This window comes from Proteus sp. G2673 (assembly GCF_009915125.1).
GTDB lineage: Bacteria > Pseudomonadota > Gammaproteobacteria > Enterobacterales > Enterobacteriaceae > Proteus > Proteus penneri.
The window spans coordinates 460,681-518,351 of sequence record NZ_JAABLT010000024.1; the positions used below are offsets into that span (position 1 = coordinate 460,681).

Consider the following 57,671-nt stretch of genomic DNA (forward strand, 5'->3'; position numbering starts at 1 on the left):
CATTAACGGCAGCAGAAACAGGACATTTGGTGTTAGCAACATTGCATACCCAAGGGGCGGTACAAACGCTTGAGCGCGTGACTAATGTATTTACAGGTAATGAGCGACAATGGATTTCATCACAATTAGCGTGCAGTTTGAGGGCGATAATTTCACAAGAGTTGGTGCCTTCAACTGATGGTGGGCGAGTGGCATTATTTGAAATAATGCAGGTTACGCAAGGCATTTCACATCTTATTAGAGAAGGGAAATATCACCAGGTAACAACATTAATGCAAACGGGTAGTGAATATGGCATGCAAACCTTCATGTTAAGTCGCCAACAACGTCAACATGAAGGATTAATTCAACGAGATTAATTGATTAAGAGCGAGATTAATAAGAACAGTCGTTTTACATGACTGGCACTTGTTAGCATTGCTGTTCAAACCAGCTTTCAAGAATAATAACGGCAGACGCTGCATCTACACTGCCTTTATCTAAGGAACGGTATCCACCTCGTTCAAAAAGATGAGCGCGAGCTTCTACGGTGCTAAGGCGTTCATCATGCAATGCAATTTGTACCCCAAACCGACCATGAAGGCGATTAGCAAACTTTTTGGCTTGAGCTGTGACTAACTGTTCGGTGCCATCCATATTAAGAGGTAAGCCGACAACCACTAAGTCAGGTTGCCACTCTTTTATGATTTTTTCAATTTGAGCCCAATCAGGAATACCATCTTTTGCTTTAAATGAAGCTAAAGGTCTTGCTGTTCCTGTAATTTCTTGACCGATAGCGACGCCAATACTTTTAGTACCGAAATCGAATCCCATTACCGTTTTGTTTGACATTATGCGTGACCCGCTATCGGTGAAATGGTGTGGATATTAATTCCAATTAATTCAGCGGCTTTATGCCAACGTTCAGCAATAGGAGTATCAAAAATAATTTGAGGTGAGGCTTCAACGGTTAGCCAGCTATTTTCTAAAATTTCTTTCTCTAATTGGCCTTGTTCCCAACTAGAATAACCTAGAGAGACCAATGTTTTTTCTGGTTGTCTTGCTGTGCCCAAGGTTTCTAATACATCTTTGGATGTTGTGATCATGGTGCTATCACTGATTTTTATGCTAGAGCTAAAACCGGACACTGGAGTATGTAAGATAAAACCATGCTCTTCTGCAACTGGGCCTCCTGACATCACAGGTTTTTGTAAGCTAATCGCTTCGTCTCTGTCCGTTGAAAAAATTTCCAGTTGATCTAATACGCCTTCCACTGAGATATCTTCGATAGGTTTATTAATAATTAAGCCCATCGCACCGTTTTCATTATGTTCGCAAACATAGACGACCGAACGCTCAAATAACGGATCGCTCAATGAAGGCATAGCAATAAGAAAATGGTTAAGTAAATTCATAATAGTAATACTGTTCCCTGATTATTTTTAGTAAAAAACCTAGCCCTTTTATACATTGTATTTCTTAATGTACACCACTTATTTATATGTAGGGGCTAGGTTCAGACTTTTAAACCCTTTAATGAGAGTGTCTAAAAGTTAGTTTTTTTTGTTTAAGCGTACTTCAATCGCATCCATTAGCATGCCTGTTATAGATACATCAGGATAAGCCGCTTCAATTTCACGCGCACAAGTTGGGCTTGTGACGTTAATTTCAGTCAAGCGATCGCCAATAACATCTAAGCCAACAAAAATAAGGCCCTTTTGCTTAAGAATAGGTGCAACTTGACGGGCTATTGCCCAATCACTTTCTGTTAATGGACGTGCTTCACCTCGGCCACCAGCCGCTAAGTTGCCTCGTGTTTCACCTTTTGCAGGAATTCGAGCTAAGCAATAAGGCACAGGTTCGCCATCAACAACAAGAATACGTTTGTCGCCGTTAACAATTTCAGGTAGGAAATTTTGTGCCATACAAAAACGATGACCATGTTCGGTCAATGTTTCAATAATAACACCTACATTTGGATCATCTTTTTTCAAGCGGAAGATTGATGCTCCACCCATACCATCTAGTGGTTTGAAAATAACATCACCGTGTTTTTCATGGAAAGCACGTAAATGTTTAGCTTCACGAGTGACTAATGTGTCGGGTGTTAATGTTGGGAACCATGCAGTAAAGAGTTTTTCATTACAGTCACGTAAACTTTGAGGCTTATTAACTATCAGTGTTCCCATATCTTCAGCGCGTTCTAAAATATAGGTTGCGTAGATAAATTCGGTATCAAAAGGCGGATCTTTACGCATTAAAATGGTATCTAGTTCACCCAAAGCAATATCTTGCTCTTGACCAAACTCAAACCATTTTTCTGGGTTTTCTTCTACGCTGAGTAAACGAGTGTGAGCGCGTGCTTCACCTTGGTGTAGGTAAAGATCGTTCATCTCCATATAATGAATTTCCCAGCCACGACGTTGTGCTTCTAACAGCATGGCAAAGCTGGTGTCTTTTTTGATTTTGATGGATGAAATTGGGTCCATCACAATACCTAATTTAATCATTACTTCTCCTTTATCCCAGATCGCCGAACCGAACCTGTAAAGCGGTGATTGCGGTGAGTGCTGTTGTTTCAGTTCTTAATACACGAGGACCTAATAAAATATCAGTAAAATTGTGCTCTGCTGTCATAGCGATTTCTTCAGGGGAAAGTCCCCCCTCAGGGCCAATCAACAAGCGCACTTTTTTAACAGGTAAGGGTAAGGTATTAATACTTTGGTTAGCCCGAGGATGTAAATTGAGTTTTAAACTACCATCATCTTGAGCACACCATTCTTCTAATGACATCACTGGCATTAATTGTGGGATGCTATTTCTACCACATTGCTCGCATGCCGAGATAATAATTTTTTGCCATTGCTGATGTTTTTTCTCTAAACGGCTAGGGTCAAGTTTAACACCACAGCGTTCTGAGATCAGTGGTGTGATCGTATTAACCCCTAACTCAACTGATTTTTGAATAGTAAACTCCATTTTCTCGCCTCGTGAAAGCACTTGCCCTAAATGGAGGTCGAGAGGGGATTCTTTATCATCAACAATGCCTACATTAACTTGCACTGTGACTGACTTTTTTGTGCTTTCTATGATTTCAGCATCAAATACCTGATTTGAACCATCGAATAGAGCCAGTTTTTGCCCACTAGACATTCTTAATACACGCCCAACATGATTAGATGCTTCTTCACCTAATACTGTTTGAGTACCTGCTGTGAGTGGTTCTGGATGATAAATGCGAGGAATACGCATAACGTGAAACCCTTACGTAAAAGATGGTTAACCGTGATAAATAAAATATGTGATATGCATCATACGCATGACATTATGGCATGCAAGTTATCACTTTGCTTTTGTTGTTATTATAGCGTGGATCTTATTGCGTGTTTTGTCGCAAAATTTCATGTTTTCATCGTTATTATAAAGAAAATTCTCGGTATCAAATAAATCCTCTTATACAGTCATTTAACAAGGATAACGAGGTATCTAAGGAGTAGATATTTATGCCATTAAGCCGTTGTTGTTTTATAAAAATACCTTTACTTTCTTTTTTGCATGATTTTTTTGTTTTTATTAAGTTTTGTCTGCCTTTTTCACTATTATTTCTGTTACCTAAAACCCGCCGTAAACAACTTGCTATAAGCTATATTATTGTTTGTTTATATTGGTTTGTTTCAATTAATTCGCTTTCATTATTGATATTATTTTCTATATTAAGCTTTTATTTGTTAATACTCTCTTTCTTTGATGCGGACTATTTTCTTCTGCCTAATACATTGACTTATTGGTTAATATTTTTAGGGTTGTTGTGTAATTATACTGCATATGGATTAGTGCCTTTCGATCATGCTTTTTATGGTTTTTTAGGTGGTGTAGGGCTTTTTTATGGCATCTATCTGTGGGGATATTTTATCTGCCAAAAATGTGTTTTAGGTTTTGGTGATGTGAAATTATTTGGGGCTATTGGTGCATGGTGTGGATTAGAAAAGTTGCCCTATATTCTTTTATTAGGTTCTTTTTTAGGATTAAGTATTTATTGTGCGGTATTTATCACAACAAAAGATCGTATAAAAAAAGTGGCATTTGGTTCTTGCCTTTCATTTTCAACATTAATGGTATTAAGTTTCTACTTTTCGTCTTATCACTCCTTTAATTAATTGGTTTCAATCTTCTTGGTTAGAAAATTATAACAAAGCCACCAAAGAGTAAGAATAGAAATAAAGAAGGCAGTGTGCGGAAATTAATCAGCACACTGAAAAGGAGATCATAGATTTTCTGTTATAAATTGTTGCCAACGTTTTGTATCGCCTAAATATTTTTCAACTGGTATTAGGTGATAACCTTGAGCATCTTCAATAAATAACGTAGGAAAACCGTGGCCATTAACTTGAGCCATTAATTGCTGTGTCTGGCTTAAATGTTGTTGAATTTGTGTTTCACTAATTTCAGATAGTAAGGATGCAAATTGTTCAACATCAAAGCCAAGTTTTTTCACAATAAATAACAGTGTGTCTTTATCACTGATATTTAAGCCATCAAGGTAATAGGCTTCTTGTAGTGCTTTTAATAAATAAACATCTCGCTTTCCCATTCTTTCAGCAACAAGAATGGCTGAAATAGGTAGCAGTGAGTTTAATACCATTTCAGTGTTGCCAAGAGTGTCTCGGTATGCGTGACTAAAAACTTGACCTGATAACTGGCTAATGCGTTCATCAATAGGTGTGACGTGCTCTTTCCACGATTGACCACCCGTTACGGCTCTTGTAGGTGTAAATAATCCACCACCATGTAACTTAATGGAATTTGGAAATGCATTGCTTACGACTTCAATCAGAGGCGCAATGCCGTAGCACCAACCACACAGAGGATCATAAACATAGTGCAATATTTTAGTACCTTGGGTATTACCTGTATTGCTTGCTACTGAGGCCACTGCATCTCTCCTTTTAGTACTTTTGCACTAAGTTCTAGGCTTGATTTATCAGCTAAATTCTGATGATTTTTTTCCATAGCTGCAATAAATTCATCTGAATTTTTCGTCTTTTCAAGATTTTTCTCAGCTTCAATTAGGTAATTCATTGTAAAGTCAACAGCTTGTAGATTGTACGTTGCTTTTGGTAAATAGTGACCAGGAATAACCGTTTTTGGGGATAGTGATTTTATTTGTTGTAACGCACTAATCCAATGTTGGCGTTCTTCCACAGTTTGAGTGTCTGCCAGCCAAACATGAATATTTTCAGAAACTAAAACACCGCCCATTACTGCATTAAGTTTTGGAACATAAAGGTATGTTCTATCTGGAGATTGTCCGTCTAACCCTTTGACTGAAATGGTTTCACCTTCTAGCGGAAAACTATCACCTTTTAGTACTTCGGGAAGGATGATTTTCTGAGGCGCATTTTCTTTAAGTACAGGCCCCCAGTAGGCAAGTTTTCCTGCTTGAGTTTCATTAATGGCTTTAATTGTGGGTTCTGTAGCAATCACTTTGGCATTTGGAAATGCATCAGTAATGACATCTAACCCAAAATAAAAATCGGGATCAGAATGGCTGATATAGATATAAGTCAGGTTTTTTCCAGAGGCTTTTATCTTATCAACTAACGCTTGTGCATCATTTTTTTGAAACTGTGCATCAATTAAAACAGCATCTTTATCACCATAAATTATTTCAGATGAAACAGGAAAAACACTCGCTTCTCCTGGGTTATAAATATCTAATGTTAAATCAGTTGCTAGTGTTGATGTTGCGAAGAACGCAGTAGTTGCAAGTGTTAAAGGCAGTAATTTTTTCATCTTTTGTTTTCTCCATAATGTTGTTGCTGACTATAATATGTTGCATAAAACAAGAGAAAAACCCTATTTTAGGCAATTAATTGTTGCGTAAATCGAGTAAATAGAATGGATAAAATAAAAGCATCAGAAGTGTTTGTAACCATTGTGAAACAGGGGAGTATGATAAAAGCGGCTGATTATCTAGGTATGTCTAGAGCCATGGTGACGCGTTATTTAAATGAAATGGAAGAGTGGGCTGGCGTGCGCTTATTGCATAGAACGACACGTAAACAAAGCTTAACATCAGTTGGTGAAATGGTTTATGAGCAGAGTTTACAGCTATTAGAAATGGCTGAACGTATTCCTGCCAATATTCCGAAAGAACGTCATCAAATCAGTGGGCTTGTTCGTATTACCAGTTCACAATCGTTAGCAAATAGTATTTTGTCAGTGGCGATATGTGAGTTTATGCAACGTTATCCTTTAATTGCGGTTGATTTACAAATTACTAATCAAACCGTGAATTTGGTGGAAGAGCGTATTGATATTGCCTTACGTATTACCAATCATCTTGAACCTAATTTAATCGCACGCTCACTAGCGACATGTCTTTCGGTGGTGTGTGCTCATAAAGATTACTTAGCAAAAAAAGGTATACCTCAAACGCCAGATGAACTGGCTCAGCATCAATGTTTAACTTACCGATTTTTTGGTCGTAGTTTGTGGGAGTTTAATTTGGGGGATGAACGTTATTCTGTGCCTGTTGGCGGTAATTTAAGTGCAAATGAATCGGTTGTTTTATTGCAAGCCACGTTAAAAGGAGCGGGCATATCGCTACAACCTTATTATTCTGCCAAACCTTATCTTGATAATGGAGACTTAGAACAAGTCTTGTCTGACTATCAAGCTCAACCCATGGGAATTTATGCGGTTTTAGCGAGCCGGCAAAATATGCCTGCCGCTGTTAGAGCATTGTTGGATTTCTTAGTTGAATGGTTTTCATCATCACCTTATTGGTTCGCTTTATCGGGCAAAAGCTTGAGTTAGTTGTTTGGGGTAATCTGATAATGCCTCTTTCATTACATCAATAAAATAGGAAACAAGTTGTGATGAAGGGCGATGTGATGGAGTAATTAAGCTGATGGTAAAGGGAATAGAAAAACTTAAAGGGCGAAGACAAATAGATTTATCTATGTAATCAAGTGCGGTGATAGGGTTAACTATTGAAATGCCGATATTCTCGCTTACCATGGCACAAATAGAGGCTGCACTTTGCGTTTCCATCACGAGTTGTCGCCCAATTCCATCTTTAATAAATACGGTGTCAATTAATTGTCGGTAGCTATCATTGGCAGACAAGCTAATAAAGCGCTGACTTTGAAAATCCGCAGGGTATAACAATCGCTTTTTACATAATGGGTGAGATTTAGGTAACACAGCGACTTCATTGAGTGTAAGTATGGTTTCTTGTTGAGTTCCTGCTGGTGTTTGTGTGTGTTCAGTCAATCCTAAATCATAATGTTGAGCGGATAACCACTCTTCTAATAAAGGGGATTCTTGAGGAACGATGGTCAAGTTGACATCAGGATATGTATCTAGAAATTGTCGACATATTGAAGGTAATAATGATTGAGCAAATGCGGGCAAGCAGGTGATATTCAATTCTGCTTGGTTAAAATAGCGAATGTTTTCAGCTGCGTTAATTATTCTATCTAAGCCATAATAAGAACGTTGTACTTCCTCAAAAAAGCGTAATCCTTCAGTCGTGGGTTGTAAACGGCCTTTTATTCTATCAAATAATTTAAATGCTAATAGATGCTCGAGACGAGATAATTCTCTACTGACAGTGGGTTGTGATGTTTTCAGTAACTCTGCGGCTTCAGTAAGATTTTGAGTAGTCATCACAGCATGAAAAATTTCAATATGCCGCCAATTAAAAGGAGTTTTCATGGCCTATTCCTATATCATAAATGAATAGAGTGTAGCTTATTTGATATTTTTATTCCCTTTTAAGTTAATAAATAATGATTTTATTCACCTGTGATTTTTATGAGTAGATAATATGACAACATCAATAACTATGGCTCAATACCAATTAGCACAAACTTATGGAACGCCATTATGGATTTATCAAGGCGATACAATTTCTCAGCGTATTGCTCAGCTTAACTCTTTTGATGTGGTTCGTTTTGCTCAAAAAGCATGTTCCAATATTCATATCTTACGCTTAATGAAAGCACAGGGTGTGAAAGTTGATTCTGTTTCATTAGGGGAGATTGAGCGTGCTTTAGTTGCGGGTTATCAAAGTGGTAGAGAAAAAAGTGAGATTGTTTTTACGGCTGATTTACTTGATGAAAGAACCATTGAACGTGTTGTTGAATTAGATATTCCTGTTAATGCAGGCTCTATTGATATGCTTCGTCAATTAGGTAAACACAATCAAGGGCATGCGGTTTGGATTAGAATTAATCCCGGCTTTGGGCATGGTCATAGCCAAAAAACCAATACTGGTGGTGAAAATAGTAAGCATGGTATTTGGTATGAAGATGTGCCTGAAGCGTTAGCTGTGATCCAACAATACAATCTAACTCTAGTTGGTTTTCATATGCATATTGGCTCTGGTGTTGATTATCACCATCTTTCTAGTGTCTGTGATGCGATGGTAGAGCAAGTGCTTACCTCTCAAGTTGATATTCAAGCTATTTCGGCAGGAGGCGGATTATCAACGCCTTATCAAGAAGGGGATGCGACGGTCGATTTGGATCACTATTTTTCTTTATGGGATAAGGCTCGCCAACGTATTGCACAACATTTAGGGCATTCAATTGAGTTAGAAATTGAGCCGGGGCGTTTCTTAGTGGCTGAATCAGGTGTATTGATTTCACAAGTGAGAGCCGTTAAATCAATGGGAAGTCGTCATTATGTGCTGGTGGATGCTGGATTTAGTGATTTAATGCGCCCAGCAATGTATGGCAGTTATCATCAAATTTCAGTTTTAGATAGCCATGGTCAAATTAAACCAATGACAGAATTACAAGAAACGATTGTGGCAGGTCCTTTGTGTGAGTCTGGAGATGTTTTTACTCAGCAAGAGGGAGGTATGGTTGTTCCTCGTTTATTGCCTCAAGCACAGGTAGGTGATTATTTAGTGATTCATGATACAGGGGCTTATGGTGCTTCAATGTCATCAAATTATAATAGTCGACCACTTATTCCTGAAGTATTGATAACAGAGGGTGTTCCTCAATTAATTCGTCGTCGCCAAACAATAGAAGAGTTATTAGCATTAGAGTTAGATCTTTAATTCATTTTTTGCTTCTCAATAATTTGGTTTGGATAAAAACACCTCATGACTAAAAGTGATGAGGTGTTTGTGTTTTATCAGTGGAGATATTTCCCTTTATATCTGTTGTTAAGCAGCTTTGTCTGTTTTGATTAGGTCAGTTTTCGGCTTTTTTGCAGGCACCGCCAATGCATCAAAGTCAAATTCATCAACATTGATACTCCGTAAGCGACTCTGCTCTGCTTTGCGTAAGATATCAGCTTCTTCTTGAGTTACTCTTTTATCAGCCAGTGCTTTGTCTGCTAATTTATCTAATTGAGTAAAACTGAATTTTTTCTCGTAGAGGCGACAAATGCGGTCGAAAATAGGTTCTGCTGCCAAAATATCAAGCAATGCTTCTTCCATTAAACCATGTGGATTATGTTCACTTGGTGTTAAGAATTGGCCTCTACCAATACGATCGCGAGTTTCAGATGGTTGTTGAATAATTTGAGCCACTTTACTGTCTAGTTTATCGGATGGCAGTTTTTGCGCTTTACCTAGAGGGAAAATAATAGCGCGCATAGTACCTGCAATCATTCGGCTCGGGAAATTACGTAACAGTTCATCAATTGCATTTTCAGCTTGGTATAGACACTCTTTCACACTCCAATGCACTAATGGCAAATCGGCAGTATGACGACCTTCATCTTCATAGCGTTTTAAGACCGCAGAAGCGAGGAAGATATGGCTTAAAATATCACCCAAACGAGCAGAAATACGCTCACGACGTTTTAAACTTCCACCTAAAACTCCCATTGAAACATCAGATAATAGCGCCATATTGGCACTCAAACGGTTAATTTGTTGATAATAACGACGGGTTTCATCATTAGTGGGTGAATTACTTAATCGACCATGAGTGATACCTAACCACAAACTACGCAGGGTATTACTTACCACATGACCGATATGACCAAATAAAGCACGGTCAAAATCATGTAGGTTATTATCTCGTGCGGCTGCAATTTCATCTAATACATAAGGATGGCAACGGATAGCACCTTGACCATAAATTATCATACTACGAGTTAAAATATTGGCACCTTCAACAGTGATTGCAATAGGGGAACCTTGGTAAGAGCGAGCAACAAAGTTTGAAGGGCCAAGGCAGATCCCTTTACCACCAACAATATCCATTGCGTCGATAATGCCTCGTTGCGCTCTATGAGTACAATGATATTTGACTATGGCGGATAATACGGCAGGTTTTTCACCTAACATGATACCTGTGGTAATTAAAGTGGATGCGGCATCTAATAGATAAGCATTTCCAGCAAGGCGAGCTAATGGCTCTTCAATACCTTCCATTTTACCAATAGGAATTTTAAATTGACGACGGACACGAGAATAAGCCCCTGTTGCCATTGCTGCACTTTTTAATCCACCAGTAGAGTTTGATGGTAATGTTATGCCACGTCCAACAGAGAGACATTCCACTAGCATTCTCCACCCTTGCCCTGCCATTTTTGGTCCACCAATAATGTAATCGATAGGAACAAAAACATCTTTACCGCGAGTCGGTCCATTCATAAATGGCACGTTTAATGGGAAATGACGATGACCGATTTCAACACCTTTGACATCAGTTGGAATTAACGCGCAGGTAATACCTGGATTTTCGTCATTGCTTAATAGATGGTCAGGATCACGCAATTTAAACGCTAGTCCTAATACGGTCGCGATAGGAGCAAGCGTGATATAGCGTTTATTCCAATTTAAGCGAATACCTAATATTTGCTCACCTTGCCATTCACCCATACAGACAACGCCACTGTCAGGGATAGCACCAGCATCAGAACCAGCTTCAGGGCTTGTTAAGGCAAAGCAAGGAATTTCATCCCCTTTGGCTAAACCAGGTAAATAGCGTTTTTTCTGTTCATCTGTGCCGTAGTGTTGTAATAGTTCACCAGGGCCTAAAGAGTTAGGTACACCAACTGTGATGGCTAAAATACCAGATACCCCAGCTAATTTTTGCAATACACGAGATTGTGCATAGGCAGAAAACTCTAATCCGCCGTACTCCTTTTTAATGATCATCGCAAAGAAGCGATTATCTTTGAGGTATTGCCAAATTTCAGGAGGTAAGTCAGCGAGTTCATGAGTGATCTCAAAGTCATTTGTCATGCGACAAACTTCTTCTACTGGGCCATCAAGAAAAGCTTGTTCTTCAGCCGTTAGCTGTGGTTTAGGGTAATTATGAAGTTGTTTCCAATCTGGAGCACCACGGAAAAGTTCACCTTCCCACCATGTTGTTCCTGCATCAATGGCTTCTTGTTCTGTTTTAGACATAGAAGGCATGACTTTTTGAAATGCTTTAAGTGCGGGTACTGAGATATAGGCTCTACGAATAGAAGGGATAGTAAAGGGTAATAAAACCAATGCAACGGGAAGGAGTAACCAGTAACTCCAAATATTGGTGAGACCCATAACTAATGTATAAGCAATAAGCGCGAAACTACTTACTGCGATACTGAATTTGCGATAACTAAGTACGCCAATAAGAACAATAAAAAGTACGATACTGAGTAGTGTCATAATAAACTCCTGCATTTACCAAGAGATCAGAGGTCAGACCTGTTGTTTGTTATTTAGATCTAATTCAGTCACCAACTTTTATCAATATATTTACATTCTAATTACAATATAGCTCACAATTTATTCGTAAATGAGAGAAGTTAGCATTTGTCGATCATAGGTATCTTCTTTCATGACATTTAATCCGTTACACTGAGAAACAGAAAATTTCGATTACCCTTTCTGGAGTAAAAATCCTATGTACCAAGATCTTATCCGTGGTGAGTTAACAGAAGCAGCAGATACCCTTTCTCGCTTTCTTCAAGATGATGCAAACATTGAAGCTATTCAAAAAGCGGCTGTATTATTAGCAGATTCTTTTAAAGCTGGTGGCAAAGTATTATCTTGTGGTAATGGTGGTTCTCATTGTGACGCCATGCACTTTGCAGAAGAATTAACTGGACGTTACCGCGAAAATCGCCCTGGCTATCCTGCTATTGCTATCTCAGATGTAAGCCATATTTCATGTGTAAGTAATGATTTTGGCTATGAATATATCTTCTCTCGTTATGTTGAAGCTGTGGGTAAAGAAGGTGACGTTCTGCTAGGTATTTCAACCTCAGGTAATTCAGGCAATATCATCAAAGCAATTAGTGCTGCACGAGAAAAAGGCATGAAAGTCATTACTCTGACAGGTAAAGACGGTGGCAAAATGGACGGTACAGCGGATATTGAAATTCGCGTTCCTCATTTTGGTTATGCTGATCGCATTCAAGAAATCCATATCAAAGTTATCCATATTCTGATCCAATTAATTGAAAAAGAAATGGAAAAATAATTTGTTGATATTGCTATAAATTAGTAATAAACATCGGCAAGAAGGAGTGAGCGATGTGTGAATTGTTAGGCATGAGTGCAAATGTACCGACAGATATTAATTTCAGTCTAAGTGGGTTAATTCCAAGAGGGGGCAAAACCGGGCCTCATAAAGATGGTTGGGGAATTACTTTCTACGAAGGATTAGGATGCCGTACATTTAAAGATCCTCAAGCTAGCGCAATTTCGCCAGTCGCTCGCTTCGTGCAAGAATATCCAATTAAATCAGAGGCAGTGGTCGCTCATATTCGTCAAGCGAATCGAGGGAATGTCTCTTTAGAAAATACCCATCCTTTTACCCGTGAATTATGGGGAAAAAATTGGACTTATGCGCATAATGGTCAACTAAAAGGTTATCAATCTCTTGAAACAGGGCGCTTTAGAGCCATCGGTCAAACAGACAGTGAAAAAGCTTTTTGCTGGATCTTAAATCAGCTCGAGAATCGTTATAAACGAACCCCTGTGAATTGGCCTGCTGTATTTCGTTTTATTGCTGTTTTAGCCTCTCAATTAAAGCAAAAAGGGGTTTTTAATATGCTGTTGTCAGATGGCCGATTTGTAATGGCATATTGTTCAACGAATTTACACTGGATCACACGTAAAGCGCCTTTCGGCAAAGCCAAATTACTTGATCAAGATGTAGAAATCGATTTCCAGCAACACACACAATCCGATGATGTTGTTTCTGTTATTTCAACATTACCATTAACTGGAAATGAGTCTTGGCAGCGTATTCCTGCAGGTGAGTTTGTCTTATTTGATCGTGGTGTTCGTATTCTGTAACCATCTGTTTTCACTATTTTGCGATAAGTTAATTACAGGGGTTACACTATTAGGTGAAGCCAAAGTGCTATTAACGAAATAACGCCCATCTTGAACAGTAATAGATGGGATTTTTTTGTATGCTTCAACATATTGGTAGGCAGGCATAAGTTGTTGCCAAAAATCCATATCTTTTGAATACTGGTGTTTTTTCATATTTTCAGCAGTCATTTTAAATGGAAAAATATGAATGTTAATCGTAGATTGACCTCTTTGTAGCGCCAATTCAGCATACTGATAAATTTCATCCATCACAGGATCTGTCATTGCATAGCAACCTACTGATTTACATGCACCGTGGATCATTAAAAAATCGCCAGTGTATCCTTTTGATTTATCATATTGATTAGGAAATCCTAGGTTAATAGCTCGGTAAAATCGACTGTTCGGATTTAATTGTGAGAAATTAACCTGATAAAAGCCCTCAGGGCTTTTTAAATCACCTTGAAACTTTTTAGGTCCAAGACCTCCAGAATAGCTACAAATAGGGTAGGTACGTACTTTTTCTAATTGTCCATCTAATTTTTCCGTATACAGTTCAAGTAAACTTTCTTCTTTGAAAATCTGAATATAGATGGGCTGACCTGTACTTTTTTTAACAGGTTTCATTAGAAAACTTAAACTGTTATCGGCGTTAACTAATAAGGAAATTAACATTAATGTTAAAAAACTGATTAGTTGTTTTGCGTGACTGGTCATGGTTTTATCAGAAAAATAGCTTAAAATTTGTTGATAAAGTAGATCGTAGATTGCTATGAAGCAATAAATTTGTAAATTAAAATCTGATATAGTTTCTTTTCTTTTACAAAATATTCTGTATGAAATTTAATCGCTAGTCGAAAAAGATGATATTTTAATTCGGTTTATACGAGTTGTTAACGTTTCAGTCAAAATAATATTCCCATTTGCTTGAGCTAAATCACTCGAATAGTCAGACAGGTTCAGGCTGAGATGATAAAATTCAGTTCGGCGGAATAAGAGAAAATAGTAACAATTATCGGAGATAAATAACTTAGGGTTCAAAAACACCTTAAGATGTTTTTATTACAGAGTCGCTACATTTTCGGGGTGAATTTGTAGCTTAGGGTTTAACTGATAAACTTGTGCAAATCTTATGATTAAAATTAAAAAAGGACTCGACCTCCCAATTGCAGGAGCGCCTGCCCAAGTGATAGAAGACGGACCCGCGATTCGACGCGTAGCATTGCTAGGTGAAGAATATGTCGGTATGCGTCCTTCTATGATGGTTTCGGAAGGTGAGCATGTAAAAAAAGGGCAAATTCTTTTTGAAGATAAAAAGAATGCCGGTGTTGTTTTCACCAGCCCAGCTTGTGGTAAAGTCGTTGAAATTAACCGCGGCGAACGCCGTGTGTTCCAATCTATCGTTATCGAAATTGATGGCGATGAAGAAATCACCTTTAACCGTTATGATAGCTCAACGCTTTCAGACCTGACCCGCGAACAAGTCGAAACTAACCTTGTTAATTCGGGAATGTGGACTGCGTTAAGGACACGTCCTTATAGTCGTACTCCGCATTTAGGCACAACACCTGTCGCCATTTTTGTCTCTGCGATGGATACTAATCCACTAGCAGCCGATCCTATGGTTATTATAGAGCAAAATGAGAAGGCATTTAATGATGGCCTTGTTGTTTTAACTCGTTTAACCGAAGGTAAAGTCTATGTTTGTCATGGTGAAAAATCGCCGACAAAATTAAATGACGGACAAATTAGCTATAACCAATTTGCAGGCCCACATCCTGCAGGATTAGTCGGTACGCATATCCATTTCTTAGAACCTGTGAGTACTAAGAAAATGGTTTGGCATTTAAATTATCAAGATGTCATTGCTATTGGTTATCTGTTTACAACAGGTTCTTTATATACAGAACGTGTTGTTGCATTAGCCGGCCCTCAAGTAAAAGCACCTCGTTTAGTGCGTACTTATTTAGGGGCTGATCTCTATGAGTTAACGAAAGATCAATTAGTTGATGGTGAGAATCGCATTATTTCTGGCTCTGTATTATGGGGATGGAAATCTGATAAGGCTCATCACTATTTAGGTCGTTTCCATAACCAAGTTTCTGTATTGCGTGAAGGTCGTGATAAAGAGTTATTTGGTTGGGGTATGCCAGGTAGCGATAAATTTTCTATCACGCGTACAACTATCGGTCACTTCTTAAAAAATAAACGCTTTGCATTTACAACCACAATGAATGGTGGTGAACGTTCGATGGTACCAATTGGTAACTATGAGCGAGTGATGCCTTTAGACATTATGGCAACGCATTTATTACGTGATTTAATTGTAGGTGATACTGACAGTTCTCAAGCTTTAGGTTGTTTGGAATTGGATGAAGAAGATTTGGGATTATGTACTTATGTTTGCCCAAGCAAATATGAGTATGGCCCAGCACTGCGCCAAGTATTGACCAAAATTGAGCAGGAAGGGTAACTCATGGGTTTGAAAAATTTATTTGAAAAAGTAGAGCACCATTTTGAGCCCGGTGGCAAATTAGCAAAATGGTATGTGCTTTATGAAGCAGTTACCACGGTATTTTATACGCCAGGTACTGTCACGCGTAATGGTGGTCATGTTCGTGACACTATTGACCTAAAACGCATGATGATCTTAGTTTGGTTGTCCGTTTTCCCTGCAATGTTTTGGGGAATGTATAATGTCGGTCATCAAGCGATCCCTGCACTTAATCAGTTATATAGCGGTGCTGAATTACAGCAAATAATTGCTTCAGATTGGCACTATCGTCTTGCTGAATTCCTCGGCGCATCATTAACAACAGATGCTGGATGGGCAAGTAAGATGCTACTTGGTGCAACTTACTTTTTACCTATTTATCTTGTTGTTTTTGTGGTTGGTGGATTTTGGGAAGTTCTTTTTGCCTTTATTCGTGGTCATGAAATTAACGAAGGTTTCTTTGTTACATCAATCTTATTTGCCTTGATCGTACCGCCAACATTACCACTTTGGCAGGCTGCATTAGGTATTACGTTTGGTGTGGTTATTGCGAAAGAAATCTTTGGTGGTACAGGACGTAACTTCTTAAACCCAGCATTAGCAGGTCGTGCATTCCTGTTTTTTGCATATCCTGCTCAAATTTCAGGTGATCTAGTTTGGACTGCGGCAGATGGCTTCTCAGGTGCGACACCATTATCACAATGGTCTGTATCGGGTGAAAGTGCATTATTAAATACCGTCACTCAACAACCTATCTCTTGGATGGATGCTTTCCTTGGAAATATTCCAGGATCGATCGGTGAAGTTTCAACATTGATGATTTTAATCGGCGGTGCTGTCATTCTTTTTGCCCGAATTGCTTCATGGCGTATTGTTGCTGGGGTAATGGTGGGCATGATTGTAATGTCATACCTATTTAATTTTATCGGTTCAGATACCAATCCTCTCTTCTCAATGCCTTGGCACTGGCACTTAGTATTAGGTGGTTTTGCTTTCGGTATGATGTTTATGGCAACAGATCCAGTATCTGCATCGTTTACCGATAAAGGTAAATGGGCATACGGTATTTTGATTGGCGTAATGGCTGTGCTTATTCGTGTCGTCAATCCGGCTTACCCAGAAGGTATGATGCTGGCAATCTTATTCGCAAACTTATTTGCACCACTGTTCGATTACGTGGTTGTTCAGGCGAATATTAAGCGGAGAAAAGCTCGTGGCTAAAGAGAAAAACAAAGATAGCGTCGCAAGAACGTTCCTCGTTGTATTTATTCTATGTCTTGTGTGTTCTGTGGTAGTAGCAGGAGCTGCTGTTGGGCTTAAGTCTAAACAAGAAGAACAGAAACTTCTTGATAAACAACGTAATATTCTTGATGTTGCGGGTCTGCTTGTACCGAAAATGAGTGCGACAGATGTACTGAAAGTGTATGACACTCGAATTAAAGCAAAAATTGTTAATTTTCAGACAGGTGAGCTGACTGATAGTAAAGGCAATTTTGATTTAAATGCTGAATTACGTAGCGATGAAACATCTATTGCGTTATCGCCAGCTGAAGATATTGCTAAAATTCGTCGTCGTGCCAATACCGCTGAAGTTTACTTCGTTCTCGATGCTCAAGGTAAAACAACGGAAGTTGTGCTACCTGTATATGGTTCAGGTTTATGGTCTGTCATGTACGCTTTCGTAGCTGTAGATATTGATGGAGTAACAGCGAAAGGGATTACTTATTATTCACATGGTGAAACACCAGGGTTAGGCGGTGAAGTCGATAACCCACAGTGGAAAGCACAATGGAAAGGTAAGCGTTTACTGACTGAAGAAGGTATTCCCGCGATTAAGATTGTGCGTGGTGGCGCATCTGACAGTCCTTATGGTATTGATGGGCTTTCTGGAGCAACATTGACCTCAAATGGTATCCAGCATATGTTCGATTTCTGGTTAGGTGAAAAAGGTTTCGGCCCATTCCTGAAAAAAGTTCGTGAAGGAGAGATCAATGGCTGATACAAAAGAAATTAAACGAGTTTTACTTGGGCCATTGTTAGATAACAACCCGATTGCCTTACAGGTGTTAGGTGTGTGTTCTGCATTGGCGGTAACAACAAAACTTGAAACTGCATTAGTGATGACAATTGCGGTGACTTTAGTTACTGCATTTTCAAACTTTTTTATCTCACTAATCCGTAATTACATACCAAGTAGTGTTCGTATTATTGTTCAAATGGCGATTATTGCTTCATTAGTTATCGTTGTTGACCAAGTTTTACAAGCTTATGCCTATGAGATTTCTAAGCAACTCTCTGTTTTCGTTGGCCTTATCATTACTAACTGTATTGTAATGGGGCGTGCTGAAGCTTACGCAATGAAATCGCCTCCTATTGAAAGTTTTATGGATGGTATTGGTAACGGCTTAGGCTATGGCGTTATCTTGATCCTTGTTGGTTTTTTACGTGAGCTCTTTGGTTCAGGTAAATTATTCGGCATTACCGTGATGGAATCTATTCAGAATGGTGGCTGGTATCAGCCTAATGGTTTATTCCTGTTAGCTCCAAGTGCATTCTTTATCATTGGCTTGCTAATTTGGGGATTACGTACATTAAAACCTGCACAGGTTGAAGAGGACTAATCGCCATGGAACATTATATAAGCCTATTTGTTCGTGCTGTTTTTATTGAGAATATGGCGCTCGCATTCTTCTTAGGGATGTGTACATTTCTCGCTGTTTCTAAAAATGTAAAAACAGCTTTTGGATTAGGTATCGCTGTTACCGTTGTTCTAGGTCTTTCTGTACCGTTGAATAACTTGGTTTACAACTATGTGTTACGTGATAATGCATTAATGGAAGGTGTTGATTTAAGTTTCTTAAACTTTATCACTTTCATTGGTGTGATTGCAGCACTGGTACAAATCCTAGAAATGATTTTAGATCGTTATTTCCCAGCGCTGTATAACGCACTAGGGATCTTCTTGCCACTTATTACCGTTAACTGCGCCATCTTCGGTGGTGTGTCATTTATGGCACAACGTGACTATAACTTTAGCGAGTCTATTGTTTATGGTTTCGGTTCCGGAATTGGTTGGATGTTAGCCATCGTATTACTGGCTTCTATCCGTGAGAAAATGAAGTACGCGGATGTACCGGCAGGTATGAAAGGGTTAGGCGTTACTTTTGTCACCACAGGGTTGATGGCATTAGGTTTCATGTCCTTCTCTGGTGTTCAGCTATAAAGGGTGAGAAGAACTCATGGATATAATTATTCTAGGTGTCGTGATGTTTACCCTGATTGTATTGGTATTAACAGCGTTGATTTTGTTCGCAAAATCAAAACTGGTCAATACAGGGGATATTTCTGTTGAGGTCAATGGAGACCCAGACAAAAGTTTTAATGCACCAGCAGGTGATAAATTACTTAACGTATTATCAAATGAAGGTATTTTTATTTCATCAGCTTGCGGTGGTGGTGGCTCTTGTGGTCAGTGTCGCGTTAAAGTGCTGGAAGGTGGTGGTGATATTTTACCGACAGAACTTTCACATATTAACAAACGTGAAGCTAAAGAAGGTTGTCGTTTAGCGTGTCAGGTAAACGTAAAAAATAACCTGAAATTAGAATTACCAGAAGAAATCTTCGGTGTTAAAAAGTGGGAATGTGAAGTTATCTCAAATGATAATAAAGCCACTTTCATTAAAGAATTAGTGTTAAAAATCCCTGAAGGTGAGGTTGTACCTTTCCGTGCTGGTGGATTTATTCAAATCGAATGTCCTCCTCATACGGTACGTTATGAAGATTTTGATGTACCAGAAGAGTATCGTGAAGATTGGGATAAATTTAATTTGTTCCGTTATGTTTCTGAAGTAAAAGAAACCACAGTACGTGCTTATTCAATGGCAAACTACCCAGAAGAGCATGGCATTATCATGTTAAACGTGCGTATTGCAACACCTCCGCCACGTAATCCTGATGTGCCACCAGGAATTATGTCATCGTATATTTGGTCGTTAAAACCGGGTGATAAGGTGACAATTTCAGGGCCATTTGGTGAATTCTTCGCTAAAGAAACTGATGCAGAGATGATCTTTATTGGTGGTGGTGCAGGTATGGCACCAATGCGCTCACACATTTTTGATCAGTTAAAACGCTTACATTCTAAACGTAAAATCAGCTTCTGGTATGGTGCTCGTTCTGTGCGTGAAATGTTCTACACTGAAGACTTCGATATGCTTGCAAAAGAAAACGAAAACTTCACATGGCATGTCGCACTTTCAGACGCCTTACCTGAAGATAACTGGACGGGATATACTGGATTTATTCACAATGTGTTGTTTGAGAATTACCTCAAAAATCATCCAGCACCAGAAGATTGTGAATTCTATATGTGTGGACCGCCAGTGATGAACGCAGCTGTTATTAAAATGCTCAAAGATTTAGGCGTTGAAGATGAAAACATTATGCTGGATGACTTTGGCGGTTGATCCTAACCTCCGATCAAGCATAAATGAATGAAATGACAAGCGCCCACTTATGTGGGCGCTCATGATCAGAAGAGAGAGTTATGTTAAAAAGAAAGATGATAAATTGGATAGTGATGCTGTCCGCATTAGTTCTATTATCTGCATGTGGTGAAAAGCAGCAGGTATTAGAAGGCGAAACCATGGGAACTTATTACTCGATTAAATATGTTCCTGACAGTAACTCCCCTCCACAAAACGTCTTACAAACAGAAATTGATCGTATTCTTGAAGAAGTTAACGATCAAATGTCAACATATCGTCCTCATTCTGAATTGAGTCGTTTCAATCAAAGCCGTGAAATTAATACCCCATTTCCCGTTTCGCCTGCTACCGCTAAAGTTGTGAGTGAAGCCATTCGTATTAATAAAATGACTGATGGTGCTTTAGATGTGACTGTTGGGCCGTTAGTCAATTTATGGGGATTTGGCCCAGAGGGTCGATTTACTCACCAGCCTTCTGAAGATGAATTATCAAAGCGTAAGCAGTGGATTGGCATTGATTACTTATCTGTTGAAGGAAATACACTGATCAAGAAGATCCCTGAGCTTTATGTCGATCTCTCTTCTATTGCTAAAGGATATGGTGTTGATGCTGTTGCTGAGTATTTAATATCACAGAATATCACTAACTATATGGTTGATATTGGTGGTGAAGTAAGAACACAAGGTGTAAATGGTAATGACAAGCCTTGGCGTATAGCGATTGAGAAACCAGCTAATGATGGTACAAAACAGAGTGTTCAGTTAATTATTGAACCGGGTGATAATTCAATTGCAACCTCTGGTGATTACCGTAACTATTTTGAAGAAAACGGTATCCGTTATTCCCATACTATTGACCCAACCACAGGCCATCCTATTAAACATAATCTTGTTTCTATCACTGTGATTGTACCAACTTGTATGAGTGCTGATGGTCTTTCGACAGGATTGAATGTGTTAGGACCTGAAAAAGGGTTAGAAGTAGCAAATAAACTAAATATTCCTGTCTTTATGATAGTGAAAACTGAAAATGGGTTTGAAGAGCGTTATAGTAAAGCATTCGCCCCATTCTTAAAAAAATAGAATTTAAGGAGAGAAGGTTATGTTAAAAATATTTCTTTTTGCCTTCATCTTATTCTTGATTGCCTTCTTTGGAATGGCGTTAGGATATATTGTAAAGCGTAAAAGCCTTCAAGGCAGTTGCGGTGGTTTAGGGGCTATGGGTATAGAAAAAGAGTGTGATTGCCCTGAACCTTGTGATGCACGTAAAAAACGTATGGCAAAAGAGTCTGCACGAGAAGAGTTACTGAAAAAGAATCGAATTCTTTAATAATAAAAAATATATTTAGATAAAAAAAGAGTGATGAGATTTATATCTATCACTCTTTTTTATTTCACTCATTCTGTAAATACGAAAACGCTAAAAGGTTTTTAATAAAATAGAAGTAGGATAATAAAAAGCAACACCTATTAATAAAGGTTTACTTCCATGGATAAGGGTTTTGCCCCTCCCATTCTAAAACTTCTTTTTTGGCTTCTTCGTAGGTATAGCCATAATGTTCTTGAAGTTTACCAATCAATTGCTCTCTAGTGCCTTCGATAACATCAAGTTCATCATGCGTGATTTTTCCCCACTTTTCTTTTACTTTTCCTTTGAATAAATTCCAGTCACCAGAGATTTTATTGTTTAACATTTTATTCCTCCTTACTTATTTCTATCGGATGATATTATTAAATGTAGAAGAGAATAACGTGAAGATAAAAGTGTAAACCTAAATAGGATTATTTATCCTTTTCTAAATATTTTCATTTTTGCTGGAGAGTCGACCATAACAGCATCAGCACCTAATTCTGTGGCTTGAGTATAATCTTTCTCTGTATTGATCCCGAAAAGAACAATATGAGCATTGCCACCAGCACGAAAACAAGACATGGCATCCTTATCCCAACTCAGAATAGATTTTGAGCGAGCTTCACCTAGTGTGTACTTCTCAACGACCTCTACTTTGCGGTGAAGCTCAAGTCCATACCAACGAGTAATATCTAAATTTTCAGGTAGCAGGCAAACATGGCTCATTGTGATATTGGCTAAAATATCACGAGTAATATCACGACTTTCAAAACGCTCTACATTAGTCGGGAGTGCTTCAAGAAAGGCGGTATTAGTAGAATAAACACGGGTTCTATCAAGTGCATTATGTTTACTGAGAACTGTAGCTAACGCTTCACCTTGAATAACGGGATCAGCATCTGGTGATTTTAAATCAAGATAAAACTGTGTTGTGGGGAATTGAGTTAAGATCTCATCCAATGTCGGAATAGTGACACCTTTATTTCGATAAGGAAATTGTTGTGCTTCACCAAATTTATAGCCCGCATCCCATTGTTTAAGCTGTTGTGCAGTAAAGTCAGAAATACTACCTTGCCCATTTGTTAAGCTTTTTAAGTCGTTAGGGCGGTAAAGAACAGGAATATTATCTTTCGATAATTGAATAGTGATCCAAATTGCATCAGCTTGATTAGAGAGTGCTGTTTTTATAGCAATTTCAGTATTTTCTGGGGCATCAGCTGTGCCACCACGATGTGCGATAATTTTAGGAGATGCCATAAGAATTACAGAATAACAAAAGAGAGAAATAGCGATGAATAATTTGATCATGAAAAATTATTTCCTTGTTTTATATATAGTTACAAAACAATATTTAAAATTAATGTAATTAGTCAACGAGCAAAAACAATTTATCACCACTTTGTGACAATTCTATAAATAAACAGACTAATTCAGATTTTTATGAGAATTACACCTCAATAGAGGGAGATGAGAAGGAATAAAAATTGTAGTTAATATTTATTTACTGTATATTTAAACAGTAAATAAGGTGAGGTTATTGTATGCGTAAAATTATTCATGTTGATATGGATTGTTTTTATGCTGCGATTGAAATGCGAGATAATCCAGCACTAAAAGAGATCCCCATTGCAGTTGGAGGTAATGCTTCTAGCCGAGGAGTGATCTGTACGGCGAATTATCCTGCCCGTCGTTTTGGTGTCCGTAGTGCTATGTCAACGGCAACAGCCTTGAAGTTATGTCCCCAATTAAAAGTTTTACCTGGTAGAATGGCTCTCTATAAAGAGACATCAGCAAAGATCCGCCAAATTTTTTCTCGTTATACTCATCTTATTGAACCTCTTTCACTCGATGAAGCTTATCTTGATGTCTCTGACAGTAAGCATTGTTACGGTTCGGCAACATTGATAGCTCAAGAGATTCGCCAACAAATTTTTGATGAGTTAAATCTCACTGCATCCGCAGGCATTGCACCAATTAAATTTCTGGCGAAAATTGCTTCTGATATTAATAAGCCTAACGGGCAATTTGTTATTACTCCTGAGCAAGTTGATGATTTCATTATGAAATTACCGCTTAATAAAATACCAGGTGTAGGTAAGGTAACATTTGCTCGCTTGCAAGAAATGGGGCTAGAAACTTGTGCTGATATTCGCCGTACCGATGTTATTTCTTTGGTAAAAGCATTGGGGAAATTTGGTCAAAATTTATGGGAGCGCAGTCATGGTATCGATGAGCGTGAAATAACCCCTGATAGACTTAGAAAATCAGTGGGAGTTGAACGTACTTTTGCTTCAGATATTAATTCTTGGGATGATTGCTTGGCATTACTCGATGGATTATATAGTGAATTAGAAAGGCGACTGACAAAAGTGAAACCTGATTTAAGGATAGCAAGACAAGGCGTTAAACTAAAATTTGATGATTTTCAATTAACGACACAAGAACATACTCATCCTATTTTAGAAAAAGCTGATTTAATAAATATTGCCTACCAAGCATGGCATGAACGCCGAAATGGTCGAGGTGTGCGATTAATCGGATTTCATGTCACTTTGCAAGATCCACAACTAGAACGACAACTTCTTTTAGCATTATAAGAATAAAAAAACCATAGCCGATCAATAGATAGGCTATGGGTAACGCAATTAATTTATGTGGTTAATCTATGTAGTTAATCTATATAGTATTACCAGCGATAATTCATTGTTGCTGTCATTGTTCTGCCGATCCCATAAAAACATGCGGTATCACCAGCACAAGATGCAACATAATGTTTGTTCGCAATGTTATTCATATTAAGCTGAATTTCAGCCCCTTTTAAAGAAGGTGATAACTCACCTAATGAATAACCTATCATCGCATCATATAAGGTTACCGCAGGGACACTGATTGTATTTTTGGTATCACCTTGAGATACACCTACATATCTCACACCAAAGCCTGCTTTAGCTCCATTAAATAGCCCAGAGATTTCATCATATTGACCCCAGAATGATGCCATATGCTTAGGAACTCTAGGTAACTCTTTTCCTTGTGTTCCTGCAATAATGGTTTTTCTGACCTCTGTATCGGTATAAGCATAGCTACTAATGAAGGAAATATTTTCAGTTAGTTGGCTATTAATTTGTGCTTCGACACCACGACTTCTAATTTCACCCACGGGTTCAAAATACGCTTTTTCAGCATTATAGTTGGTAACATTGCGTTGTTGTAATTGATAAACAGAGAGTGTTGCCAATGTTTGTTCATTAGGTGTGAGGTATTTAATTCCTGCTTCTAATTGACGACCTTCGCTAGGCTCAAAAGGGGCACTTCCTGGTGCTCGGCGAGTTTGTAAATTAGGCTCAAAAGAGGTGCTGTAACTTATATAAGGTGAAATACCATTATCAAAAGCATATAAAATACCAGCACGACCCGTTAGTTTACTATCATCTTGTTGATCATATGTGGCTGCTAAGAAATCATGAGTTCGTACTTGCGCCCAGTCTTGGCGTAAACCGGTAAGTAATATCCAATTTTTCCATTGGATCTGATCTTGTAAATATAATCCGATTTGATCGCGTTTTTGCAACTGATCTGTTGCAGGTTTCTGTAAGTTCATATTAATCGGATAATTATAATTAGGATCACGCCAATCCAGATCGTACTCTGAGCCTGTAGCCCTGCGTAAATTATCTTGATCTTTACTCCACTGATAATCAATACCTGCAATCACCGTATGATTAAGTTTTGCCGTAGTAAAGTCGGCTTGTAAGCGAGTATCTATTCCTAAAGTATCTGTTTCTCGTTGCTCTTGTTGCGCTCGGCGCTCAAGGACATAAGGGTTATCTTTTTTTAAAGATCCAAATACAAGATATTTATATTTCTGATTAATATGGCTATATCGTGCATTTTGTACAATTTTTAGTGAGTCACTAAATTCATGTTCAAATTCATAGCCTACGCCATATTGTTGACGCCACGATTGGTGGTAATCAGGGTTGTTTACGTCGAAATCAAAAGGAATAGTACCCTCAGGTGTTTTTTTCACCGTACCATAAGCGGGTAAAAAGTTACGATAACCCGCTTCAGGCTCTTGCTGAATAAAGCTTAATAACGTTAAACGTGTTTGTTCATTAGGTAAAAAAGTAATAGCAGGAGCGAGGGCAAAACGCTCTTCTTTATAGTTTTTTATTTGAGTGTGCTGTGTTTTGGCAATACCATTTAGACGATAAAGAACACGATTGTCATCACTTAATGCACCTGAAAAATCAAAAGCCGTTTCTGCCAATTTATCATTACCAGCTCGTATTTGAATGTGGCGAATAGGGGATGCAGTTGGTCTTTTACTTGTCATTGCAACGAGGCCGCCTGGGTTTACTTGGCCATAAAGAACAGATGCTGGCCCTCTAACAACTTCAACGCGCTCTAATAACCATGGGTCAAGTGCTCCTGTTGATGATGATGCTCCCATTCCATAGCTTAGGCCGTCAAGAAAACGTGGTGCATAACTGTATCCACGAATAAAAACCTCGTCATTACGATTAGAACTCCCTCGATATTCGGTGAAAACGCCGGGTGTATAACGTAGCGCTTGAGAAACTGAACTGACATCTTGAGCGTCCATTTGGTCACGTGTGATCACGCTAATGGATTGCGGTGTTTTTTCAATTTCAGTTGGTGTTTTATTTGTTGATAGTGTTTTTGTGGCAATAAAGCCTGAAACAGGAGATTGTGGGTCCTGTGATGGAGCGGAGGTGACAATTATCTTTTGATTAACTGCCGCATGAATTTGAACAGAGAGTAAACTTAAAGGTAAGGCGAGAATGACGCTAGCAACGCAATTTTTGTTAGACACAATAGGACCCTTTGGATTTTTATTTTTTAACTTTAAATGCGGAAGGCATGAAAATACCACTCAATAAACATTAATGCTAATGATAATAATTAGCATTCTATAAATTATCTTTATTAAGATTATTTCTTTATTCCAAAATTGAATAAGTTGGATTGGTATTTGTTCTATAAGGAATAAATTATGATACTTAAGGAAAATAGAGTGTGTAGAGGGATAAATTATTTCTTTATGGTAGCGTTAGTAACAAAAAACCCGCCAATTAAGCGGGTTTCATTATGATATTTAAAGCAAGATTATTTAGCAGGGATCGCTTTTAAAATTGCTGTTAATAACTGCCAGTATTGACCAACGCTTTTAATGTGAACGCGTTCGTCTGGTGAGTGAGCACCACGGATTGTTGGTCCAATAGAAACCATATCCATATCTGGGTAAGGTTTTTTGAATAGACCACACTCAAGGCCTGCGTGGATTACCATGATGTTTGGCACTTTATCAAACAGTTGCTGATAGGTATCACGAACTAAATGCATAACAGGTGAGTCAGCATCAGGTTTCCAACCAGGGTAACCGCCTTTTGTTTCGATATCAGCTTTAGCTAGTTTTGCTAATGCAGTCAGCATGCTGACAACATAGGTTTTTCCGCTATCAATCAGAGAACGGATTAAGCAAAGTATTTCTACTTTATCGTCAACAATGCTAACAACACCAACGTTTAATGATGTTTCAACAACACCGTCAACATCATCACTCATACGAATAACACCATTTGGCATTGCATTAAGTAGGTTGATCAATCGTTCTTGGCAGTCAGCTGTGAAAACTTTTTTATCTGTTGTTGTATCAATTAACTCAATTTTCAGATTTTTTTCAGCGATAGCTAATTCTGTTTTTAACAGAGCTTCAAATTTCGCTTTTACTGTTTCTAGTTGGCTTGCTTTATCTGCTGGAATTGCAAATACGATATTTGCTTCACGAGGAATAGCATTACGCAGTGTACCACCGTGGAAATCAATTAATTTCAGTGATAATTCTTCTGCGTGACCTGCTAAGAAACGTGCTAATAATTTATTGGCGTTACCTAAACCTAAATGGATATCACCACCAGAGTGACCACCATTTAATCCTTTCAGAACCAGTTGTTTAACAACGTGGCCAGCTGGAATTGTATCGTAAGAAAGGTTTACCGTGGTTTTAACATCAATACCACCCGCACAACCCATGTAGATTTCGCCTTCTTCTTCAGAGTCTGTGTTGATAAGAATATCAGCTTGTAACCAACCTGGTTGTAAACCAAATGCACCGTCCATGCCTGTTTCTTCAGTCATAGTTAGTAGCACTTCTAATGGGCCGTGCTTAACAGTGTCATCAGCTAAAACTGCTAATGCAGATGCCATACCTACGCCATTATCAGCACCTAATGTGGTGCCTTTAGCTTTGATCCATTCGCCATCAATGTAAGGTTGAATTGGATCTTTAGTGAAGTCGTGAACAGTGTCGTTGTTTTTTTGTGGCACCATATCTAAGTGTGCTTGTAAAACAACGGCTTTACGATCTTCCATACCTTTGGTGGCTGGTTTACGAATTAAAATATTGCCAACTGCATCGCGCTCTGCAAAAAGTCCTTTTTCACTTGCCCAAGAAAGAATATGGGTAGCTAAGGCTTCTTCATGATGTGATGGATGTGGAATCGAACAAATTTTTGCAAAAATATCCCATAGTGGTTGTGGGGATAGAGTAGATAGTTCAGACACGATGGATCTCCTCTAACAGCATCTGTGTTATTGATAGCCTACCGCTTTTTTAAGGGTTAGCTTTATTATTCTGAGCGTTATACGCCAATATAGTTGAGAATATCACTTTCTTCTGATGAATGCGTCATTCTATTCACATCTCTATCTAAGAAATTAAGTCCCCATTTTGCATTCATTTTTTATATGGTTTGTTTTTTAATCAGAAAAAGGCATTACAGAAAAAAATAAGGATAATCTCACCTGTTTTCACGTTTTCTCTGGTTTTTAGGCGCTCAAATCACTATAATCTCGCGCAACCTTTTTTTCCGCAAAAAAGCTTCTCTCGAAATTCAAGTAGCTAGGATCACAATATTATGAGCGAAAAATATGTTGTAACGTGGGATATGTTGCAAATACATGCCCGTCAATTGGCGCAACGTTTATTACCAGTCGAACAGTGGACAGGCATTATTGCTGTCAGCCGTGGGGGATTAGTCCCTGCTGCATTACTTGCTCGTGAATTAGGTATCCGTCATGTGGATACAGTTTGCATTTCTAGCTATGACCATGATCATCAGCGTGACCTCAAAATCTTAAAAAAAGCAGAAGGTGATGGTGAAGGCTTTATCGTTGTTGACGATTTAGTCGATACTGGTGGTACTGCTAAAGTTATCCGCGAAATGTATCCAAAAGCCCATTTTGTGACTATCTTCGCAAAACCAGAAGGGCGCCCATTAGTGGATGATTTCGTGGTTGATATTCCACAAAATACTTGGATTGAACAGCCTTGGGATATGGGGGTCGCCTTTATTCCGCCAGTTTGCGATCAAAAATAATTTGATAACATTTATTTGGCTGTTTTAATTGAGATCCTCGCCTTGGCGGGGATTTTTGTTTTTATGCATTTATTCTTCCTTTGTGTTATATCTTCGTGCTATCACTTGTGGTGATACACACTGTTCATGTTGATTTCATGCTATGATAAAGCCAGACTTTTAGCCCCTTTTATTCGATATCGACTGATTTGAAGAGTGATATGGCAAATAATACAAACCTTTCTGAAACGCTATTTAAACCTAGAGCAAAGCACGCTGAAACTTCAACACTAATTCAGTACACTCATCCAAAATCAAATATCAATACCTATACTGTGCTTAATGGTACAAGTCAGCAAAATTGGTATCGTACTATTCAACGTTTACTGTGGATTTGGCGTGGAATTTCTCCTATTGAAATAGAAGAAGTGTTAAGTCGAATTGCTGTACATGATGCCCCTCGTAGTGATGATAAATTTATTGATACTGTTGTGGGTTACCGCAAAGGTGGCTGGTCATATGAATGGTCACATCAAGCGATGATTTGGCAACAAAAAGCATTGAGAAAAGAGTCAGGAGATGCGGCCGCTGATTGTTGGTTGCGGGCTGCACATCTGTATAGTATTGCTGCGTATCCTTTTATTAATGGTGATTTTTTAGCAGATCAAGCCGTTACTTTGTCGATGAAAGCATTTGAGAATGCGACAAAATTTTCATCCTTTGAGGTGAAAAAACTTACATTTAAATTAGAGGGGAAAGGGTCGACAACGGGTTTTCTGCATTTACCTAAAGATTGTAGAGGTCCATATCCTACAGTATTATTTTGTGGTGGGTTAGATGGTCTTCAAAGCGATTATGTCAGCTTCTTCCGTGATTACCTTTCCTCTAAAGGTATTGCAATGTTAACACTGGATATGCCTGGAATTGGTTATTCAGTAAAACAAAAACTAACGGAAGATACATGCCAATTACAAGGTGAGGTTCTGAAACAACTTTCTGAAGTGCCTTGGATTGATCATACTCGCGTTGGTGTGATGGGCTTTCGCTTTGGCGGTAATATTGCTGTGCGATTGGCTTATATCTACCCAAAATTAATTAAAGGTGTTGTTGCTTTAGGTCCTTTGATCCATGCTTTCTTTACCCAAGCTGAATTGCAGAAAAAGATCCCTGTGATGTATCTTGATGTATTAGCAAGTCGCTTGGGGTTATGGAATATTGATGAGAATAATCTTCGATTATCGTTGAGCAGTTACTCCCTGAAAAACCAAGGCTTGATTGGGCGACGCATGCCCGTTCCTATGATGGGCGTTTACTGGAAAGGGGATGAAATGAGTCCTAAAGAGGACTCTCAGTTAATTGCTCGCTCCTCTATGGATGGTGATATTCTTGCTATCAATGAAAAACCGCTTTATGAAGGTTTAGAGCTAGCGTTACAAAAAAGTGCTGATTGGATCTATGACAAATTAATATAATTAATTATGAACAATAACTTGCTAATTACATTAGATTATATAACAGTAGAGTTTCTAAGGAGACTGAATTTATGACTTCATCTTTGAACCCTACCCGAGGTAAGTTATTAAAGCGTTTTGCTCAAATCGGTCCTTATATCCGAGAGCATCAATGCCAAGAGAACCAGTTCTTTTTTGACTGTTTAGCTGTTTGTGTAAATAAGAAAATCGTACCAGAAAAACGTGAGTTTTGGGGCTGGTGGATGGAATTAGAACGCAACAATGAACAGCTCATTTATCATTATCAGATTGGGCTATTCGATAAAAATGGTGATTGGATACATCAGAATATAAGTAAAAATGATGTTGTTGAATCAATCAATGAAACACTGATCCGTTTTCATCAATTTCTTAAAACGGCAGCGAGTGAATTAGATATGACACTTATGCCAGATGAAAAAATGAACAATTTTCCGCTCCCCATCCAGCCCTAATTTTGTGTTAGGGCAACTTTTCATAGATTTTGCGTTATGTCGGTTGGCATAACGCTTCTCTCCTGATAAAACTGTGTATTATCTTTTTAAATAATCAACAAGAATGGTAAATGTTATGAGTAGCAGCCAAACACTGGTTGTTAAATTAGGGACAAGTGTACTAACTGGTGGTTCACGACGTCTGGATCAGTCTCATATTGTTGAGCTGGTTCGCCAATGCGCTAAACAACACGAAAAAGGTCACCGGATTATTATTGTTACTTCTGGTGCAATTGCAGCAGGGCGTGAGTATTTGAATTATCCTGATTTGCCGGCAACTATTGCTTCAAAACAGTTGTTGGCCGCTGTAGGGCAAAGTGCCTTAATTCAAGTATGGAAACAGTTATTTGCTATTTATGGTATTCATATTGGTCAAATGCTATTAACGCGTGCTGATATTGAAGATAGAGAACGTTTCCTAAATGCGCGTGATACATTACATGCACTGTTAGATAACCATATTATCCCTGTTATCAATGAAAATGATGCTGTTGCTACCGCGGAAATTAAAGTGGGTGATAACGATAATTTATCAGCATTAGCTGCTATTTTAGGTGGTGCAGATAAACTGTTATTACTAACCGATATTGAAGGGCTTTATACAGCTGATCCGCGTAGTAATCCAGATGCTAAATTGATCCCCGAAGTTTTTGATATCAACGATAAATTACGCCAAATGGCTGGTGATAGCGTATCCGGCTTAGGTACGGGGGGCATGGCAACAAAACTGCAAGCAGCAACTGTTGCAGGGCGCGCGGGTATTGATGTTGTCATTGCAGCCGGTGTACAACCTGAAGTTATTGCTAAAGTTATCGATAATGAACCTGTTGGAACATTATTCCATGGCTTAAAAAGCCCATTAGAAGCGCGTAAACGGTGGATCTTTGGCGCGCCAATTGCTGGTGTGATTGTGGTTGATGAAGGAGCTGAAAAAGCAATTAAAGAAAAAGGTAGCTCCCTTTTACCAAAAGGTATCAAAGAAATTAAAGGCGATTTCTCTCGTGGGTGTGTTATCCGCGTTCAAAGTTTACAAGGTAAAGATCTTGCTCATGGTGTTGCCCATTATAATAGTGATGCACTGCGTTTAATAGCAGGACACCATTCACAAGAAATTAGTCAAATTTTAGGTTACGAGTATGGCAGTGTTGCTGTGCATCGTGACGATATGATTGTTAGCTAAGGAGCCTTCTGATGTTAGAACAAATGGGTAAATCTGCAAGAGAAGCCTCTTGGCATTTAGCTCAACTCTCAACAGAGCAAAAAAATCAGGCATTATTAGTCATGGCTGATTTATTAGAACAACATGAGGCCTCAATTCTTGCGGCGAATGAAAAAGATATGCAAGCAGCTCGTGAAGCCAATATTAATGCCGCTATGCTTGATCGTTTATTGCTAACTTCTGAACGTTTAAAAGCTATTGCTGATGATGTTCGACAAGTATGTCGCTTGGAAGATCCGGTAGGTCAAGTTATTGATGGCCGTATGTTAGACAGCGGTTTACGTTTAGAACGTCGCCGTGTGCCGTTAGGTGTTGTTGGCGTTATTTATGAAGCTCGCCCTAATGTTACAATTGATGTCGCTTCTTTATGTTTGAAAACAGGTAATGCTGCCATTCTTCGTGGTGGAAAAGAGACTCACCATACCAATCAAGCGGTAGTTGCCGTTATTCAACAAGCTTTAGAAAAATGTGGTATTCCTGCTGGTGCTATTCAGGCGATTAATAAGCCTGATCGTGAGTTAGTCGCTAAAATGCTAAAAATGGATGAGTATATTGATATGCTTATTCCTCGTGGTGGTGCAGGATTGCATAAACTTTGCCGTGAACAATCAACTATTCCAGTTATCACCGGTGGCATTGGTGTCTGTCATACTTTTGTAGATGAAAGTGCAGATTTAGAAAAAGCATTAACGGTTATCGTAAATGCAAAAGTACAACGCCCAAGCGCGTGTAACTCTTTAGAAACGCTCTTAGTACATGAAAATATTGCAGATCTATTTTTGCCACAGTTAAGTGATGCCATGGCTACTCAAAAGGTAACTTTGCATTCAAGTGAGAAAGCATTGGTAGGGCTGAAAAAAGGCAGAGCTACTGTAGTTGATGTGAAAGATGCTGATTATTGCGATGAATGGTTGTCACTTGATTTAAATGTAGAAGTAGTGAGTGGGTTAACAGAGGCAATTAGCCATATTCGCCGTTATGGTACCGCGCACTCTGACGCTATTTTAACACAATCTATCTCTAATGCTGATCGTTTTGTTCGCCAAGTTGATTCTGCTGCTGTGTATGTTAATGCAAGCACACGTTTTACCGATGGTGGACAATTCGGTTTAGGTGCCGAAGTTGCTGTTAGTACACAGAAATTACATGCTAGAGGCCCGATGGGATTAGATGCTTTAACGACCTATAAATGGATTGGTTACGGCGATAATACAATTCGTAGCTAATTATTAAGATAATGAAATAAGCCATACTTTCTAAAGTGTGGCTTTATTTTTTTGTTACATCAGGTATGATATTTTATACTTTACAGTATGTAAACTTTTAATTACAACCCTAAAAGGGAACACACTATGGAGATAGTGCATTTTATGGAAAGTACAATTTACCTTATCGGACCTCGAGGTGCAGGGAAAACAACAGTAGGTAAAGCGCTTTCTCTCTCTTTAAATTATAGATTTATTGATACGGATTATTGGATAACCAAAAAATATCAACAAACTATATCTTCTATGGTGGAAGAGAAAGGTTGGGATTTCTTTCGTCAAATTGAATCAGAAGCACTAATCCAAGTAAGCCAACCTAACCAAGTTATTTCAACGGGTGGTGGTATGGTTTTAGCAGATAAAAATCGCGCTTATATGAAAACCTCGGGTGTTACAATTTATTTACAGGCCTCACTTGAAACATTAGTTGAACGTTTATCCCAAGATCCAAATGAAGCACAAAGACCTAGTTTGACAGGTAAAACATTAGTTTCAGAAATGCATGATGTTTTAATTAAGCGCGAACCTTTATACATGCAATGCGCAGATATTATTGTTGATGCTGGGTTATCTATTAATGAAATTATTGCGGTAATTCTCGCAAAACTTGCCAAATAATTAGGAAGTCGTCTGATATAAAGGACAAAACAGAGGTCATCTATTTTATTTTCATCACATCCTATTTATAGTAAGGCTAATTATAGCAAAATGAGATATGGATATGATGTTAATAGCGTTTTTTAAAACACTATTTAAGTTCTTATTTAGAATAAGAATTGAAGGACTTGTTAATCAGTTTTCCCAATATGAAAAATGTATAATTACACCAAATCATACTTCTTTTATTGATGGTATATTATTACGTTTATTCCTACCTATTAATCCTGTGTTTGCTGTTTATACTTCAGTGGCTTCTGCAAAAACGACAAGATGGTTAGGTCGTTATGCTGATATTGTACCTTTAGATCCCGCCAATCCAATGGCCGTGCGCCAGTTAGTTAAAGAAGTGGATAAAGGTCGTCCAATTGTGATTTTCCCAGAAGGAAGGATCACAGTAACAAATGGTTTGATGAAAATTTATGAAGGTGCTGCTTTTATTGCCGCAAAATCAGGCGCTAAAGTTGTTCCTGTTAGAATTGAAGGGGCTGAATTCAGCTATTTTTCACGAATACGTAAAAGTTTACGAGTAAAGTCTCAATTCTTTCCTAAAATCACTATCAAGGTGCTTCCTGCAGTTAATTTACCGATGCCAAAAGCTGAAAAATCTTCTGAGCGTCGCCGATTAGCGGGGGAAGCTATGCGTGATATCATGATGGAAGCCATCATGCAAACACGCCCTAATCTTACGTTGTATGAAGCATTTTTACAGGCAATGTCTCAATATGGCCGATTTAGTCCGCTAATTTCTGATATCAGCTTAAAAGAAGATTCTTATCAAGGGTTACTGAAAAAAACGTTAGGGCTCAGTCGTTTGATTGAACGCTACACAGAACCCAAAGAGCGTATAGGTTTACTGCTTCCAAATACAACAGTAACTGCGGCTGCGCTATTAGGTGCAACAATGCGTCAACGTGTTGTTGCAATGCTCAACTACACGGCAGGTAGTTTAGGTGTACAAAATGCGATGAAAGCCGCATCAATCAAAACCATCTTTACATCACGCCAGTTTTTAGAAAAAGGGAATTTATTACATATTCCTGAGCAAACCCCTGAAGCTAATTGGGTTTACCTTGAAGATCTCAAAGATAGTGTGACGAGTGAAGATAAACGCTGGATCCTCAAACACCTTATTACGCCACATAAAGCGATGTTACCGCAAGATGCACATGATGCAGCCGTTATTCTATTTACATCCGGATCGGAAGGGACGCCTAAAGGCGTTGTTCACAGCCATTCGAGTTTACTGGCTAACGTTGAGCAAATTCGTGCTATTGCTGACTTTTCACCGAAAGATAAATTTATGTCAGCATTGCCGTTATTCCATGCATTTGGTTTAACAGCTTGCTTGCTAACTCCCATTTGTTTGGGGGCACGTGTTTTTCTTTATCCCAGCCCGTTACACTATCGAGTTATACCCGAATTAGTCTATGACCAAAACTGTACGGTGTTATTTGGGACATCAACCTTTTTAGGAAATTACGGAAAATTTGCTCATCCTTATGATTTTGCCCGAGTGAGATATGTGGTTGCTGGCGCTGAAAAACTCTCTGAATCAACTCGTGTTTTATGGCAAGAGAAATTTGGTATTCGTATTTTAGAAGGTTATGGTGTAACAGAATGCGCACCTGTTGTGTCAATCAACGTGCCTATGAGTGCCAAAACTCATACTGTAGGGCGTTTATTACCCGGCATGGAAGGGCGTTTAATTCCAATGAATGGCATTACTGATGGCGGTAGACTACAACTACGTGGCCCTAATGTAATGATGGGGTACTTACGCGTTGAATCCCCTGAAAAATTGGAAACCCCAGTCGCAGCTAATGCTGAAGGTATTGATGAGGAAGGTTGGTACGACACCGGTGATATTGTTGCTATCGATAGTGAAGGTTTCTATACAATTAAAGGACGGGTTAAACGCTTTGCAAAAATTGCAGGTGAAATGGTTTCTCTCGAAGGGGTTGAGCAACTTGCACGCAAAGCATCTCAAGGTGAGCATGCGGTTGTATCAATAAGTGATAAGCGCAGAGGTGAATCATTAGTTCTTTTTACAACAGATAAACAATTAGATCGTAGTGTACTATCAACACTGGCAAAATCTGAAGGTGTTGCCGAAATCGCTGTACCAAAAGACATTCGTTTTATCAAAGAGATTCCTGTATTAGGAAGTGGAAAAACGGATTTTGTTTCATTGAAGAAACTTGCTGAACAGGAAAATAATTAATGCCAGAGAATATTAGTCAGCCTCCTTTAATGAGTAGGGGAATGAAAGCGGTACTTTTGTCGCAATTTCTTTCTGCTTTTGCCGATAATGCCTTACTGTTTGCTATTCTTGCGCAGTTTAAATCATCACTGTATCCAGAGTGGAGTCAGCCTGTTTTACAGATGGTTTTTGTGCTGGCTTTTATTCTTTTAGCTCCTTTTGTAGGGCAGTTTGCTGATCGTAATCCTAAAGGTAGGGTAATGCTCAGTGGTAATCTGTTAAAATTTGTAGGCGCATTTCTTATTTGCGTTGGCTCTGATCCTTTCCTTGGCTATGCTCTCGTTGGAATTGGTGCCGCTGTTTATTCTCCTGCTAAATATGGCATCTTAGGTGAATTAACCGATGGCGAACGTTTAGTTAAAGCAAATGGTTTAATGGAAGCTTCTACTATTGCCGCTATTCTATTGGGATCTGTCATTGGTGGTTTACTATCAGATTGGAGCATTGTTTTTGCATTAGGTGTTTGTGCGGCAATGTATGGTTTAGCGGTATTTGTTAACTTTGGTATACCTAAATTATCAGCTGCTCAAATTGGTCGTGGTTGGAACATTAAAAGAATGTTTACACAGTTTCTTGAGGCTACACGTACTTTATGGGCTGATAAAGAAAGTCGCTTTTCTTTAGTGGGAACCAGCATGTTTTGGGGGGCAGGAGTAACATTGCGCTTTTTACTTGTGCAGTGGGTACCTATTGCTTTAGGTATGACTGATAATACAACCCCAACAGTATTAAATGCGATGGTTGCGATTGGTATTGTGGTCGGTGCTGGATTAGCTGCTAAATTTGTGACTCTGAAAACAGTACGGCGCTGTATGCCTGCAGGTATTTTAATTGGTCTTGGTGTTGTTTATTTCTCATTGCAAACTTCAATTATTCCATCCTACTTAATTCTTATTATCATCGGTGTTTTTGGTGGCTTCTTTGTCGTGCCATTGAATGCGTTATTACAAGACAAAGGAAAGCACAGTGTTGGTGCTGGTAATGCTATCGCTGTACAAAATCTCGGTGAAAATACAGCAATGTTATTAATGCTTGGTTTATTCTCATTGGTTACAAGCATTGGTGTATCTGTTGTTGCTATCGGAATAGGCTTTGGGGCTATTTTTGCCCTAGCAATTGGTGGTCTATGGTTATGGGATTGCACTAGGAAGAAATCTTAAACACTGAGATTTATAATAGAGGTTAGATGAACCTTAATGATAAATTACGATGAAATGACCCGTCTAAGTATTGAAATGGGTAAAGTGTTACTTGAAAAGAAGCGTACGATAACAACAGCTGAATCTTGCACTGGCGGATGGATTGCGAAAGTTATCACTGATATTGCAGGAAGCTCTGAATATTATCAGCGTGGCTTTGTAACATATAGCAATGAAGCGAAGCATGAAATGATAGGTGTTGATGAGCAAACCTTGATTAAATACGGCGCTGTTAGCAAAGAAGTTGTTCTTCAGATGGCGAAAGGCGCACTTAGCGCTGCAAATGCAGATTTTGCTGTTTCAGTTAGTGGTATTGCAGGCCCTGGTGGTGGTAGTGAAGAAAAACCCGTTGGTTTAGTTTGGTTTGGCTTTGCAATGAAAACATCAACAGGTATTCAAACTACGGCAACACACTGTATATTCAGTGGTTCTCGAGATCAAATAAGAGCTGAATCTGTTATTTTTTCTTTAAAATCAATTCTTAAAGAAATTATTAATAATTAACTTGATACTGTATGATTATACAGTATAATGAGTTTCAACAAGCAAAATCATATACGTTTTAATGGTAGTGACCCATTTTTATGCTTCACTGCCCAGAGGGAGATAACATGGCTATTGATGAAAACAAGCAAAAAGCATTGGCCGCAGCACTTGGTCAAATTGAAAAGCAATTTGGTAAAGGGTCTATCATGCGTCTGGGCGAAGATCGTTCCATGAACGTTGAAACCATCTCTACGGGTTCTTTATCATTAGACGTTGCTTTAGGTGCTGGTGGTTTACCACGCGGGCGTATTGTTGAAATCTATGGCCCAGAATCTTCTGGTAAAACAACATTAACACTACAAGTTATCGCTGCTGCTCAACGTGAAGGCAAAATTTGTGCATTCATCGATGCTGAGCACGCTTTAGACCCTATCTATGCTCAAAAACTAGGCGTAGATATTGATAACCTGCTCTGTTCTCAGCCTGATACTGGTGAACAAGCCCTAGAAATTTGTGATGCATTATCTCGTTCTGGTGCAGTTGATGTTATCGTTGTTGACTCCGTTGCAGCTTTAACACCAAAAGCAGAAATTGAAGGTGAGATTGGTGATTCACACGTTGGTTTAGCTGCTCGTATGATGAGTCAAGCTATGCGTAAGTTAGCGGGTAACTTGAAAAACTCCAACACTCTGCTTATTTTCATCAACCAAATTCGAATGAAAATCGGTGTTATGTTTGGTAATCCAGAAACCACAACAGGTGGTAATGCACTTAAATTCTACGCATCTGTTCGTTTAGATATTCGTCGTATCGGCTCTGTTAAAAACGGTGATGAAGTTGTTGGTAGTGAAACACGCGTTAAAGTGGTGAAAAACAAAATTGCAGCACCATTTAAACAAGCTGAATTCCAAATTATGTATGGTGAAGGCATCAATACCTTTGGCGAATTGATTGATTTAGGCGTTAAACACAAATTGGTAGAGAAAGCTGGTGCATGGTACAGCTACAATGGTGAGAAAATTGGTCAAGGTAAAGCCAACGCAACAACTTATCTAAAAGAACACCCTGAAATGTACAATGAGTTAAACACTAAACTTCGTGAAATGTTATTAAATCACGCAGGTGAATTTACTAGCGCAGCTGATTTTGCTAATGATAGTGATGACGCAGCAGATATTGAAGAAACAGAAAAATAATTTTTTACTAATGCCTAAATTGCACATTGAATGTATATTAAAACATATTACGATCATTGCAGTTGTTAACCATTAGCCAATTAATGTGATTTAACTCACTTAAAAAAGGAAGCTCTCAAATGGCTTCCTTTTTGTTATATGTTGTATCTTTTATTCAAAAGAGGATTAAAATTAGTCTTATTTTGTTTCCTTTCCATGAAAAATAGCCTTTAACACTACTTTATTTAATATAACGATATTTTTTACTAATTTGTTTTTGATAGTTATATGAAAATTTATATAGTGAAATTTTGGTGATATATCCTTGCCAATAAAAAATAGAAATAAGAATCATTATTATAATCTGATTGCACCAGATAATAAATAATTGACATATAAAGATAAATATCTTCAATATATTTGGATCTAATTTAAATTGTATTTAAAGATTTGTTGAGATGTAAGGTGTGTTTTTTAGTAATAAGTGCTTTTATTTTAGTAAGTTATCGCTATATCAACATATTGTTTAAGTAATAATTCTTATGTTTTTGTTACTACTTGCCATGAGAAAAAGAGATTATTCAAAGGAAAAAAACGTATAGCGAGTCATCTCATAAAAAAGCAGTAATAACAAATACTTTTTAATAATTACAAAATGAAAATACTTTAAGTTGCTAACATTTTCCAAGATAATTGCTCTTAAATAGAGAAAAGTCCCATTCTCAGATAACAATCCCACTTTCAGAAAAAAACTAGACGATTTACAATGTCAACACGAATAAGTTTATCGGGGGTTTTACTTCTGACAGAAGAAATTCTATCTTATCCCTACTTATGTATTCGTTGGCTAAGTAGAGGTAATAATAAACCTCCTCTAACTAGATTTCTAATTTCTGTTTTTCCAGCTTGATTTCGGGATAATTATGAGCAAAAGCACCGCTGAGATCCGTCAGGCGTTTCTCGACTTTTTTCATACTAAAGGACATCAAATAGTACCTAGCAGTTCTTTGGTTCCAAATAACGATCCAACATTGCTGTTTACAAACGCAGGGATGAACCAATTCAAAGATGTATTTCTTGGATTGGATAATAGACCTTATTCCCGAGCGACAACTGCGCAACGCTGTGTGCGCGCAGGTGGTAAACATAACGATTTAGAAAATGTGGGTTATACCGCTCGTCACCATACTTTTTTTGAAATGCTAGGTAATTTCAGTTTTGGTGACTATTTCAAACATGATGCAATCAATTTTGCTTGGGAATTATTAACAAGCGAAGAGTGGTTCAATTTACCTAAAGAAAGACTTTGGGTAACGGTATATGCCACAGATGATGAAGCTTATGATATTTGGAATAAAGAAATTGGTATTCCAGCAGAAAGAATTATCCGCATTGGTGATAATAAAGGTGCACCATTTGCATCAGATAACTTCTGGCAAATGGGGGATACAGGCCCTTGTGGACCTTGTACCGAAATATTTTATGATCATGGTGATCACATTTGGGGCGGACCTCCTGGATCACCAGAAGAGGATGGCGATCGCTATATTGAGATCTGGAATATCGTCTTCATGCAATTTAATCGTCAGTCAGATGGCACTATGGATCCACTGCCGAAACCATCTGTTGATACGGGAATGGGGTTAGAGCGTATTACTGCTGTTTTACAACATGTAAACTCTAACTATGACATTGATTTATTCCGTTCTTTAATTAAATCTGTTGCACAAGTGACTAATGCAACGGATTTAGAAAATAAATCATTACGCGTTATTGCCGATCATATTCGTTCTTGTTCATTCCTTGTCTGCGATGGCGTTATCCCTTCTAATGAAGGCCGTGGCTATGTTCTGCGTCGTATTATTCGTCGTGCAGTACGTCATGGTTATATGCTTGGCGCCAAAGATACCTTCTTCTATAAGTTAGTCGCTCCATTAATTGAAGTTATGGCAGAGGCAGGTGAAGAATTAAAACGTCAACAAGCTATCGTCGAAAAAGTATTAAAAACGGAAGAAGAGCAATTTGCTCGTACATTAGAACGCGGTCTTCAATTATTAGATGAAGAACTGGCTAACTTAACAGATGACATTCTTCCGGGTGAAACCGCTTTCCGTCTTTATGATACATATGGTTTTCCTCTTGATTTAACTGCCGATGTTTGTCGTGAAAGAAATATCAAGGTTGATGAAAACGGCTTCGATGTCGCGATGGAAGAGCAACGTAAACGTGCGCGTGAATCTAGTGGTTTTGGTACTGACTATAATAGTCTAATCAAAGTGGATAGCCGTAGTGAGTTCTCTGGTTATGATCATGATGAACAACAGGGCACAATCACCGCTATTTTCCATAACGGACAATCAGTCACTGAATTGAAAGCAGGCGAAGAAGGTATTATCTTCTTAAATAAAACCGCATTTTATGCAGAGTCTGGTGGACAAGTTGGTGATAAAGGTGTTTTAACAGGTAAAGATAGCCTGTTTGAAGTCACAGATACGCAAAAATACGGTAAAGCGATTGGTCATATTGGTAAAGTTAACGTAGGGTCATTTATTGTTAACCATAAAATTAATGCCACTATCGATATTGCTCGCCGTGATGCTATTCGTTTAAATCACTCTGCGACGCACTTATTACATGCCGCATTGCGCCAAGTTCTGGGTACGCATGTTACTCAAAAAGGCTCCTTGGTTAACGATAAATATCTGCGTTTTGACTTTTCTCATTTTGAAGCAGTTAAGCCAGAACAATTACGAGAAATTGAAGATATTGTCAATGCGCAAATCCGACTTAACTCACCAGTTGTCACTGAGTTAATGGATCTTGAAGATGCGAAAGAAAAAGGTGCGATGGCACTCTTTGGTGAAAAATACGACGAACGAGTTCGTGTTTTAACAATGGGTGACTTCTCTACTGAACTTTGTGGTGGTACTCACGCTTCTAGAACGGGGGATATTGGTTTATTCCGCATTGTCAGTGAGTCAGGCACTGCTGCTGGTATTCGTCGTATTGAGGCAATTACTGGTATTGCAGCAATTGAGAGTATTCATGAACAATCAGATCTTATCTCTCTTGTTGCACAAGTTCTAAAAAGCGATGGTACAAACTTGGTCGAAAGAATCAAAACAGTCCAAGAAAAATATCGTTTATTAGAAAAAGAACTCCAACAACTAAAAGATCAGCAAGCTGCTCAAGAGAGTTCCTCTTTAGGTAGTCAGGCTAAAAATGTGAAAGGTATCAAACTTTTAGTTCGTGAGCTTAATGGTGTTGAGCCAAAAATGTTAAGAACAATGGTTGACGATTTAAAAAATCAATTAGGTTCTGCAATTATTGTGCTTTCCACTATTTCTGATGGTAAAGTGAGCTTAATTGTTGGGGTCACTAAAGATTTAACTGCTAAAGTTAAAGCAGGTGAGTTAATTAGTTTTGTAGCACAGCAAATCGGTGGTAAAGGTGGCGGTCGCCCTGATATGGCTCAAGCTGGTGGTACTGATATTGACGCTTTACCTGCGGCTTTGGCAAGTGTTGACGAGTGGGTTGAATCGCATCTGTAAGCGATAATAACCTGAAAAAAAGGCGCTATTCCTGATTTATAGGGATAACGCCTTATTGAGATATTGATAATCCGTTAAATAATCATTCACTAAATTTATATTTTGTTATGAAGTATAAGTTACTTGTGATAAATAATGATTATACGAATTGACAATGTATGATGGATAATGGCCGGGAAATTCTAGAGACCCGACTCTTGTAAATTTTCAAGGAGCAAAGAATGCTTATTCTAACTCGTCGAGTTGGTGAAACGCTTATGATAGGCGATGATGTGACCGTAACCGTTTTAGGGGTTAAAGGTAATCAGGTACGGATTGGCGTAAACGCACCTAAAGAAGTATCTGTCCATCGTGAAGAGATCTATCAACGAATTCAGGCCGAGAAAACTCAGCCTACTGATAACTACTAAATAATTCCTATTTTAGTTAGTCACAATTCATTCGTAAGCGTCCACACTTTTGCCGGGTTTGGGCGCTTTTCTCTTTATAAGACGTTTGATTCCCTTCTTTGTTCCTATCTTCTCTTTCCTTGAACTGTATTTATTATTGCACTATCCGTTTATTCTGATTGACAGAATTGAAAGTCTTTTTACCTCTAATAATTCGATTCATAATAATTTGATGTGCGAATGAATTTATTAACTAAGAGAATAAAATACTTGAATGATTTTTCATCAGCGATATCATTGTGTTCAGGACTTTTTTAGCCAATCTTGCTGATAAACGCATCAGTTTGTTTGTGAAGTGTTCAAACAAACGTATATTCGTAAAAAGTTGAGAAAAATCGTTTGACTTCTTAGGCTGAGAAAGTAATATGTGCGCCACACAGAGACGAGATGTTCAGTAAGAACTTCTTCGAGTGGTTCTAAATATGGTGAGATGGCCGAGAGGCTGAAGGCGCTCCCCTGCTAAGGGAGTATGCGGTCAAAAGCTGCATCGAGGGTTCGAATCCCTCTCTCACCGCCATTTAGATTTGCATCCTTAGCTCAGCTGGATAGAGTACTCGGCTACGAACCGAGCGGTCGGAGGTTCGAATCCTCCAGGATGCACCATATTCCAACCCCATGATTAATGTATGGGGTTTTTATTTTGGTGCAAATGGTGAATAATTTGCATTAAAAGCGTAAAGTATTAAAACGGCGCATCCTTAGCTCAGCTGGATAGAGTACTCGGCTACGAACCGAGCGGTCGGAGGTTCGAATCCTCCAGGATGCACCATCTCATTACTCAGATTGCTAATTGCAATATGAGCAGCTAGAAAAATAACTACGATGCATCCTTAGCTCAGCTGGATAGAGTACTCGGCTACGAACCGAGCGGTCGGAGGTTCGAATCCTCCAGGATGCACCATCTTTTATTAGATAACTTAGTTTAATTATTTCTAGCAAAAACGTCAGACCTGCATCCTTAGCTCAGCTGGATAGAGTACTCGGCTACGAACCGAGCGGTCGGAGGTTCGAATCCTCCAGGATGCACCATATTAAAAGCCCCGCTATTGCGGGGCTTTTTGCTTTCTACCATTCTATTATTTTGCATAAATGACGTTTTTGTTTAGCACCAACTAACAATGCTAACATCATCTAATAAGCGACAATTTAGTGACTTTGCGATAAAGTAACTCCTATCTATTTACTAACATCAATCAACGCGGGAGGTCACCTTTGATCCCGGACGTATCAAAAGCGCTTTCTTGGTTAGAAGCACACCCTAAAGTTTTATGTGGCATCCACCGTGGTATAGAGCGTGAAACTTTAAGAGTTACGCCAGAAGGCAATTTAGCATCAACAGAGCATCCTATTTCATTAGGTAAATCATTAACTCATAAATGGATCACAACTGATTTTGCTGAGTCTCTATTAGAATTTATTACACCTGTTGATGACAACATTGCACATACCTTGCATTTTTTAGGTGATTTACATCGCTATACAGCACGTCACTTAGATAATGAACGTATGTGGCCTATGAGTATGCCTTGCTTTATTGAAGCGGAAGATAAGATTACGCTGGCTCAATTTGGCACATCAAATGTTGGGCGTTTTAAAACACTCTATCGCGAAGGGCTTAAAAATCGTTATGGTGCATTAATGCAAACCATTTCGGGTGTGCATTACAACTTCTCATTACCTATCGAATTTTGGCAAGCATGGGCAAATGTAAAAGATGAAGAGAGTGGAAAAGAGGCGATTTCTGATGGTTACTTACGTCTTATTCGTAACTACTATCGATTTGGCTGGATCATTCCATTTTTCTTTGGTGCATCACCAGCAATTTGTGGATCTTTCTTAAAAGGAAGAGAAACAAATTTACCATTTGAAAGTACGCTTAAGGGGGCGAAGTATTTACCTTATGCAACTTCATTACGTTTAAGCGATTTAGGGTATACCAATAAATCTCAAAGCGATTTAGATATCACCTTTAATCATCTTGAAACTTATGTCAAAGGGCTCAAAAAAGCGATTCATAAGCCTTCAGAAGAGTTTGCTAAATTAGGTGTTAAGAAAAACGGTGAGTATATTCAGTTAAACACCAATGTGTTGCAGATTGAAAATGAACTCTATGCACCTATTCGTCCTAAACGTGTGGTTAAGGGGGATGAATCGCCTTCTGATGCGTTATTACGTGGTGGTATTGAATATATCGAAGTTCGTTCACTTGATATCAATCCATTTACCCCTATTGGTGTTGACGAAACACAAATTCGCTTCCTTGATTTATTCCTGATTTGGTGTGTATTAGCTGATGCTCCAGAAATGGATGCTTCTGAATTAGCGTGCTGCCGTTCAAATTGGAATAACGTTATTCTAGAAGGGCGTAAGCCAGGTCAAGTTATTGGAATGGGTTGTGGCGAAAGAAAAGAGCCATTAGCGCAAGTAGGTAAAGCCTTATTTGCTGATTTAGCACGTGTTGCTAATGTTCTTGATTGTTGTTCAGGCACTAAATATATGGAAGTTTGTGTTAAGTTAGAAGAAATGTTCGATAATCCTGAATTAACTTTTTCAGGCAGACTTTTAGACAAAATTAAAACACAAGGCATTGGTGGTTTTGGCTTGTCTTTGGCTGAAGAATATTACCAAGAATTAATTAAAACACCTTATGAAACGTTAACTGATGAAGCTTTTGAACATGAGAGAATTTCATCCATAAAACGTCAAGAAGAGTTAGAAAAGAGTGATACCATTTCTTTTGATGAGTATTTGAAGATCCATGCGGGGACTAACACCGATAATGTGGCTTCCTAAACTTAGATAGAAAAAAGCCACACTAAGATTTGTGTGGCTAAAAAATTCTATAGAGAAATAGGGATGATAACATTTTGCGCGTATTCGTTACTAAGACCGTGCTACTTGTAGAAAGTTTCATTTTTTCTTAAAAATATTTAAATTTTTCTTAGGAGGTTTTTTATGCCTTTATTGGATAGCTTTACTGTTGACCATACGCGTATGTCAGCACCTGCTGTACGCGTTGCTAAGACCATGAAAACGCCATCAGGTGATACTATTACGGTATTTGATTTACGTTTTACGGTACCAAATAAAAAAGCCATGCCTGAGAAAGGAATTCATACTCTAGAGCATCTGTTTGCTGGATTTATGCGTAATCATCTTAATGGTAATGGTGTTGAGATAATTGATATTTCCCCAATGGGATGTCGTACAGGATTCTACATGAGCTTAATTGGGCAACCTGAAGAGCAACGTGTAGCTAATGCATGGAAAGCCGCAATGGAAGATGTTTTGAAAGTAAAAGATCAAAACCATATCCCAGAACTAAATGTGTACCAATGTGGTACCTATGAAATGCATTCGCTGACAGAAGCACAAGATATCGCACGTGATATTTTATCTCATAGCATTGGTATTAATCATAACGATGAATTAGCGTTGCCTGAAGAGACTTTAAAAGAGTTACATATTTAAGTAATCGCTAATTTATAATATTAGGGGATAATAGATCAGGAAATTCGCATTCTGATTTATTGTCTCTTTTTTATTTGCAGGCGTGAAGAATATGTAGCTGATTATTCTTATCAACCAGCATTAAACTTAGTTATGTGGGTTAAAAATCATGGTTTTTTATTCTGATTATCAACAAGTAAAGCCAGCCAAATTAGTACAAGAGCAAGCGATAGAGCCTTTCTATATGAAATCTGCCAGAGAGTTTGATTTTCGTAATAGCAAATTACGATTTGAGTTAGGATAAACAGCCAAAATAAGCACCTTTTAAGGCTAAGGCGCTTATTTCTTTTTACTAATGATGTGGGATTGAAAGATGGCGAATTAACGCCTTTTTGATGACGTTATCCTGAACTTCAAGTATTTCAAATTCATAGTCACTCACAGTTATTTTATTACCAACAACAGGTAAGTCACCTAACTCTTCAATAATAACGCCGTTGATCGTTCGAGCTTCATCTTCAGGTAAATGCCAACCGAAAGCTTTATTGATATCTCGAATATTTGTCGTACCATCAACTAATAATGAACCGTCTTTTTGAGGAATAACTTCTTCAGCTAAAGATGGGGACATCGAAGTAGTAAAGTCACCAACAATCTCTTCAAGAATATCTTCAACGGTTACTAAACCTTGAATTTCACCATATTCATCAACCACAATCCCCGCTTTTTCATTGTTACGTTGGAAATTGACGAGCTGTAGGTTTAATGGTGTGCTTTCTGGAATAAAGTAAATTTTATCGGCAGCTTTCATCAGAATTTGTTTGGTAAATTCTTTTTTCTCGGTCATTAAGCGATAAGCTTCTCGTACTCGCAACATACCAATCGCATCGTCTAAAGTATCACGATAAAGCACAATCCGACCGTGAGGAGAATGAGTTAACTGTCTTACGATAGATTTCCATTCATCATTGACATCGATACCAAAAATTTCATTTCTTGGCACCATAATATCGCCAATCGTCACTTTTTCTAAATCTAAAATCGACAGCAACATATTCTGATTTCTTTGCGAAAGTTTTGATTTAGATTCATGAACGATAGTTCTTAACTCTTCTTTTGAGACTGCATTCCCTTGTATTACTGGAGATTTGATACCAAAAATGCGCATTAATATTAATGTGAGTTTATTAAAAAACCAAACAATAGGTAGCATCAATTTTTGTAAAGGAGAGAGAATTACACTGCTTGGATAAGCAAAACGCTCTGGATAAAGTGCTGCGATTGATTTTGGGAGCACTTCAGCAAAAATAAGGATAATAAAGGTCAGTACACCCGTAGCTATTGCTACACCTGCATCACCATATAAACGCATACCGACAATGGTAGCTAGCGCAGACGCAACAATATTAATCAGATTATTGCCAATCAATACTAAACTAATCAATCTGTCAGGACGTTGTAATAATTTTTCTACACGTTTTGCAGAGCGATTTCCTTGTTTCGCAGCATGACGGAGACGATAGCGATTAATCGTCATCATACTGGTTTCAGTCCCAGAAAAATAAGCTGAGGCAATAATCATACAGACAAGTATGATAATGAGCGTAGTTGTCGACACATGCTCCAAAATTGAGATCCTTTTGCAACCCTAAAATAGAAAATTAATTAAGTACTAACTCTTGTAATAAACGATTACCAAAAAAAGCTAATGTCAAAATAAGAGCGCCAATTAAATTAAAAATAATGACTTTCTTTCCTCTCCAGCCTTCTCGGAAATGTCCCCATAATAAAATGATGTAAACAAACCAAGCAATGATAGAGAAAATAGATTTATGGATGTTTTCTTTACCAAAAATATTATCCATATACACCAAACCTGTACATAAGGTCAGTGTCAGTAATACCACACCCACTTGTGTGATATGAAACATTTTACGCTCAATTGACATTAATGGTGGCATTTGAGGTGAGAATTTTAGTTTCTTATTTTTTAGTTGATAGTCGAGCCAACTAAGTTGTAATGCATATAAGGCGGCTATTAACAGAGTGGCATAGCTTAATAACGCCAATCCAATGTGAATAAAGAGTGATGTGCTACTTTCAAGATGTGTAACAAATTCACCCGGCATCAGTGCTGCAATAACAAGATTGACTATTGCGAAACAATAAACAATAGGCAGTAAGAACCATGCACGACCACGAGAAGCCACAATCGTCATGATAACGCAGACCATTAGGCTAACAATTGCACCTAGATTAGTGAGTGAAAGATTCTGTCCACTGTGAGGACGGAAAATTAAAAATTTTAATGAGATGGCATGTGCAACAAGTGCAATTACCGCAAATAGCAGAGCTAATCCGCGGTATCCATTCTGCTCTTTTCGTAACAGACCGGGTAAAAACATTACCAGACTGAGTAAATAAGCGCAGACAGCGACGATAGAGATTGATATAACGGGCATAGTTTCGCTTACATATATTGTTTGAATAACTTCCTAGTATAGCGCTAGGAGCATACGGCTCCAACTATTGAAGTCATTAAGCTTAAATCTCTATGCAGAGATCCGCGAGTCATCGTGATATAATCGGTGGCATACATGACCGATAAGCCCAACTTTAACACTGAGCTAAGATAATGTTTGAGAATTTAAGTGACAGACTATCGCGCACATTGCGCAATATAAGCGGTCGAGGAAGACTGACCGAAGAAAACATTAAAGAGACACTGCGTGAAGTGCGTATGGCTTTATTAGAAGCTGACGTTGCCTTACCCGTGGTTCGTGATTTTATTGCGCGCGTCAAAGAGAGCGCAGTAGGGCATGAAGTTAACAAAAGCCTGACACCGGGTCAGGAGTTTGTGAAGATTGTTCAAAATGAACTCGTCAATGCGATGGGGGAAGTGAATACTGACCTTGACCTATCAGCACAACCGCCAGCTGTTGTGTTAATGGCTGGTTTACAAGGTGCGGGTAAAACAACCAGTGTCGCAAAATTAGGTAAATTTTTAAAAGAGAAAAAGAAGAAAAAAGTTCTTGTTGTTTCTGCCGACGTTTATCGTCCAGCAGCGATTAAACAGCTTGAAACGTTAGCCGAAACGGTTGGCATTGATTTCTTTCCTTCGACTGTTCAAGAAAATCCAGTCACAATTGCAAGTAATGCATTAAAACATGCGCAACTTCAATTCTATGATGTATTGCTGGTGGATACAGCAGGTCGTTTACACGTAGATGAAGGCATGATGGAAGAGATCCAACTTCTCCATAAAGCCATTAATCCTGTGGAAACCTTATTTGTTGTTGACGCCATGACGGGTCAAGATGCGGCAAATACAGCAAAAGCATTTAATGAAGCATTGCCATTAACCGGGGTTGTATTAACCAAAGTTGATGGTGATGCGCGTGGTGGGGCGGCATTATCAATTCGCCATATCACTGGTAAGCCAATTAAATTCCTCGGTGTTGGGGAAAAAACAGAAGCTTTAGAACCTTTTCACCCAGATCGTATCGCCTCCCGCATTTTAGGCATGGGTGATGTTCTGTCTTTAATTGAAGATATTGAAAGCAAAGTTGATAGAGCACAAGCTGAAAAGTTAGCGACAAAACTTAAAAAAGGTGATGGCTTTGATTTAAATGATTTCTTAGATCAATTAAAGCAAATGAAGAACATGGGCGGCATGGCAAGTATGCTGAGCAAAATGCCGGGTATGTCTCAGGTGCCAGATGCAGTGAAATCACAAATGGATGATTCAATTTTAGTGAAAATGGAAGCGATTATTAATTCCATGACTAAAAAAGAACGCCAAAAACCGGAAATCATTAAAGGTTCCAGAAAACGCCGTATTGCTACAGGTTCTGGAACACAAGTGCAAGACGTCAACCGTTTATTAAAACAGTTTGATGATATGCAACGTATGATGAAAAAAATGAAAAAAGGTGGCATGGCTAAAATGATGCGTAGCATGAAAGGTATGATGCCACCTGGATTCCCTGGCCGATAAAATCAAAAAGCTGGAAAAAAAACGTGCTTTGGATTGCTTTTTTCGCCAAAGTGAGTAAACTTTTCGGGCTTTTTATATGACAACCGGACTCCGTTCCTCGATGGCGTCTGGTTGTTTTATTAACTAATGAGGATGTTATGGTAACAATTCGTTTAGCTCGTGGCGGCGCAAAAAAGCGTCCGTTTTATCAAGTAGTAGTAACCGATAGTCGCAATGCGCGTGATGGTCGTTTTATTGAACGCGTAGGCTTTTATAACCCACTGGCAACCGGTAATGCAGAAGAATTACGTTTAGACGTAGACCGTGTTGAACACTGGGTTGCTCAAGGCGCAACTGTTTCAGAACGTGTTGCTGGCCTGATCAAATCAGCGAAGAAAAGCGCTTAATCTGTCGCGGTGGTAACAATGAGCGAACAAAAAACCTTAAAAGAGCCTGTAGAACCTATTGTTATGGGTAAGTTGGGCTCACCTTACGGGATCCGTGGTTGGCTCAGAGTTTTTTCTTCCACCGAACACGCCGAAAACATTTTTGAATATCAACCGTGGTTTATTCAGCGTCATGGACAGTGGGAAACCATTGAAATTGAAAGTTGGAAACATCACAACCAAGATATTATCGTCAAGCTAAAAGGTATTGATGACAGAGATGCGGCTAACTTCCTGACTAATTTTGAAATTGTCGTGAATGCTTCGCAACTTCCAGAACTTGAAGGTGAATATTACTGGAAAGATCTGATGGGTTGTCATGTGGAAACGGACAAAGGCTACGATCTGGGTGTCGTTACAGACATGATGGAAACGGGCTCAAATGATGTCATGGTGATTAAAGCGAATCTGAAAGATGCGTTCGGTATCGGGGAACGGTTAGTTCCGTTTCTTGATGGGCAGGTTATCAAGAAAGTCGATCTCTCAGCGAAAAAAATTATCGTTGATTGGGATCCTGGTTTTTAGATTATCCGGTTAACGGTTCTCAATAGTGGGACACTAAAATGTGGATTGGGGTAATTAGCCTATTTCCAGAAATGTTCCGCTCTATAACCGAGTACGGGGTGACTGGTCGGGCAGTGAAGCATGGTCTGCTCAATGTAGAATGTTGGAATCCCCGAGATTTTACATACGACAGACACAATACTGTTGATGATCGCCCATATGGCGGTGGTCCTGGTATGTTGATGATGGTTCAACCTTTAAGGGAAGCTATTCATCAAGCAAAAGCTGCGGCAGGTGATGGAGCAAAGGTGATTTATTTATCACCTCAGGGACGCAAACTCGATCAACAAGGAGTTTGTGAACTGGCAACAAATGAGAAGTTAATTCTGGTTTGTGGCCGGTATGAAGGTATAGATGAGCGCGTCATTCAGACTGAAATCGATGAAGAGTGGTCTGTTGGTGATTACGTATTAAGTGGTGGGGAACTACCTGCCATGATAATGATAGATGCAGTAGCGCGTTTTGTTCCGGGGGTTCTCGGACACGCAGCCTCTGCGAAAGAAGATTCTTTTGCTGAAGGTTTACTTGATCATCCTCACTATACTCGCCCAGAGGTTTTAGATGGTATGGAAGTTCCGGCTGTTTTACTGTCAGGAAACCATGCACATATTAATCGCTGGCGTATGAAACAATCACTGGGTCGAACCTGGCTAAGAAGACCTGAGCTTCTGGAAAGCCTAGCTCTGACTGACGAGCAAAGAGTGCTGTTAACAGAGTTCCAACGGGAACATCTGTCAGGAACAGCAGAGTAAGTCTGACACAAGATGTCATTAATATCAGTTTACCTAGGGTAAGAGAATTATTATGAGCAATATTATTAAACAAATCGAACAAGAACAGATGAAGCAAGATGTTCCTTCATTCCGTCCTGGTGATACTTTAGAAATTAAAGTATGGGTTGTTGAAGGTTCTAAAAAACGTCTGCAGGCATTCGAGGGCGTGGTTATCGCTATTCGTAACCGCGGTCTGCACTCTGCATTCACTGTTCGTAAAATTTCTAATGGCGAAGGTGTTGAGCGTGTATTCCAAACTCACTCTCCAGTCGTAGATAGCATCACTGTGAAACGTCGTGGTGCGGTTCGTCAAGCTAAACTGTACTACCTGCGTGAGCGTTCAGGTAAGGCTGCTCGTATCAAAGAGCGTCTTAACGCTAAATAATACGCTTTCGCACATCCGAAAGTTATTGTTAAAAGGTCAGCATTTGCTGACCTTTTTTATATCTCCCGATGTTGCAAATATTGTTTGTGAGTTTTTCATCTCTGTTGCCTCTATCTTCCTATCTTATTTATTATTCTTATATTGAGATTCATTAAAAGATAATCTGTAAATATATTATTACATTTTGGTGTTTTGGTTCAATGTTTATCACATTATCTTTATTCTATTTATTTATTATAACTTATTGTTATTTACTGTTTATTTTTGACCATTACCTTTTGTGTAATCATAAGTTTACGATTTTATCGAAAATGTCAAAAATATGGATTGATTTCTTTACATCGCATGTTATCTTATCTTTCAGACACACAAAAATCACAATGACAGATATAAAAAGGTAAAGATTATGATCATGCAAAAAGACGCACTCAATAATGTGAATATCAGCGAAGAGCTGGTTTTAATTACTCCAGAAGAGTTAAAACAAAAATACCCATTGAGTCGCAATGATCTGCATGCCATTGCTCAGTCACGTCAAACAATTTCTGAAATTGTCCAACGTCGTGATCCTCGCTTACTCGTGGTATGTGGGCCTTGTTCCATTCATGATATTGATGTTGCGTTAGATTACGCAAAACGTCTGAAAGTCTTAGCCTCTGAATTAAGTGATAGCCTGTACATTGTGATGCGTGTCTACTTTGAAAAACCTCGTACTACTGTTGGCTGGAAAGGTTTAATCAGCGATCCATTTATGGATGGCAGCTTTGAAATGGAAAAAGGATTACATATTGCCCGTAAGTTATTGACTGAACTAGTGCAATTAGGTTTGCCTTTAGCAACAGAAGCGTTAGATCCTAACAATCCACAATACTTAGGTGATTTATTTAGTTGGTCTGCTATTGGAGCCAGAACAACAGAATCTCAGACTCACCGTGAAATGGCATCGGGGCTTTCAATGCCAGTTGGATTTAAAAATGGTACAGATGGTAATCTAGATACTGCAATTAACGCGATGAAAGCGGCTTCTATGCCACATCGATTTATGGGAATTAATCAATCAGGGCAGGTTTGTTTATTGCAAACACAAGGTAACCCAGATGGTCATGTGATTTTACGTGGTGGTAAAACACCAAATTATCATGAAGAAGATGTTGCTCAGTGTGAAGCTCAGATGGTAAAAGCTGGATTAAAACCATCATTAATGATTGATTGTAGCCATGGTAATTCTAATAAAGATTTCCGTCGTCAAACGGCGGTAGTTGATTCAGTGATTGAGCAAATTACTAAAGGTAATGAATCTATCACTGGTATTATGTTAGAAAGTCACATTAATGAAGGCAATCAATCGTCAGAGCAGCCTCGCAGTGAAATGAAATACGGTGTCTCAGTAACAGATGCATGTATTAGTTGGGAAACAACGGAATCAGTGTTAAGAAATTTACATGCTCAACTTTCCCCGATTCTGGCTCAGCGTGAAGCACAGTTAAAAAAAGTTAGTTAATCATAAATAAAAAGAGGCAAGCATAGATGGCTGAAGAATTACAAAATTTGCGTGAGCAAATTGATCAGGTAGATAAATCACTGCTTTCTTTACTCGCAAAAAGAATGCAACTTGTAGCTGAAGTGGGAGAAGTTAAAAACCGTTATGGCTTACCGATTTATGCACCTGATAGAGAGGCCTCTATGCTTGCTTCTCGTCGTAATGATGCTCAAATGATGGGGATTTCCCCAGATTTGATTGAAGATGTGTTACGCCGAGTAATGAGAGAATCCTATACTAAAGAGAATGATAAGGGATTTAAAACGCTTAATCCTCAATTGGGTAAAATCGTTATTGTGGGCGGAAATGGGAAAATGGGTAAACTATTTTCTCGTTTGTTTACACTCTCTGGTTATCAAGTTGAAAGCTTAGAAGCTGATGAATGGCAAACTAAATCACCTGCTATTTTTGATAATGCAGGAATGGTAATAATTAGTGTACCTATCCATTTAACCGTTGAGGTTATTGAGAAGCTTCCTCCTTTACCTGAAAGTTGTTTGTTAGTGGATCTCGCTTCTATTAAAAAACAACCTTTAGATGCAATGTTAAAAGCACATAGTGGGCCAGTTTTAGGTCTTCATCCAATGTTTGGCCCTGATGTGCCCAGTTTAGCAAAGCAGGTTGTGGCTTATTGTGAAGGACGAAATCATCAAAAATTTGAATGGTTGTTAGAGCAATTAATGGTATGGGGAGCAAGAATTGAGGCGATTACGCCGGAAGAGCATGATAAAAATATGAGTTTTATTCAAGCACTTCGACACTTTACAACCTTTGCTTACGGCCAGCATTTAGCAAAAGAAAAAGTTGATTTAGCCAGTTTACTGCGGCTTTCATCTCCTATTTACCGGTTAGAATTGGCAATGATAGGGCGCCTATTTGCTCAGGATCCACAACTTTATGCTGATATTATTTTGTCATCGAAAGAGAATATTGAATTAATTCGTCGATATCATCAGTCATTAGGTCAAGCTATCGATTTATTAGATATAAATGCAAAGAGTGAATTTGTTCATTCGTTTAATAACGTGAGTTATTGGTTTGGTGATTATGCTTCTCAATTTATGAAAGAAAGTGGAATCTTATTACAAAAAGCAAATGATAGCCGAATATAATTTAAAGCTTCATTTTATAAAAAAACAGTCAATTAATTGTGTGAAGTGAACTGACTCTAGTTTATTGGACTGTTTAAATTAGTTAGATAAAGACTGAGTTCGGTATTGAACTGGACTCAGTCCTTTTAATTTTATCTTGATCCTTTCAGTATTGTAATACTTGATATATTCATAAAGTTCTTCTTCTAATTCATCTACATCTCTAAATTATTTAGTATAAAAATATTCTGTTTTTAATATGCCAAAAAAATTCTCTATTACTGCATTATCTAATAATCCTTAGGATTAGGACATGGGCTAACAGTACAATGAAGCTGGTTTATCGAACTTACTGTTACTTCAGAATAAGAAATTTGTGATGCATAAGCATTTGCTGTGAAAAAAATAAAAATTACATTTAAAATCAATAATATAAATTTATTCATATAACCATCCTATTTATGCTTAAAGCATAATTCTATTTTATCTAACAACCTCTCTGGTATTTCATAAGAAGTAAACCAATCATGTATACGTTATATCGGAAAAGTAAGTGATTAAACTTCTATTTTTAATAGGATTTTAATGTTTTTTGATAATTGGAAATTATTAATTTTTATATACAGTAATGTCTTGTTATTTAATTGTTATTACTTGGTTTAATTACATAATAATTAATGTTCAATATTGTCTCTTCGTTAAAAGTTATTTGTTGATGAGATCTTAAAACTGAATGAAATTGAAAGGTATTATGTAAACTATAACAATGATCAAAAAAATGATTATAACAATTATCGTAAATTATATTTTATAGACTCTTTTTTTTGCAAGAAGTGCTAAAAATTCAATTGTATTATTTTTTATTTATATTCCGACGTGTTTTTCAAGGGGTAATTTATGGATTTTTTAATACAACTCGCCATTATATTAGTGTGTCTATTTTATGGGGCTAGGAAGGGCGGAATTGCATTAGGTTTATTAGGTGGTGTAGGTCTAGTTATTTTAGTTTTTGTTTTTAATCTCCCTCCGGGAAAACCACCTGTTGATGTAATGTTAGTTATTATTGCCGTTGTTTCTGCATCAGCAACATTACAAGCATCTGGTGGATTAGATGTTATGTTGCAAATAGCAGAAAAATTATTACGAAAAAATCCCAAATATATTTCTATTGTTGCACCACTCGTAACTTGTACTCTTACAATATTATGTGGTACTGGGCATGTTGTTTATACTATATTGCCAATTATCTATGATGTGTCGATAAAAAATAATATTCGCCCTGAAAGACCAATGGCAGCAAGTACAATCGGTTCGCAAATGGGGATTATTGCAAGCCCCGTTTCCGTTGCCGTTGTTACATTAGTCGCAATGCTCGGTGATGTGACTTTTAATGGTAAACACCTTGAATTTTTAGACTTATTGGCAATTACTATACCTTCTACTTTTATCGGTATTTTAGCCATTGGTATCTTTAGCTGGTTTAGAGGAAAAGACTTAGATAAAGACCAACGTTTCCAAGAGTTTGTTTCAGTTCCTGAAAACCATGATTATGTTTATGGAGATACAGCGACACTTCTAGATAAAAAGCTCCCTATGAAAAACTGGGTGGCAATGTGGATATTTTTAGGTGCAATTGCTGTTGTTGCAATATTAGGTGCTTTTTCTGAAATACGTCCTGTATTTAATGGCAAACCGTTATCTATGGTGCTCGTTATTCAGATGTTTATGTTATTAGCAGGCGCATCAATTATTATTATCTGTAAAACCAATCCGTCTCTTATATCTAAAAATGAAGTATTCCGTTCAGGGATGATAGCAATTGTTGCTGTATATGGTATTGCTTGGATGGCAGAAACCATGTTCTCTGCACATATGAAAGAAATAGAAGCAGCATTAGGACAATTAGTACGAGAATATCCTTGGGCTTATGCCGTTGTCTTACTATTGGTATCTAAGTTTGTTAACTCTCAAGCGGCAGCTTTAGCTGCAATTGTTCCTTTAGCACTGGGTATTGGTGTTGATCCTGCTTATATCATTGCATCGGCACCTGCTTGTTACGGTTATTATATTCTGCCAACTTATCCTAGTGACTTAGCGGCAATTCAATTTGACCGTTCTGGTACAACTCGAATAGGGCGTTTTGTTATTAACCATAGCTTTATTTTACCAGGGTTAATTGGTGTAACCGTTTCCTGTGTCTTTGGCTGGGTATTTG

At 38.3% G+C, this 57,671-nt stretch carries 53 protein-coding genes, 5 tRNA genes and 1 pseudogene (2 of these 59 only partly in view); 43 read left to right on the forward strand and 16 right to left on the reverse strand.

Going from position 1 to position 57,671, the window contains the following annotated elements:
- On the forward strand, positions 1–359 hold the 3' portion of the coding sequence (locus GWI59_RS17020) for a type IV pilus twitching motility protein PilT (RefSeq protein ID WP_072063542.1). It extends 646 nt beyond the left edge of the window; only the last 359 of its 1,005 coding nucleotides appear in the window; its start codon lies off the left edge, out of view; its stop codon occupies positions 357–359.
- Positions 360–411: 52 nt separating this feature from the next.
- Here GWI59_RS17020 and ruvX read toward each other — a convergent pair whose 3' ends face one another.
- From ruvX to rsmE, 4 genes are all read right to left on the reverse strand, one after another.
- Positions 412–831 carry a Holliday junction resolvase RuvX gene (ruvX, locus tag GWI59_RS17025; protein ID WP_006534822.1) on the reverse strand — a complete coding sequence of 140 codons (420 nt, stop codon included), beginning with the start codon at positions 829–831 and terminating at the stop codon, positions 412–414.
- Positions 831–1,394 carry a YqgE/AlgH family protein gene (locus GWI59_RS17030; RefSeq protein WP_023581015.1) on the reverse strand — a complete coding sequence of 188 codons (564 nt, stop codon included), beginning with the start codon at positions 1,392–1,394 and terminating at the stop codon, positions 831–833. Before GWI59_RS17030 ends, ruvX begins: the two co-directional genes overlap by 1 nt.
- 138 nt (positions 1,395–1,532) lie before the next feature.
- Positions 1,533–2,489: a glutathione synthase gene (gshB, locus tag GWI59_RS17035; RefSeq protein WP_023581014.1), complete on the reverse strand. Its 957-nt coding sequence runs from the start codon at positions 2,487–2,489 to the stop codon at positions 1,533–1,535.
- A gap of 10 nt (positions 2,490–2,499) precedes the next feature.
- The gene (rsmE, locus tag GWI59_RS17040) at positions 2,500–3,231 is read right to left on the reverse strand and encodes a 16S rRNA (uracil(1498)-N(3))-methyltransferase (RefSeq protein WP_109399045.1); all 732 of its coding nucleotides are present in this window, start codon (positions 3,229–3,231) and stop codon (positions 2,500–2,502) included.
- A gap of 251 nt (positions 3,232–3,482) precedes the next feature.
- Here rsmE and GWI59_RS17045 point away from each other — a divergent pair, with 251 nt between their 5' ends.
- Positions 3,483–4,136 (forward strand): prepilin peptidase, encoded by a 654-nt coding sequence (locus GWI59_RS17045; protein WP_161729913.1) that lies wholly within the window; start codon positions 3,483–3,485, stop codon positions 4,134–4,136.
- Positions 4,137–4,243: 107 nt separating this feature from the next.
- On the opposite strand, the gene GWI59_RS17050 is transcribed toward GWI59_RS17045, so the two are convergent.
- Positions 4,244–4,912: a DsbA family protein gene (locus GWI59_RS17050; RefSeq protein ID WP_161669396.1), complete on the reverse strand. Its 669-nt coding sequence runs from the start codon at positions 4,910–4,912 to the stop codon at positions 4,244–4,246.
- Positions 4,900–5,772: an MBL fold metallo-hydrolase gene (locus tag GWI59_RS17055; protein WP_006534812.1), complete on the reverse strand. Its 873-nt coding sequence runs from the start codon at positions 5,770–5,772 to the stop codon at positions 4,900–4,902. The genes GWI59_RS17050 and GWI59_RS17055 overlap by 13 nt, the downstream gene beginning before the upstream one ends.
- 105 nt (positions 5,773–5,877) lie before the next feature.
- Here GWI59_RS17055 and GWI59_RS17060 point away from each other — a divergent pair, with 105 nt between their 5' ends.
- Positions 5,878–6,798, forward strand: coding sequence for a LysR family transcriptional regulator (locus GWI59_RS17060; protein WP_109396335.1), 921 nt, complete (start codon positions 5,878–5,880; stop codon positions 6,796–6,798).
- On the opposite strand, the gene GWI59_RS17065 is transcribed toward GWI59_RS17060, so the two are convergent.
- Complete coding sequence (locus GWI59_RS17065) at positions 6,775–7,701, reverse strand: LysR family transcriptional regulator (protein ID WP_109848512.1); 927 nt, start codon at positions 7,699–7,701, stop codon at positions 6,775–6,777. The genes GWI59_RS17060 and GWI59_RS17065 overlap by 24 nt on opposite strands.
- A gap of 112 nt (positions 7,702–7,813) precedes the next feature.
- Here GWI59_RS17065 and lysA point away from each other — a divergent pair, with 112 nt between their 5' ends.
- Complete coding sequence (gene lysA / locus GWI59_RS17070) at positions 7,814–9,055, forward strand: diaminopimelate decarboxylase (protein ID WP_161725159.1); 1,242 nt, start codon at positions 7,814–7,816, stop codon at positions 9,053–9,055.
- Positions 9,056–9,163: 108 nt separating this feature from the next.
- Here the strand turns inward: lysA and fadE are convergent, their stop codons facing one another.
- On the reverse strand, positions 9,164–11,611 hold the full coding sequence (fadE, locus tag GWI59_RS17075; protein WP_109848510.1) for an acyl-CoA dehydrogenase FadE: 2,448 nt from the start codon (positions 11,609–11,611) through the stop codon (positions 9,164–9,166).
- A gap of 238 nt (positions 11,612–11,849) precedes the next feature.
- Here fadE and lpcA point away from each other — a divergent pair, with 238 nt between their 5' ends.
- Both lpcA and GWI59_RS17085 read left to right on the forward strand, forming a co-directional pair.
- Positions 11,850–12,428 (forward strand): D-sedoheptulose 7-phosphate isomerase, encoded by a 579-nt coding sequence (lpcA, locus tag GWI59_RS17080; RefSeq protein WP_006534804.1) that lies wholly within the window; start codon positions 11,850–11,852, stop codon positions 12,426–12,428.
- Positions 12,429–12,481: 53 nt separating this feature from the next.
- Positions 12,482–13,249: a class II glutamine amidotransferase gene (locus GWI59_RS17085; protein WP_109399037.1), complete on the forward strand. Its 768-nt coding sequence runs from the start codon at positions 12,482–12,484 to the stop codon at positions 13,247–13,249.
- Here GWI59_RS17085 and GWI59_RS17090 read toward each other — a convergent pair.
- Positions 13,220–13,987: a L,D-transpeptidase family protein gene (locus GWI59_RS17090; RefSeq protein WP_161707126.1), complete on the reverse strand. Its 768-nt coding sequence runs from the start codon at positions 13,985–13,987 to the stop codon at positions 13,220–13,222. The genes GWI59_RS17085 and GWI59_RS17090 overlap by 30 nt on opposite strands.
- A 415-nt stretch (positions 13,988–14,402) precedes the next feature.
- On the opposite strand from GWI59_RS17090, the gene GWI59_RS17095 reads away from it, so the two are divergent.
- The 8 genes from GWI59_RS17095 (at position 14,403) to nqrM (ending at position 21,580) form a co-directional block, all read left to right on the forward strand.
- Entirely contained in the window at positions 14,403–15,743 is a 1,341-nt protein-coding gene (locus GWI59_RS17095) for a Na(+)-translocating NADH-quinone reductase subunit A (RefSeq protein ID WP_109848508.1), read from the forward strand.
- A gap of 3 nt (positions 15,744–15,746) precedes the next feature.
- Entirely contained in the window at positions 15,747–16,985 is a 1,239-nt protein-coding gene (locus GWI59_RS17100; protein WP_072063526.1) for an NADH:ubiquinone reductase (Na(+)-transporting) subunit B, read from the forward strand.
- On the forward strand, positions 16,978–17,763 hold the full coding sequence (locus GWI59_RS17105; RefSeq protein WP_006534795.1) for a Na(+)-translocating NADH-quinone reductase subunit C: 786 nt from the start codon (positions 16,978–16,980) through the stop codon (positions 17,761–17,763). The genes GWI59_RS17100 and GWI59_RS17105 overlap by 8 nt, the downstream gene beginning before the upstream one ends.
- Positions 17,756–18,385, forward strand: coding sequence for an NADH:ubiquinone reductase (Na(+)-transporting) subunit D (locus GWI59_RS17110; protein WP_004244801.1), 630 nt, complete (start codon positions 17,756–17,758; stop codon positions 18,383–18,385). The genes GWI59_RS17105 and GWI59_RS17110 overlap by 8 nt, the downstream gene beginning before the upstream one ends.
- A 5-nt stretch (positions 18,386–18,390) precedes the next feature.
- The gene (gene nqrE / locus GWI59_RS17115) at positions 18,391–18,987 is read left to right on the forward strand and encodes an NADH:ubiquinone reductase (Na(+)-transporting) subunit E (RefSeq protein WP_006534792.1); all 597 of its coding nucleotides are present in this window, start codon (positions 18,391–18,393) and stop codon (positions 18,985–18,987) included.
- Positions 18,988–19,003: 16 nt separating this feature from the next.
- Positions 19,004–20,230, forward strand: a complete 1,227-nt coding sequence (nqrF, locus tag GWI59_RS17120; RefSeq protein WP_072063525.1) for an NADH:ubiquinone reductase (Na(+)-transporting) subunit F — start codon at positions 19,004–19,006, stop codon at positions 20,228–20,230.
- 80 nt (positions 20,231–20,310) lie between these two features.
- Positions 20,311–21,333 carry an FAD:protein FMN transferase gene (locus tag GWI59_RS17125; RefSeq protein ID WP_006534789.1) on the forward strand — a complete coding sequence of 341 codons (1,023 nt, stop codon included), beginning with the start codon at positions 20,311–20,313 and terminating at the stop codon, positions 21,331–21,333.
- A gap of 19 nt (positions 21,334–21,352) precedes the next feature.
- Positions 21,353–21,580: a (Na+)-NQR maturation NqrM gene (nqrM, locus tag GWI59_RS17130; protein WP_036932601.1), complete on the forward strand. Its 228-nt coding sequence runs from the start codon at positions 21,353–21,355 to the stop codon at positions 21,578–21,580.
- A 151-nt stretch (positions 21,581–21,731) separates the two neighbouring features.
- On the opposite strand, the gene GWI59_RS17135 is transcribed toward nqrM, so the two are convergent.
- A complete protein-coding gene (locus GWI59_RS17135; protein WP_006534787.1) occupies positions 21,732–21,944 on the reverse strand; it encodes a CsbD family protein in 213 nt (70 codons plus the stop codon).
- Between the two features lie 92 nt (positions 21,945–22,036).
- The gene (locus tag GWI59_RS17140; RefSeq protein WP_161706594.1) at positions 22,037–22,909 is read right to left on the reverse strand and encodes a glycerophosphodiester phosphodiesterase family protein; all 873 of its coding nucleotides are present in this window, start codon (positions 22,907–22,909) and stop codon (positions 22,037–22,039) included.
- A gap of 233 nt (positions 22,910–23,142) precedes the next feature.
- On the opposite strand from GWI59_RS17140, the gene dinB reads away from it, so the two are divergent.
- The gene (gene dinB, locus GWI59_RS17145; RefSeq protein ID WP_109848506.1) at positions 23,143–24,198 is read left to right on the forward strand and encodes a DNA polymerase IV; all 1,056 of its coding nucleotides are present in this window, start codon (positions 23,143–23,145) and stop codon (positions 24,196–24,198) included.
- A gap of 89 nt (positions 24,199–24,287) precedes the next feature.
- On the opposite strand, the gene GWI59_RS17150 is transcribed toward dinB, so the two are convergent.
- Together GWI59_RS17150 and pepD are read right to left on the reverse strand one after the other, a co-directional pair.
- Positions 24,288–26,438 (reverse strand): TonB-dependent siderophore receptor, encoded by a 2,151-nt coding sequence (locus GWI59_RS17150; RefSeq protein ID WP_161725161.1) that lies wholly within the window; start codon positions 26,436–26,438, stop codon positions 24,288–24,290.
- 293 nt (positions 26,439–26,731) lie between these two features.
- Entirely contained in the window at positions 26,732–28,189 is a 1,458-nt protein-coding gene (gene pepD, locus GWI59_RS17155) for a beta-Ala-His dipeptidase (protein WP_161725164.1), read from the reverse strand.
- Positions 28,190–28,542: 353 nt separating this feature from the next.
- Between pepD and gpt the strand changes: the two genes are divergently transcribed.
- From gpt to GWI59_RS17605, 20 genes are all read left to right on the forward strand, one after another.
- A complete protein-coding gene (gpt, locus tag GWI59_RS17160) occupies positions 28,543–29,004 on the forward strand; it encodes a xanthine phosphoribosyltransferase (protein WP_006534780.1) in 462 nt (153 codons plus the stop codon).
- A gap of 200 nt (positions 29,005–29,204) precedes the next feature.
- Positions 29,205–30,455, forward strand: coding sequence for an esterase FrsA (frsA, locus tag GWI59_RS17165; RefSeq protein ID WP_109399028.1), 1,251 nt, complete (start codon positions 29,205–29,207; stop codon positions 30,453–30,455).
- Positions 30,456–30,526: 71 nt separating this feature from the next.
- A complete protein-coding gene (gene crl, locus GWI59_RS17170; protein ID WP_006534776.1) occupies positions 30,527–30,928 on the forward strand; it encodes a sigma factor-binding protein Crl in 402 nt (133 codons plus the stop codon).
- Between the two features lie 115 nt (positions 30,929–31,043).
- A complete protein-coding gene (gene proB / locus GWI59_RS17175) occupies positions 31,044–32,147 on the forward strand; it encodes a glutamate 5-kinase (protein ID WP_161671428.1) in 1,104 nt (367 codons plus the stop codon).
- A gap of 11 nt (positions 32,148–32,158) precedes the next feature.
- Positions 32,159–33,412: a glutamate-5-semialdehyde dehydrogenase gene (locus GWI59_RS17180; protein WP_109399027.1), complete on the forward strand. Its 1,254-nt coding sequence runs from the start codon at positions 32,159–32,161 to the stop codon at positions 33,410–33,412.
- Positions 33,413–33,556: 144 nt separating this feature from the next.
- Positions 33,557–34,069: a shikimate kinase AroL gene (gene aroL / locus GWI59_RS17185; protein ID WP_072063512.1), complete on the forward strand. Its 513-nt coding sequence runs from the start codon at positions 33,557–33,559 to the stop codon at positions 34,067–34,069.
- A 103-nt stretch (positions 34,070–34,172) separates the two neighbouring features.
- Positions 34,173–36,332 carry a bifunctional acyl-ACP--phospholipid O-acyltransferase/long-chain-fatty-acid--ACP ligase gene (aas, locus tag GWI59_RS17190; protein ID WP_161725166.1) on the forward strand — a complete coding sequence of 720 codons (2,160 nt, stop codon included), beginning with the start codon at positions 34,173–34,175 and terminating at the stop codon, positions 36,330–36,332.
- The gene (lplT, locus tag GWI59_RS17195; protein ID WP_006534769.1) at positions 36,332–37,531 is read left to right on the forward strand and encodes a lysophospholipid transporter LplT; all 1,200 of its coding nucleotides are present in this window, start codon (positions 36,332–36,334) and stop codon (positions 37,529–37,531) included. The genes aas and lplT overlap by 1 nt, the downstream gene beginning before the upstream one ends.
- A 36-nt stretch (positions 37,532–37,567) precedes the next feature.
- Entirely contained in the window at positions 37,568–38,074 is a 507-nt protein-coding gene (pncC, locus tag GWI59_RS17200) for a nicotinamide-nucleotide amidase (RefSeq protein ID WP_006534768.1), read from the forward strand.
- A gap of 107 nt (positions 38,075–38,181) precedes the next feature.
- Positions 38,182–39,252: a recombinase RecA gene (recA, locus tag GWI59_RS17205; protein ID WP_072063509.1), complete on the forward strand. Its 1,071-nt coding sequence runs from the start codon at positions 38,182–38,184 to the stop codon at positions 39,250–39,252.
- Positions 39,253–40,154: 902 nt separating this feature from the next.
- A complete protein-coding gene (gene alaS, locus GWI59_RS17210; protein ID WP_072063508.1) occupies positions 40,155–42,782 on the forward strand; it encodes an alanine--tRNA ligase in 2,628 nt (875 codons plus the stop codon).
- 221 nt (positions 42,783–43,003) lie between these two features.
- Entirely contained in the window at positions 43,004–43,192 is a 189-nt protein-coding gene (csrA, locus tag GWI59_RS17215; RefSeq protein ID WP_004244778.1) for a carbon storage regulator CsrA, read from the forward strand.
- Between the two features lie 463 nt (positions 43,193–43,655).
- A tRNA-Ser gene (locus GWI59_RS17220) sits at positions 43,656–43,748 on the forward strand.
- A gap of 9 nt (positions 43,749–43,757) precedes the next feature.
- Positions 43,758–43,834: transfer RNA gene (locus GWI59_RS17225), tRNA-Arg, on the forward strand.
- An 89-nt stretch (positions 43,835–43,923) separates the two neighbouring features.
- Positions 43,924–44,000 (forward strand) — tRNA-Arg (locus tag GWI59_RS17230).
- 55 nt (positions 44,001–44,055) lie between these two features.
- Positions 44,056–44,132 (forward strand) — tRNA-Arg (locus tag GWI59_RS17235).
- Positions 44,133–44,183: 51 nt separating this feature from the next.
- A tRNA-Arg gene (locus GWI59_RS17240) sits at positions 44,184–44,260 on the forward strand.
- Positions 44,261–44,443: 183 nt separating this feature from the next.
- Positions 44,444–46,024: a glutamate--cysteine ligase gene (gene gshA, locus GWI59_RS17245; protein ID WP_109399023.1), complete on the forward strand. Its 1,581-nt coding sequence runs from the start codon at positions 44,444–44,446 to the stop codon at positions 46,022–46,024.
- A 162-nt stretch (positions 46,025–46,186) separates the two neighbouring features.
- Positions 46,187–46,702, forward strand: coding sequence for an S-ribosylhomocysteine lyase (gene luxS, locus GWI59_RS17250; RefSeq protein WP_006534759.1), 516 nt, complete (start codon positions 46,187–46,189; stop codon positions 46,700–46,702).
- Between the two features lie 148 nt (positions 46,703–46,850).
- Entirely contained in the window at positions 46,851–46,985 is a 135-nt protein-coding gene (locus GWI59_RS17605; protein WP_006534758.1) for a hypothetical protein, read from the forward strand.
- Positions 46,986–47,033: 48 nt separating this feature from the next.
- Here the strand turns inward: GWI59_RS17605 and GWI59_RS17255 are convergent, their stop codons facing one another.
- Both GWI59_RS17255 and GWI59_RS17260 read right to left on the reverse strand, forming a co-directional pair.
- Complete coding sequence (locus tag GWI59_RS17255) at positions 47,034–48,308, reverse strand: HlyC/CorC family transporter (protein WP_072063506.1); 1,275 nt, start codon at positions 48,306–48,308, stop codon at positions 47,034–47,036.
- Between the two features lie 34 nt (positions 48,309–48,342).
- Positions 48,343–49,143 carry a cytochrome C assembly family protein gene (locus GWI59_RS17260; protein WP_072063505.1) on the reverse strand — a complete coding sequence of 267 codons (801 nt, stop codon included), beginning with the start codon at positions 49,141–49,143 and terminating at the stop codon, positions 48,343–48,345.
- 173 nt (positions 49,144–49,316) lie between these two features.
- Here GWI59_RS17260 and ffh point away from each other — a divergent pair, with 173 nt between their 5' ends.
- The 7 genes from ffh (at position 49,317) to tyrA (ending at position 55,477) form a co-directional block, all read left to right on the forward strand.
- Positions 49,317–50,678, forward strand: coding sequence for a signal recognition particle protein (ffh, locus tag GWI59_RS17265; RefSeq protein WP_109396311.1), 1,362 nt, complete (start codon positions 49,317–49,319; stop codon positions 50,676–50,678).
- Positions 50,679–50,815: 137 nt separating this feature from the next.
- Positions 50,816–51,064, forward strand: coding sequence for a 30S ribosomal protein S16 (gene rpsP, locus GWI59_RS17270; protein WP_004244772.1), 249 nt, complete (start codon positions 50,816–50,818; stop codon positions 51,062–51,064).
- A gap of 18 nt (positions 51,065–51,082) precedes the next feature.
- Positions 51,083–51,628 carry a ribosome maturation factor RimM gene (rimM, locus tag GWI59_RS17275; RefSeq protein WP_006534751.1) on the forward strand — a complete coding sequence of 182 codons (546 nt, stop codon included), beginning with the start codon at positions 51,083–51,085 and terminating at the stop codon, positions 51,626–51,628.
- A 38-nt stretch (positions 51,629–51,666) separates the two neighbouring features.
- On the forward strand, positions 51,667–52,419 hold the full coding sequence (gene trmD, locus GWI59_RS17280) for a tRNA (guanosine(37)-N1)-methyltransferase TrmD (RefSeq protein ID WP_006534750.1): 753 nt from the start codon (positions 51,667–51,669) through the stop codon (positions 52,417–52,419).
- Positions 52,420–52,471: 52 nt separating this feature from the next.
- Positions 52,472–52,825: a 50S ribosomal protein L19 gene (gene rplS / locus GWI59_RS17285; protein WP_006534749.1), complete on the forward strand. Its 354-nt coding sequence runs from the start codon at positions 52,472–52,474 to the stop codon at positions 52,823–52,825.
- Between the two features lie 406 nt (positions 52,826–53,231).
- Positions 53,232–54,326 (forward strand): 3-deoxy-7-phosphoheptulonate synthase, encoded by a 1,095-nt coding sequence (locus GWI59_RS17290; RefSeq protein WP_109848498.1) that lies wholly within the window; start codon positions 53,232–53,234, stop codon positions 54,324–54,326.
- 26 nt (positions 54,327–54,352) lie between these two features.
- Positions 54,353–55,477 (forward strand): bifunctional chorismate mutase/prephenate dehydrogenase, encoded by a 1,125-nt coding sequence (gene tyrA / locus GWI59_RS17295; protein WP_161725169.1) that lies wholly within the window; start codon positions 54,353–54,355, stop codon positions 55,475–55,477.
- A gap of 78 nt (positions 55,478–55,555) precedes the next feature.
- On the opposite strand, the pseudogene GWI59_RS17570 reads toward tyrA, so the two are convergent.
- Positions 55,556–55,750, reverse strand: a pseudogene (locus GWI59_RS17570) (IS3 family transposase); the annotation flags it as partial.
- A gap of 603 nt (positions 55,751–56,353) precedes the next feature.
- On the opposite strand from GWI59_RS17570, the gene GWI59_RS17305 reads away from it, so the two are divergent.
- A protein-coding gene (locus tag GWI59_RS17305; protein WP_006534743.1) for an anaerobic C4-dicarboxylate transporter crosses the window boundary here: on the forward strand, positions 56,354–57,671 show its 5' portion. The gene runs 23 nt beyond the window's last position; the window shows 1,318 of its 1,341 coding nt (coding positions 1–1,318); its start codon is at positions 56,354–56,356; its stop codon lies beyond the right edge, outside the window.

Coding starts and splice junctions, on each gene's coding strand:
- ruvX (WP_006534822.1), bottom strand. CDS start 831: ATGTCAAACAAAACGGTAATGGGATTCGATTTCGGTACTAAAAGTATT.
- GWI59_RS17030 (WP_023581015.1), bottom strand. CDS start 1,394: ATGAATTTACTTAACCATTTTCTTATTGCTATGCCTTCATTGAGCGAT.
- gshB (WP_023581014.1), bottom strand. CDS start 2,489: ATGATTAAATTAGGTATTGTGATGGACCCAATTTCATCCATCAAAATC.
- rsmE (WP_109399045.1), bottom strand. CDS start 3,231: ATGCGTATTCCTCGCATTTATCATCCAGAACCACTCACAGCAGGTACT.
- GWI59_RS17045 (WP_161729913.1), top strand. CDS start 3,483: ATGCCATTAAGCCGTTGTTGTTTTATAAAAATACCTTTACTTTCTTTT.
- GWI59_RS17055 (WP_006534812.1), bottom strand. CDS start 5,772: ATGAAAAAATTACTGCCTTTAACACTTGCAACTACTGCGTTCTTCGCA.
- GWI59_RS17060 (WP_109396335.1), top strand. CDS start 5,878: ATGGATAAAATAAAAGCATCAGAAGTGTTTGTAACCATTGTGAAACAG.
- GWI59_RS17065 (WP_109848512.1), bottom strand. CDS start 7,701: ATGAAAACTCCTTTTAATTGGCGGCATATTGAAATTTTTCATGCTGTG.
- lysA (WP_161725159.1), top strand. CDS start 7,814: ATGACAACATCAATAACTATGGCTCAATACCAATTAGCACAAACTTAT.
- fadE (WP_109848510.1), bottom strand. CDS start 11,611: ATGACACTACTCAGTATCGTACTTTTTATTGTTCTTATTGGCGTACTT.
- lpcA (WP_006534804.1), top strand. CDS start 11,850: ATGTACCAAGATCTTATCCGTGGTGAGTTAACAGAAGCAGCAGATACC.
- GWI59_RS17085 (WP_109399037.1), top strand. CDS start 12,482: ATGTGTGAATTGTTAGGCATGAGTGCAAATGTACCGACAGATATTAAT.
- GWI59_RS17090 (WP_161707126.1), bottom strand. CDS start 13,987: ATGACCAGTCACGCAAAACAACTAATCAGTTTTTTAACATTAATGTTA.
- GWI59_RS17095 (WP_109848508.1), top strand. CDS start 14,403: ATGATTAAAATTAAAAAAGGACTCGACCTCCCAATTGCAGGAGCGCCT.
- GWI59_RS17100 (WP_072063526.1), top strand. CDS start 15,747: ATGGGTTTGAAAAATTTATTTGAAAAAGTAGAGCACCATTTTGAGCCC.
- GWI59_RS17110 (WP_004244801.1), top strand. CDS start 17,756: ATGGCTGATACAAAAGAAATTAAACGAGTTTTACTTGGGCCATTGTTA.
- nqrE (WP_006534792.1), top strand. CDS start 18,391: ATGGAACATTATATAAGCCTATTTGTTCGTGCTGTTTTTATTGAGAAT.
- nqrF (WP_072063525.1), top strand. CDS start 19,004: ATGGATATAATTATTCTAGGTGTCGTGATGTTTACCCTGATTGTATTG.
- GWI59_RS17125 (WP_006534789.1), top strand. CDS start 20,311: ATGTTAAAAAGAAAGATGATAAATTGGATAGTGATGCTGTCCGCATTA.
- nqrM (WP_036932601.1), top strand. CDS start 21,353: ATGTTAAAAATATTTCTTTTTGCCTTCATCTTATTCTTGATTGCCTTC.
- GWI59_RS17135 (WP_006534787.1), bottom strand. CDS start 21,944: ATGTTAAACAATAAAATCTCTGGTGACTGGAATTTATTCAAAGGAAAA.
- GWI59_RS17140 (WP_161706594.1), bottom strand. CDS start 22,909: ATGATCAAATTATTCATCGCTATTTCTCTCTTTTGTTATTCTGTAATT.
- dinB (WP_109848506.1), top strand. CDS start 23,143: ATGCGTAAAATTATTCATGTTGATATGGATTGTTTTTATGCTGCGATT.
- gpt (WP_006534780.1), top strand. CDS start 28,543: ATGAGCGAAAAATATGTTGTAACGTGGGATATGTTGCAAATACATGCC.
- frsA (WP_109399028.1), top strand. CDS start 29,205: ATGGCAAATAATACAAACCTTTCTGAAACGCTATTTAAACCTAGAGCA.
- crl (WP_006534776.1), top strand. CDS start 30,527: ATGACTTCATCTTTGAACCCTACCCGAGGTAAGTTATTAAAGCGTTTT.
- proB (WP_161671428.1), top strand. CDS start 31,044: ATGAGTAGCAGCCAAACACTGGTTGTTAAATTAGGGACAAGTGTACTA.
- GWI59_RS17180 (WP_109399027.1), top strand. CDS start 32,159: ATGTTAGAACAAATGGGTAAATCTGCAAGAGAAGCCTCTTGGCATTTA.
- aroL (WP_072063512.1), top strand. CDS start 33,557: ATGGAAAGTACAATTTACCTTATCGGACCTCGAGGTGCAGGGAAAACA.
- aas (WP_161725166.1), top strand. CDS start 34,173: ATGATGTTAATAGCGTTTTTTAAAACACTATTTAAGTTCTTATTTAGA.
- lplT (WP_006534769.1), top strand. CDS start 36,332: ATGCCAGAGAATATTAGTCAGCCTCCTTTAATGAGTAGGGGAATGAAA.
- pncC (WP_006534768.1), top strand. CDS start 37,568: ATGATAAATTACGATGAAATGACCCGTCTAAGTATTGAAATGGGTAAA.
- recA (WP_072063509.1), top strand. CDS start 38,182: ATGGCTATTGATGAAAACAAGCAAAAAGCATTGGCCGCAGCACTTGGT.
- alaS (WP_072063508.1), top strand. CDS start 40,155: ATGAGCAAAAGCACCGCTGAGATCCGTCAGGCGTTTCTCGACTTTTTT.
- csrA (WP_004244778.1), top strand. CDS start 43,004: ATGCTTATTCTAACTCGTCGAGTTGGTGAAACGCTTATGATAGGCGAT.
- luxS (WP_006534759.1), top strand. CDS start 46,187: ATGCCTTTATTGGATAGCTTTACTGTTGACCATACGCGTATGTCAGCA.
- GWI59_RS17605 (WP_006534758.1), top strand. CDS start 46,851: ATGGTTTTTTATTCTGATTATCAACAAGTAAAGCCAGCCAAATTAGTA.
- GWI59_RS17260 (WP_072063505.1), bottom strand. CDS start 49,143: ATGCCCGTTATATCAATCTCTATCGTCGCTGTCTGCGCTTATTTACTC.
- ffh (WP_109396311.1), top strand. CDS start 49,317: ATGTTTGAGAATTTAAGTGACAGACTATCGCGCACATTGCGCAATATA.
- rpsP (WP_004244772.1), top strand. CDS start 50,816: ATGGTAACAATTCGTTTAGCTCGTGGCGGCGCAAAAAAGCGTCCGTTT.
- rimM (WP_006534751.1), top strand. CDS start 51,083: ATGAGCGAACAAAAAACCTTAAAAGAGCCTGTAGAACCTATTGTTATG.
- trmD (WP_006534750.1), top strand. CDS start 51,667: ATGTGGATTGGGGTAATTAGCCTATTTCCAGAAATGTTCCGCTCTATA.
- rplS (WP_006534749.1), top strand. CDS start 52,472: ATGAGCAATATTATTAAACAAATCGAACAAGAACAGATGAAGCAAGAT.
- GWI59_RS17290 (WP_109848498.1), top strand. CDS start 53,232: ATGATCATGCAAAAAGACGCACTCAATAATGTGAATATCAGCGAAGAG.
- tyrA (WP_161725169.1), top strand. CDS start 54,353: ATGGCTGAAGAATTACAAAATTTGCGTGAGCAAATTGATCAGGTAGAT.